This is a genomic window from Parafrankia discariae, assembly GCF_000373365.1.
GTDB lineage: Bacteria > Actinomycetota > Actinomycetes > Frankiales > Frankiaceae > Parafrankia > Parafrankia discariae.
The window spans coordinates 1-57,671 of sequence record NZ_KB891218.1 but is presented as its reverse complement, the minus strand read 5'-3'; the positions used below and the strand labels follow the sequence as shown (position 1 = coordinate 57,671).

The 57,671-nt window shown below is 74.3% G+C and carries 49 protein-coding genes and 1 riboswitch; of the genes, 5 read left to right on the top strand and 44 right to left on the bottom strand.

Features of this window, described 5'->3' with window-relative positions; all coding sequences use genetic code 11:
* Window positions 1–46: 46 nt before the first annotated feature.
* Both B056_RS40720 and B056_RS36905 read left to right on the top strand, forming a co-directional pair.
* Window positions 47–1,090, top strand: coding sequence for a TIGR04222 domain-containing membrane protein (locus tag B056_RS40720; protein WP_051105651.1), 1,044 nt, complete (start codon window positions 47–49; stop codon window positions 1,088–1,090).
* Complete coding sequence (locus B056_RS36905; RefSeq protein ID WP_230203037.1) at window positions 1,026–2,453, top strand: DUF692 domain-containing protein; 1,428 nt, start codon at window positions 1,026–1,028, stop codon at window positions 2,451–2,453. The genes B056_RS40720 and B056_RS36905 overlap by 65 nt, the downstream gene beginning before the upstream one ends.
* A gap of 48 nt (window positions 2,454–2,501) precedes the next feature.
* Here the strand turns inward: B056_RS36905 and pheT are convergent, their stop codons facing one another.
* The 30 genes from pheT to pyrR all read right to left on the bottom strand — a co-directional run bounded on the left by pheT (window position 2,502) and on the right by pyrR (window position 38,862).
* Window positions 2,502–5,084, bottom strand: coding sequence for a phenylalanine--tRNA ligase subunit beta (pheT, locus tag B056_RS0116930; protein ID WP_026239791.1), 2,583 nt, complete (start codon window positions 5,082–5,084; stop codon window positions 2,502–2,504).
* 4 nt (window positions 5,085–5,088) lie between these two features.
* A complete protein-coding gene (gene pheS, locus B056_RS0116925) occupies window positions 5,089–6,204 on the bottom strand; it encodes a phenylalanine--tRNA ligase subunit alpha (RefSeq protein WP_026239790.1) in 1,116 nt (371 codons plus the stop codon).
* Window positions 6,205–6,303: 99 nt separating this feature from the next.
* Window positions 6,304–7,530: a sensor histidine kinase gene (locus B056_RS0116920; RefSeq protein ID WP_018503052.1), complete on the bottom strand. Its 1,227-nt coding sequence runs from the start codon at window positions 7,528–7,530 to the stop codon at window positions 6,304–6,306.
* Window positions 7,527–8,435 carry a TrmH family RNA methyltransferase gene (locus B056_RS0116915; protein WP_018503051.1) on the bottom strand — a complete coding sequence of 303 codons (909 nt, stop codon included), beginning with the start codon at window positions 8,433–8,435 and terminating at the stop codon, window positions 7,527–7,529. Before B056_RS0116915 ends, B056_RS0116920 begins: the two co-directional genes overlap by 4 nt.
* Before the next feature lie 20 nt (window positions 8,436–8,455).
* The gene (gene rplT / locus B056_RS0116910) at window positions 8,456–8,836 is read right to left on the bottom strand and encodes a 50S ribosomal protein L20 (protein ID WP_020459340.1); all 381 of its coding nucleotides are present in this window, start codon (window positions 8,834–8,836) and stop codon (window positions 8,456–8,458) included.
* A gap of 75 nt (window positions 8,837–8,911) precedes the next feature.
* A complete protein-coding gene (gene rpmI, locus B056_RS0116905) occupies window positions 8,912–9,106 on the bottom strand; it encodes a 50S ribosomal protein L35 (RefSeq protein WP_020459339.1) in 195 nt (64 codons plus the stop codon).
* 102 nt (window positions 9,107–9,208) lie between these two features.
* Complete coding sequence (gene infC, locus B056_RS0116900; RefSeq protein WP_326828233.1) at window positions 9,209–9,730, bottom strand: translation initiation factor IF-3; 522 nt, start codon at window positions 9,728–9,730, stop codon at window positions 9,209–9,211.
* Window positions 9,731–10,292: 562 nt separating this feature from the next.
* The gene (locus tag B056_RS0116895; RefSeq protein ID WP_026239789.1) at window positions 10,293–11,354 is read right to left on the bottom strand and encodes an SseB family protein; all 1,062 of its coding nucleotides are present in this window, start codon (window positions 11,352–11,354) and stop codon (window positions 10,293–10,295) included.
* A 131-nt stretch (window positions 11,355–11,485) separates the two neighbouring features.
* The gene (locus tag B056_RS0116890) at window positions 11,486–12,733 is read right to left on the bottom strand and encodes a MinD/ParA family ATP-binding protein (RefSeq protein WP_230203036.1); all 1,248 of its coding nucleotides are present in this window, start codon (window positions 12,731–12,733) and stop codon (window positions 11,486–11,488) included.
* Window positions 12,734–13,560: 827 nt separating this feature from the next.
* A complete protein-coding gene (ribH, locus tag B056_RS0116885) occupies window positions 13,561–14,043 on the bottom strand; it encodes a 6,7-dimethyl-8-ribityllumazine synthase (protein ID WP_018503045.1) in 483 nt (160 codons plus the stop codon).
* Window positions 14,040–15,503: a bifunctional 3,4-dihydroxy-2-butanone-4-phosphate synthase/GTP cyclohydrolase II gene (locus tag B056_RS0116880; RefSeq protein WP_018503044.1), complete on the bottom strand. Its 1,464-nt coding sequence runs from the start codon at window positions 15,501–15,503 to the stop codon at window positions 14,040–14,042. The genes ribH and B056_RS0116880 overlap by 4 nt, the downstream gene beginning before the upstream one ends.
* Complete coding sequence (locus B056_RS0116875) at window positions 15,503–16,192, bottom strand: riboflavin synthase (protein WP_018503043.1); 690 nt, start codon at window positions 16,190–16,192, stop codon at window positions 15,503–15,505. Before B056_RS0116875 ends, B056_RS0116880 begins: the two co-directional genes overlap by 1 nt.
* 125 nt (window positions 16,193–16,317) lie before the next feature.
* Window positions 16,318–16,448, bottom strand: a riboswitch (FMN riboswitch).
* A 140-nt stretch (window positions 16,449–16,588) separates the two neighbouring features.
* On the bottom strand, window positions 16,589–17,065 hold the full coding sequence (locus B056_RS0116870; protein WP_018503042.1) for a cytidine/deoxycytidylate deaminase family protein: 477 nt from the start codon (window positions 17,063–17,065) through the stop codon (window positions 16,589–16,591).
* A 5-nt stretch (window positions 17,066–17,070) separates the two neighbouring features.
* Window positions 17,071–17,817, bottom strand: a complete 747-nt coding sequence (gene rpe / locus B056_RS36900; protein WP_018503041.1) for a ribulose-phosphate 3-epimerase — start codon at window positions 17,815–17,817, stop codon at window positions 17,071–17,073.
* Between the two features lie 26 nt (window positions 17,818–17,843).
* Window positions 17,844–19,319 (bottom strand): RsmB/NOP family class I SAM-dependent RNA methyltransferase, encoded by a 1,476-nt coding sequence (locus B056_RS0116860; protein WP_018503040.1) that lies wholly within the window; start codon window positions 19,317–19,319, stop codon window positions 17,844–17,846.
* On the bottom strand, window positions 19,316–20,251 hold the full coding sequence (gene fmt / locus B056_RS0116855) for a methionyl-tRNA formyltransferase (protein ID WP_018503039.1): 936 nt from the start codon (window positions 20,249–20,251) through the stop codon (window positions 19,316–19,318). Before fmt ends, B056_RS0116860 begins: the two co-directional genes overlap by 4 nt.
* Before the next feature lie 183 nt (window positions 20,252–20,434).
* Complete coding sequence (gene def / locus B056_RS0116845) at window positions 20,435–20,986, bottom strand: peptide deformylase (protein WP_026239788.1); 552 nt, start codon at window positions 20,984–20,986, stop codon at window positions 20,435–20,437.
* A 128-nt stretch (window positions 20,987–21,114) separates the two neighbouring features.
* Window positions 21,115–23,547: a primosomal protein N' gene (locus B056_RS0116840; RefSeq protein WP_018503036.1), complete on the bottom strand. Its 2,433-nt coding sequence runs from the start codon at window positions 23,545–23,547 to the stop codon at window positions 21,115–21,117.
* A 171-nt stretch (window positions 23,548–23,718) separates the two neighbouring features.
* On the bottom strand, window positions 23,719–24,915 hold the full coding sequence (metK, locus tag B056_RS0116835; RefSeq protein ID WP_018503035.1) for a methionine adenosyltransferase: 1,197 nt from the start codon (window positions 24,913–24,915) through the stop codon (window positions 23,719–23,721).
* Window positions 24,916–24,957: 42 nt separating this feature from the next.
* Window positions 24,958–26,247, bottom strand: a complete 1,290-nt coding sequence (gene coaBC / locus B056_RS0116830; RefSeq protein ID WP_020572543.1) for a bifunctional phosphopantothenoylcysteine decarboxylase/phosphopantothenate--cysteine ligase CoaBC — start codon at window positions 26,245–26,247, stop codon at window positions 24,958–24,960.
* Window positions 26,248–26,359: 112 nt separating this feature from the next.
* Window positions 26,360–26,644, bottom strand: a complete 285-nt coding sequence (gene rpoZ, locus B056_RS0116825) for a DNA-directed RNA polymerase subunit omega (protein ID WP_018503033.1) — start codon at window positions 26,642–26,644, stop codon at window positions 26,360–26,362.
* A gap of 180 nt (window positions 26,645–26,824) precedes the next feature.
* On the bottom strand, window positions 26,825–27,403 hold the full coding sequence (gene gmk, locus B056_RS36895; RefSeq protein WP_018503032.1) for a guanylate kinase: 579 nt from the start codon (window positions 27,401–27,403) through the stop codon (window positions 26,825–26,827).
* A 478-nt stretch (window positions 27,404–27,881) separates the two neighbouring features.
* The gene (gene mihF, locus B056_RS0116815; protein ID WP_018503031.1) at window positions 27,882–28,202 is read right to left on the bottom strand and encodes an integration host factor, actinobacterial type; all 321 of its coding nucleotides are present in this window, start codon (window positions 28,200–28,202) and stop codon (window positions 27,882–27,884) included.
* 246 nt (window positions 28,203–28,448) lie between these two features.
* The gene (gene pyrF / locus B056_RS0116810) at window positions 28,449–29,288 is read right to left on the bottom strand and encodes an orotidine-5'-phosphate decarboxylase (RefSeq protein ID WP_018503030.1); all 840 of its coding nucleotides are present in this window, start codon (window positions 29,286–29,288) and stop codon (window positions 28,449–28,451) included.
* Window positions 29,285–32,728, bottom strand: a complete 3,444-nt coding sequence (carB, locus tag B056_RS0116805) for a carbamoyl-phosphate synthase large subunit (protein WP_018503029.1) — start codon at window positions 32,726–32,728, stop codon at window positions 29,285–29,287. Before carB ends, pyrF begins: the two co-directional genes overlap by 4 nt.
* Window positions 32,728–33,921, bottom strand: a complete 1,194-nt coding sequence (carA, locus tag B056_RS0116800; protein WP_018503028.1) for a glutamine-hydrolyzing carbamoyl-phosphate synthase small subunit — start codon at window positions 33,919–33,921, stop codon at window positions 32,728–32,730. The genes carB and carA overlap by 1 nt, the downstream gene beginning before the upstream one ends.
* Window positions 33,922–34,006: 85 nt before the next feature.
* The gene (locus B056_RS44480) at window positions 34,007–35,863 is read right to left on the bottom strand and encodes a PH-like domain-containing protein (RefSeq protein WP_051105650.1); all 1,857 of its coding nucleotides are present in this window, start codon (window positions 35,861–35,863) and stop codon (window positions 34,007–34,009) included.
* Between the two features lie 17 nt (window positions 35,864–35,880).
* On the bottom strand, window positions 35,881–37,236 hold the full coding sequence (locus B056_RS0116790) for a dihydroorotase (protein WP_020572541.1): 1,356 nt from the start codon (window positions 37,234–37,236) through the stop codon (window positions 35,881–35,883).
* Complete coding sequence (locus tag B056_RS0116785) at window positions 37,233–38,162, bottom strand: aspartate carbamoyltransferase catalytic subunit (RefSeq protein WP_026239787.1); 930 nt, start codon at window positions 38,160–38,162, stop codon at window positions 37,233–37,235. Before B056_RS0116785 ends, B056_RS0116790 begins: the two co-directional genes overlap by 4 nt.
* Before the next feature lie 43 nt (window positions 38,163–38,205).
* Window positions 38,206–38,862 carry a bifunctional pyr operon transcriptional regulator/uracil phosphoribosyltransferase PyrR gene (gene pyrR, locus B056_RS0116780; RefSeq protein WP_018503025.1) on the bottom strand — a complete coding sequence of 219 codons (657 nt, stop codon included), beginning with the start codon at window positions 38,860–38,862 and terminating at the stop codon, window positions 38,206–38,208.
* Window positions 38,863–39,360: 498 nt separating this feature from the next.
* Here pyrR and bldD point away from each other — a divergent pair, with 498 nt between their 5' ends.
* Complete coding sequence (gene bldD / locus B056_RS0116775; RefSeq protein ID WP_006540108.1) at window positions 39,361–39,858, top strand: transcriptional regulator BldD; 498 nt, start codon at window positions 39,361–39,363, stop codon at window positions 39,856–39,858.
* A 173-nt stretch (window positions 39,859–40,031) separates the two neighbouring features.
* On the opposite strand, the gene nusB is transcribed toward bldD, so the two are convergent.
* The 14 genes from nusB to B056_RS36880 form a co-directional block, all read right to left on the bottom strand.
* A complete protein-coding gene (gene nusB / locus B056_RS36885) occupies window positions 40,032–40,463 on the bottom strand; it encodes a transcription antitermination factor NusB (RefSeq protein WP_076784709.1) in 432 nt (143 codons plus the stop codon).
* Complete coding sequence (gene efp, locus B056_RS0116765; protein WP_018503023.1) at window positions 40,460–41,023, bottom strand: elongation factor P; 564 nt, start codon at window positions 41,021–41,023, stop codon at window positions 40,460–40,462. The genes nusB and efp overlap by 4 nt, the downstream gene beginning before the upstream one ends.
* Window positions 41,024–41,241: 218 nt before the next feature.
* Window positions 41,242–42,351, bottom strand: a complete 1,110-nt coding sequence (gene aroB / locus B056_RS0116760) for a 3-dehydroquinate synthase (protein ID WP_026239785.1) — start codon at window positions 42,349–42,351, stop codon at window positions 41,242–41,244.
* Window positions 42,351–42,914, bottom strand: a complete 564-nt coding sequence (locus B056_RS0116755) for a shikimate kinase (RefSeq protein ID WP_051105649.1) — start codon at window positions 42,912–42,914, stop codon at window positions 42,351–42,353. The genes aroB and B056_RS0116755 overlap by 1 nt, the downstream gene beginning before the upstream one ends.
* A 2-nt stretch (window positions 42,915–42,916) precedes the next feature.
* A complete protein-coding gene (gene aroC / locus B056_RS0116750) occupies window positions 42,917–44,101 on the bottom strand; it encodes a chorismate synthase (protein ID WP_026239784.1) in 1,185 nt (394 codons plus the stop codon).
* 58 nt (window positions 44,102–44,159) lie between these two features.
* Window positions 44,160–44,831 (bottom strand): prepilin peptidase, encoded by a 672-nt coding sequence (locus B056_RS0116745; RefSeq protein WP_018503019.1) that lies wholly within the window; start codon window positions 44,829–44,831, stop codon window positions 44,160–44,162.
* 39 nt (window positions 44,832–44,870) lie between these two features.
* On the bottom strand, window positions 44,871–45,767 hold the full coding sequence (locus B056_RS0116740; protein ID WP_018503018.1) for a shikimate dehydrogenase: 897 nt from the start codon (window positions 45,765–45,767) through the stop codon (window positions 44,871–44,873).
* Window positions 45,768–45,769: 2 nt separating this feature from the next.
* Complete coding sequence (gene mltG / locus B056_RS0116735; RefSeq protein ID WP_018503017.1) at window positions 45,770–47,179, bottom strand: endolytic transglycosylase MltG; 1,410 nt, start codon at window positions 47,177–47,179, stop codon at window positions 45,770–45,772.
* Complete coding sequence (gene ruvX, locus B056_RS0116730) at window positions 47,176–47,709, bottom strand: Holliday junction resolvase RuvX (protein ID WP_018503016.1); 534 nt, start codon at window positions 47,707–47,709, stop codon at window positions 47,176–47,178. Before ruvX ends, mltG begins: the two co-directional genes overlap by 4 nt.
* Window positions 47,706–50,348: an alanine--tRNA ligase gene (gene alaS / locus B056_RS0116725; RefSeq protein WP_018503015.1), complete on the bottom strand. Its 2,643-nt coding sequence runs from the start codon at window positions 50,346–50,348 to the stop codon at window positions 47,706–47,708. The genes ruvX and alaS overlap by 4 nt, the downstream gene beginning before the upstream one ends.
* Window positions 50,349–50,441: 93 nt before the next feature.
* Complete coding sequence (locus B056_RS0116720; RefSeq protein ID WP_026239783.1) at window positions 50,442–50,810, bottom strand: hypothetical protein; 369 nt, start codon at window positions 50,808–50,810, stop codon at window positions 50,442–50,444.
* A complete protein-coding gene (locus tag B056_RS0116715) occupies window positions 50,810–51,304 on the bottom strand; it encodes a DUF948 domain-containing protein (protein WP_018503013.1) in 495 nt (164 codons plus the stop codon). Before B056_RS0116715 ends, B056_RS0116720 begins: the two co-directional genes overlap by 1 nt.
* A gap of 289 nt (window positions 51,305–51,593) precedes the next feature.
* On the bottom strand, window positions 51,594–52,982 hold the full coding sequence (locus B056_RS0116710) for a replication-associated recombination protein A (protein ID WP_018503012.1): 1,389 nt from the start codon (window positions 52,980–52,982) through the stop codon (window positions 51,594–51,596).
* Window positions 52,983–53,218: 236 nt separating this feature from the next.
* Entirely contained in the window at window positions 53,219–54,223 is a 1,005-nt protein-coding gene (locus tag B056_RS36880; RefSeq protein ID WP_230203034.1) for an MHYT domain-containing protein, read from the bottom strand.
* Between the two features lie 1,100 nt (window positions 54,224–55,323).
* Here B056_RS36880 and B056_RS0116700 point away from each other — a divergent pair.
* Together B056_RS0116700 and B056_RS0116695 are read left to right on the top strand one after the other, a co-directional pair.
* Window positions 55,324–56,268: a FadR/GntR family transcriptional regulator gene (locus B056_RS0116700; protein ID WP_018503010.1), complete on the top strand. Its 945-nt coding sequence runs from the start codon at window positions 55,324–55,326 to the stop codon at window positions 56,266–56,268.
* A gap of 649 nt (window positions 56,269–56,917) precedes the next feature.
* Window positions 56,918–57,671, top strand: a 754-nt coding sequence (locus B056_RS0116695) for a FadR/GntR family transcriptional regulator (RefSeq protein ID WP_035751778.1), incomplete at its 3' end; no start/stop codon positions are given.

The following is a 57,671-nucleotide window of genomic DNA, read 5'->3' as shown; positions in this document are numbered from 1 at the left end:
GGATGCCACCATCCCGGCGTCGAGCCGACCCAGGATGGGAGTGACGATGGCGATCTCACTCGGTTACCTGTTCACAGTGCTTGCCGCCATCGCCGCCCTGGTGGCGCTGCGCGCGGCGGCGGTGCGCGGCCACGGCGCCGGGCAGCCCGATCCGCAGTCGGTTCCAGCCGAGGACCTGGCGCTGATCGGCGCCGGGCCGAAGCGCGCCGCGCTGACCGCCCTCGTGGGCCTCTACGAGGCCGGTGCGATCCACATCCCGCTGACCTGGCGGCTCGGCGTGTCAGGTCCGCTCCCGGCGGGCAGCACGCCGCTCGCCGCGAGCGCGCACCGGCTGATCGCGGCCGCCGGCCAGCCGCGCGTCCGCGTGATCCTCCAGCGGCTCGCCGACGGTCCCGAGCTGCGGGCCGCGCGGGCACGGCTGGCCGCCGCCGGCCACGTCCCGCCCGCCGGCCTGGTCGGCGTGCTGTCCGTACTGCGTCTGCTGCTGCCGGTGTCGATCGCCGTCGCGGCCCTCACGCTGCTCGGCTACGGCGCGGGCGTGCCGGGTCTCGTCGTGCCGGTGGCGCTCGCCGGCGTGCTGGCCGTGATCGTCCTGGCCGGGCCGGCGCCGGCGACGCGGGACGGCCGCCGGCTCGTCGAGGCCGCCCGGATCCGCCGGGCCGGCTACGCGGACGGGGGCGTCCCCGGCCAGCGCGCGGTCGCCGTCGCGCTGTTCGGGCCGGCGGCCCTGTGGCGGGCCGACGCCACCGTCGCGAACCGGCTGGGGGTCGGCCCCCGGCCCCAGGACGTCCGCGGCGGCGGCCGCGGCGGCCCGGCCCGCGAGTACACCCGCTCGACCGACGCGGGCGACAGCGCGTTCGGTGGAATCGCCGGCTGGCTGGCCTTCGGCGGGGACGACTCGCACCATGGCGGCAGCGACGGCTGGGGCGGTGGCCACAGCTGGGGCGGTTGGGGCGGTGGCCACGGCGGCGGAGGCGGCGGAGGCGGGCACGGCGGCGGGCACGGCGGCGGGTGCGGAGGCGGCGGTGGCGGTTGTGGCGGAGGCGGTGGCGGTTGTGGCGGAGGCGGTGGCGGTTGTGGCGGAGGCTGACCGGGTCGCGGCCGCCGGGGCGCTGGCGGGGCTCGGTGCCGGGTGGCGGCCCGAGCTCGGCGCCGTGCTCGCCGAACGGTCCGATCTGGGCTTCGTCGAGGTGATCGCGGAGCTCGTGCACCCGGAGGCACCGCTGCCACCCGCCCTCACCGGGCTCGGTGTACCGGTCGTCCCGCACGGCACGAGGCTCTCCCTCGGCGGTGCCGAGCCGCTCGACCCGTCCCGGGTGGCGCGGCTGGCCGCGCTCGCCGAACGGCTCGGCTCGCCGCTGGTCAGCGAGCATGTCGCCTTCGTCCGGGCGGGCGGGGTGGAGGCCGGGCACCTGCTCGGCGTCCCGCGCACCCGGGCGGCACTGCGCGTGCTGGCCCGCAACATCGCCGACCTGCGGGCCGAGCTGCCCGTCCCGCTCGCGCTGGAGAACGCGGCGAGCGTGCTCGCCTGGCCGGACGACGAGCTGGACCCGGCCGCCTTCCTGACCGAGCTCGCCGAGCGCACCGGCGCGCTGCTGCTCGTGGACGTCGCCAACCTGCACGGGGACGCCGTCAACCACGGCGTCGACCCGCTGCGGTTCCTCGACGCGCTGCCCTGGGAGCAGGTGGCGTACGCCCATGTCGCCGGTGGCCGGGTGGCGGACGGGATCTACTTCGACACCCACCTGCACCCGGTGTCACCCGAGGTCCTGGGCCTGGTGGCCGAGGCGGCGGCACGCTGGTCGGGGACGCCCGCCGTCCTGCTCGAGCGGGACGGGAACTACCCCCGGGCGGCCGAGCTCCACGCGGAGCTCGACGCGATCCACGCCGCCGCTCTGGGGCCCGGCCCGGGACGGCCCGGGCCCCACCGACGTCCAGCCGCCCCGCGCCGGCGGACGGCGGAAACCGCCGACGCCGACGACGCCGGCGCCGACGCGGCCGACGACGCGGTGGACACCGCGGGCACCGCGGCGCTCGCGGGACGGCAGGCGGCGATGGTGGCCGACCTGGTGAGCGGGGCCGGACCGGCCGACGGCTTCGACCCGGAACGGTTCGAGGCGGTCCGGATGACGCTGATCGACAAGCGGCGCGCGGCGGTCGCCCGGGCCTGGCCCGGTCTCGCTGCCACGAGCGGCTTCCCGGACCGGTTCGCCCGGTTCGCCCGGAGCCGTCCATCGGCCGGCACCCGGGCGGACGCGCTGGGTTTCGCCGCCGCCGTCCACGACCAGCTCGCGCCGCCGGCCCGCCGGGAGGTGCTCACCGCCCGGCTGGCGCCACGGCGGCTCGCCGTGATCGTCGACCGGGTCCCCGGCGGGCCGACCATGATCGGCCTGCGGCTCCCTCTGCTCGCCCCGCTGGTCCGCTCGCCCGGGTCGGCGGCGGTGGACGCCTGAGCGAGCGCCCGGTGGGGCGGGCTCGTCAGCCGCGCGGACGGCGCCCGTTCAGCCGCGCAGGACGGCGCCCGTCCGGCTGGTGGCCTCGGCCACCGCGGCGTCGCGGGCGTCGTTCGCCTCGGCGGCGGTCAGCGTCCGGTCCGGGGCCCGCAGCCGCAGGCCGAACGCCAGCGAGCGGCGTTCGGGACCGACCTGGTCCCCCTCGTAGACGTCGAACAGCGACAGCGCCTCCAGCAGGTCCCCGGCCCCCGCCCGCAACGCCTCGGTCACCGTGGCGACGGGGACGTCCACCGCGGTGACCAGCGCGACGTCGCGGTCGGCCGGCGGGAAGGTGGAGATCGCGGGAGCCACGACCGGCGGCCGCTCGAGCGCGGCGCCGATCAGCGCGTCCAGGTCCAGCTCCATCGCGCAGGTACGGGCCGGCAGCCCGACGGACCCGAGGACCCGCGGGTGCAGCTCGCCGGCGTACCCGACGACCCGGCCGTCGACGGACAGTTCGGCGCAGCGGCCGGGGTGCCAGGGCATGACCTCCCCGGCGGCGACGGTCAGCTCGACGCCGACCGCGGCGGCGGTGGCCTGCGCGGCGGCCAGGGCGTCGCCCCAGTCGGCCGCCCGCCCCGGACCCCACCAGCCGGCGGGTTCACGCAGGCCGGTGAGCACCACCGCGACGTGGCGCGGCTGGCGGGGCAGGGCCGCGTTCAGCGCGTTGATCTCGTCCTCGCCGGGACGGCGGTCGACCGGCGGCGTGACCACCGCGACCGGCACGGCCGGCGCGTCGTCCGGCTCCCGGAAGACCAGGCCGATCTCGAACAGCGCGAGATCGGTCTGGCCGCGGCCGATGTTGCGCACGGCCGCGGCGATCAGCCCGGACAGCAGCGTGGTGCGCAGGTAGGAGGCGTCCTGGGCGATCGGGTTCGCCACCCGCACCGCCGCCCGACGCTCGTCGCCGGCGGGCAGGCCGAGCGCGTCGGCGGCGTCCTCGGCGACGAACGGGAGGGTGAGCACCTCGACATGTCCGTCGGCGGCGAGCGCCCGCCCGACGGCCCGCCGCAGCTGCTGGGCGGCGGTGAGACCACGCCCGGCGGGCAGCAGCGGCAGCGTCACCGGGATGGTGTCGTACCCCTCGAGCCGGACGACCTCCTCGACCAGGTCCGCGGGACGGAGCAGGTCGGGCCGCCAGGACGGCGGCGTCACCAGCAGCTCGGCGGGCTCGGCCGGCGCACCTGGTGCCCCGGCGGGCTCCGGGTCGCGCGGCAGGCAGCCGACGTCGGTGAGACGGCGGCGGATCGCGTCTGCCGGGTAGTGACGGCCGGCCAGCCGCTCGGGCTCGCCGAGCGGGAACACGATCGGCTCCGCGGCCATCCGGTGGTCGACGTCGGTGACGCCGGGCTCGGCGGTGGCCGCGGCCAGCTCGCGCAGCAGGTCGACGGCCCGCTGCGCGGCGACCGGCGCGAGCGCCGGGTCGACCCCGCGCTCGAACCGGCGCGACGCTTCGGAGCCGAGGCGGTGCCGGCGGGCGGTCCGGGCGACCGTGACCGCGTCGAAGTGCGCGGACTCCAGGACGATGTCGGTGGTCGCCGCGGAGATCTCCGTCGCGGCGCCGCCCATCACCCCGGCGAGCGCGACCGGCCCGGAGTCGTCGGCGATGACGAGGTCCTCCGGGTCGAGCGCGCGGTCGACGCCGTCCAGTGTCAGCAGCCGCTCCCCCGCCCGGGCCCGGCGGACGACGATCGGGCCGGTCAGCTTCGCCCGGTCGAACGCGTGCAGCGGCTGCCCGAGGCCAAGCATGATGATGTTGGTGACGTCGACCGGCGCGGAGATCGGCCGCATGCCGGCCAGCGACAGCCGCCGCGACCAACCCAGCGGGGTGCGCGCGGCGGAGTCGACACCGCTGACCGTCCGGGCGACGTAGCGGTCGCAGGCGACCGGGTCCTCGACCCGCACCGGGTACCCGGCCGCGTCCCCGCCGCCGGCACCGGAGGCGCCCCACACACCGGGATCGTCGAACGGCAGGCCGAAGGCCGTCGCCGCCTCGCGGGCGATGCCGCGCACCGACAGGCCGTAGCCCCGGTCCGGGGTGACGGCGATGTCGAGTACCTCGTCGCCGAGGCCGAGCAGCTCGGCGACGTCCATCCCGATCCGGGAGTCCGCGGGCAGGACGAGGATCCCGCTGTGGTCCTCCCCGAGACCCAGCTCCCGGGCCGAGCAGATCATCCCGTCGCTGACACGCCCGTACGTCTTACGGGAGCTGATCTCGAACCCTCCGGGCAGCACCGCGCCGGGCAGCGCGACCGGCACCCGGTCGCCGACCTCGAAGTTGAACGCGCCGCAGACGATCCCGCGCACACCGGGCTCGGTCTCCCCCGGCCCGGACTCCCCCGGCCCGGACGCGGCGGGCTCACCCGGCGCCCCGAGGTCGGCGACCCGCACCCGACAGAAACGGACGTCCTTCTTCTTCGCCGCGACGACCTCGATCGAGAGCACCTCGCCGACGACCACGCCGGCCAGGTCGCCGCCGACGGTCTCCAGGCCCTCGACCTCGAAACCGGCGCGGATCAGCGCGTCGGCCACGGCCTTCGCCGGCGGCAGGCCGCCGACGAGCTCACGCAGCCACGACATGACGATTCTCACCGGGTCAGCCCTCGCTTCCGAACGGCAGGCCGAAACGGACGTCCCCGTCGACGAAGTCGCGGATCTCGCGGACGTCGTGCCGGGTCATCGCGGCCCGTTCCAGGCCCATCCCGAAGGCGAAGCCGCTGTATCGCGCGGGGTCGACCCCGCAGGCCCGCAGCACGTTCGGGTCGACCATCCCGCAGCCACCGGCCTCGATCCAGCCCTCGTCGGAGCAGACCCGGCACGGCTGGCGGGCGGCGTCGCCGCGGCAGGCGAAGCACTGGACGTCCAGCTCGGCGGACGGCTCGGTGAACGGGAAGAACGACGGCCGCAGCCGGGTGGACAGCCCGGAGCCGAACAGCGCCTGGGCGAACACCTCCAGGGTGCCGCGCAGGTCGGCCATGGTGATGCCCTCGTCGACGGCGAGGCACTCGAGCTGGCCGAACACCGGCGAATGCGTCGCGTCGATCGTGTCGTTGCGGTAGGTGCGCCCGGGGCAGACCACGTAGACCGGCAGCGGGCGGGACAGCAGCGAGCGGATCTGCACCGGCGAGGTGTGCGTGCGCAGCAGCCGGCCGGACGCGGTCGGCTCGACGTAGAGCGTGTCGTGCTCGCTGCGCGCGGGATGGTCGGGCGCCATGTTGAGCGCCTCGAAGTTGAACCAGTCGTGCTCCACCTCGGGGCCCTCGGCGACCTCGTAGCCCATGGCCACGAAGACGTCGGTGAGCCGGTCGGAGAGCAGACTCAGCGGGTGCCGGGCGCCACGGCGGCGGCGGTCGACCGGCAGGGTCACGTCGACCCGCTCGGCGACCAGGATCTCGGCGTCACGCCGGGCGGTGAGCTCGGCCAGCCGGGCCTCGTAGGCGGCCCGGACCTTCGCGGTCGCGGCGTTGTGCGCGCGGCCGGCCTCCGCCCGGTGCTCTCGGGGCAGAGCACCGAGCTCGCGGCGGGCGAGCATCAGCGGCGCCTGCTGTCCGTCCACGTGGGCGGTACGCACGGTGGACAGCGCGGTCAGGTCGTCGGCCCCGGCGATCGCGGCGAGGGCCGCGGCCGCGGCACCGTCGAGCCGTCCGGGATCCAGGGCACCGAGATCCACAGGCTGATCCACGGGATCAGCGGTCTCGTTGGGGGCGGGCACGATGATCATCCTCATCGACGGTGGGCGGGCTGGCACAGCCCGCCCGAATGGATGGGTCGGTTCTCCGGGGCGCCCGCCGGTGGTTCGTCGTACGCGGCCTCAGCCGAACACGGGCCCGCCGGCGGGCACGAAAAATCGGAACTCCGCCCCGCCGCCCGGCGCCTTGCCGACCGAGATCGTCCCACCGTGCGCGTCGATCAGCGCCTTGGCGATGTACAGCCCGAGACCGGTGCCGTTCCCGCGGCTCGCGCCGCGCCAGAACTTGGCGAACACCCGGGTGGCGTTGGCCTCCGGGACTCCATCGCCCTCGTCGCCGACCGTCACCTCGGCGCCTGTCCCCGTACCGCTGAGCACGACGGTCACAGTACCCGCGCCGTGGCGCAACGCGTTGTCGACGAGGTTGTGGAGCACCTGCTCGATCTTGTCGGGGTCGACCCACATCTCGGGCAGGTCGCCCTCCATCCGGACGGCGAACCGCTCCGCCGGCGCGGAGCCGGCCGCGATCTTGCCCTCGACCACCCGGCGGACGGCGGTGCGCATGTCCACGATCTGCTTGCGGATCTGCACCCGGCCGGCGTCGATGCGGGAGACGTCGAGCAGCTCGGTCAGCAGCCTGGTGACCCGGTCGGCGTCGGTGTTGACCGTGTTGAGCATGAGCTTCTTCTGCTCGTCGGTGAATCTGTCCCACCGGGCGAGCAGGGTCGCCGTGAACCCCTTCACGCTGGTCAGCGGCGAGCGCAGCTCGTGCGCGACGGTGGCGATGAGGTCGGCGCGGTTGCGCTCGATCCGTTCCCGGCTGACCGTGTCCCGCAGGCAGACGGCGACCCGCACCAGGGCGCCCTCGACCCGGGTAAACCGGGTGGTGACGTTGAAGTCGTGGTCGGAGGCGGGGCCGGCGTAGGTCAGCCGGCGTTCGGGCTGCCCGGTGACCCGCGGCAGCTCGCGGCTCGGCTGCGAGCACTCCCACCAGTCGTTGCCGCGCTCGTCGAGCAGCGGCAGGACGTCGGTGACGTGCCGGCCGACCGCGTACCCGGCGGACAGCCCGGTCATCTTCGTCGCGGCGGCGTTGAACAGCTCCACGGTGCCCGTCGCGTCGGTGACGACCACCGGGTCGGGCAGCAGGTCGAGGGCCGCCGGAGAAAGCACGTCCACCGACTCCTCCGCGGTCTCGGTCTCGGTCTCACCAGCCCCGTGCGCCAGGGCGCCGCCGTCGGGGGCACCGGGGGCTACGGCGTCACCCTCCGTGACACCGGCATCCGGTACCACGACGACCTGGTCGTCATCCGCGACGTAATGCCCGGAAGTGGACGCGACGATGCGCGTCAATGCGCCCCACCTCCCCCGGCGCCGGACGTAGCGGACCCGACCATTCTCTGCGCCCGCGCCGACGCATACAGACACAGTGCTGACGCAACCGCAAGATTCAGCGACTCGGCCTGACCGTACACCGGTACCCGCACCGCCGCGTCCGCGGACGCCGCCGTCGCCGGTGTGAGCCCCCGTGCCTCGTTACCGAAGACCCAGGCCGTCGGTCCCGCCAGCGTGCCCGCGCCGGCCAGGTCGTCGAGGTCGCGGGCCGCACGACCCGAGGCCGCCAGCACCAGGCACCCGGCCGCGCGCAGCGCCCCGACGACGGCGGGGCCGTCCTCGGCGACCACGACCGGCAGGTGGAACAGGCTCCCCGCGGACGCCCGGACGCACTTGCCCCCGTAGGGGTCGACACTGTTCCCGGTGAACACGACCGCGTCGGCGCCGGCCGCGTCGGCCGAGCGGATCACGGTACCGGCGTTCCCCGGATCGTTCGCGCCCTCGCAGACCGCGACCAGGCGCGGCCGGCCCAGATCCGTCAGCTCGTGGCGGGGCAGCTCGGCCACGCCGACCAGGCCCTGGGGGGTCACCGTCTCCGACAGCGCGGCGGCGGCGGCGTCCGTCACGAGCCGGACCGGCAGGTCGGCCGCGGCCAGCAGCTCCGTGTGCCGCGCCGCCGCCGACTCGCCGACGAAAAGCTCCACCAGGGCGCCCACGGCCAGCGCCGCGGTGACCGCCTGAGCGCCCTCGACGAGGAACAGGCCCTCGCCGCGGCGATCCGCGGGTCGCCGCAGCCGACGGGCGGCGGCGACGCGGGCCGAGCGCAGCCCGTCCACCCGCTCGGCCGGCGGGCCGGCGGGCCGGCCACCGGCGAGAGCCGTCGGCCGGGCCGTGGACCGGCTCTGCGGGTGGCGAGGCGACACCGGAGGAAGCCCGCGGTGCCTCAGGCGGCCGAGGTCTCGGCCGCCGCGGGCAGCGCCGCGCGGGCGACCTCGACGAGGGCGGCGAACGCGGCCGCGTCGTTGACGGCGAGATCGGCGAGGATCTTGCGGTCCACCTCGACGCCGGCCAGTCGCAGGCCCTGGACGAAGCGGTTGTAGGTCAGACCGTTCGCGCGCGCCGCGGCGTTGATACGAGTGATCCACAGCTGCCGGAAGTCGCCCTTGCGAGCGCGACGGTCCCGGTAGGAGTAGGTCATCGAGTGGAGCATCTGCTCCTTGGCCTTGCGGTAGAGCCGCGAGCGCTGGCCCCGGTAACCGCTGGCGGCCTCGAGGACCTCGCGGCGCTTCTTCTGGGCGTTGACCGCCCGCTTCACGCGTGCCATGAGGGCACCTGTCTCCTTCGTTCGTTCACTTCCGGCCCCCGGACCCGCCAGGGAGCGTCGGCGGAGGCGGAACCGTCAGCGAGCCAGCAGGCGCTTGATCCGCCGGTTGTCCGCGGAGCTCAGCGGGACCTCGTCGTACAGCCGGCGGGTGCGGCGGCTCGTCTTGTGCTCGAGCAGGTGGGCGCGGTTGGCGCGCCGACGCATGATCTTGCCGGTGCCGGTGACCCGGAAACGCTTCCCGGTACCGGTGTGGGTCTTCATCTTGGGCATGATCGTGTCCCTGTGGGTGGATTGCGGGCACGCGCCGCTGGCGCGCCTGTTCGGCATTACCCGTGCTGTGTGCACGTCGTTGCGACTTCGCCCGGTCGTGACCTACACCTGGCTGGCGGACTCCGGGAGCCGCTGGGGCTTGGCGCCCTTGTGCGGGGCCATGACCATCGTCATGTTCCGGCCGTCCTGCTTGGGCTGGGCCTCGACGTAGCCGAGGTCGGCCACGTCGGTGGACAGCCGCTGCAGCAGCCGGATGCCGAGCTCGGGACGGGACTGCTCCCGACCTCGGAACATGATGGTGATCTTGACCTTGTCGCCGGCCTTGAGGAACCGCACCACGTGACCCTTCTTGGTCTCGTAGTCGTGCGGATCGATCTTCGGTCGGAGTTTCATCTCCTTGATGACCGTCTGGACCTGGTTCTTACGAGCCTCACGACGCTTCTGGTCGGACTCGTACTTGAATTTCCCATAGTCCATCAGCTTGCAGACCGGCGGACGGGCAGTGGGTGCCACCTCGACGAGGTCGAGGTCGGACTCCTGCGCCAGGCGCATGGCCTCCCCGATGGAGACGATGCCGATCTGCTCGCCCTCCGCACCGACGAGGCGAACCTCCGGAACGCGGATCCGGTCGTTGATACGTGACTCTGTGCTGATGTGCTTTCCTCCGTGGCTCGACGCGCGGGCACGACCTCACCGCAGCGGAGCACCAAGCCCGGGACATCCCGGGCTCCCGGCCGACAACGCCGTGGAAACGGCTCGGCCGACCGGCGACCCGGCCGCCGTGGGCGAGCCGGTCGGTTGACGACCGGCCGGCTGTACTGTGCCGCGGCGACGACGGGTGGAGGGCGAACCCCCGCTTTGACCCGACCACGGGACCCGAGCGGCGTGCCACCGGGACTCATGCCACCTCGGCGACCCCGCCACCCGAGTGATGGTGTCTACTCAGGGACCGGACCGACTCAGTGACATGTCGTGCCCGAGCACGACGTCAGGACCCGCCATCAGGCGGTCTGCGGCCCAGCCTAGCAGAGATGCGCGACAGGACCGATCAACACCGGGGCCGGCGGCCCGGCGCGGCCCGCCCCGACCCGGCGCGGGCCGGCCGGGCACCGTGCCGATGCGGCGGGATGTCCGCGGGACGCCCGGCGCGGACCCGGCCGACCTGCGCCGGTCGCGTGGCCACGGGTCAGGCGCCGCCGGCCCGGCGGCGGAACGGTGAACGCCGCGGGGGGCGTACCCCGCGGCCGAGATGGGCGCGTACCGCTGGCACCTCGGTGGGGTCGACGACGAGCACCGCGGCCTCCGGGGCCCCGCCACCCGCCGCGGATCCGCCGGGCCCGTCCTCGATCACCAGGCGGAGCCGGCGCACGATCTCGGTGATCATGTCGTCCCCGCAGGCCGCGGCGCCCTCGGGATCCGCGGCGCCCTCGGGATCCGCGTTGTCCGCGAGGTTCCCGTTGCCCCCGATAGCCCCGGTGGTCGCCGTGGTGCTGGGAACACCGCTCACCGCGACGGCCAGGACCGGGCGGGCTGGCCAGCGCTGCCCCATCGACTCCGCCAGCTCCGCGGGCCAGACCTCCGTCCCGGGCGGCAGGCCGACGAGGGCGGCGCGGATCCGCCGGCGCCCCCGCGCGCCGAGCGGCACCGGGCGCGGGCGGAGCAGACCACCCTCCAGGTCGGCCGCGACGATCAGCTCGTCGGCACGCCCGTCGGCGGCGGCCGTGGGACCCGCCGCACCGGGCGCGGCGGCGGGCCTTCCCGGGTCGCCCGACGAGATCCACATGCCCTCGCCGCCGCTGAAGGGCCGCGGGCCGCGCCGGCCGCCCCCGCCGCCGACGTCCCCGGCGGCGGGTCGGACGTCCAGGGTGACCGGGGACGGGCCGCCGAGGTCGATCACGACGGCGGCCAGGCCCATCCGGACGGCCTCCGCGCACGCGTCGGGCAGCGTCACCGGAACCGGGCGCACCGAGGGACGCCAGGCCGCCATCACGTCCACCGCGCTGAACACCGGCAGCGCACCGGAGCCGGACGGCGTACGCAGCGTGACCAGAACCATGTCGCTCTTCTTGTCGGCGCCGGTCAGGGCGTCGGTGGCGAGCGCCCGGGCCTCCACCCCGACGAACACCCGGGCGCCCGGGAGCGCGGCGGTGAGGGCGGCGTGGTCACCCGAGCGCAGGGCCGCCAGCAACGCGGAGTCGGCGCGGCCGTGATCACCCTGCCCGGGCGGCGTCAACAGGTCAGGGGACACCCCATCGACTGTAGTGCGTGAAAGTGCCGCTCCGGCACCACACCCGTCGCCTTTGGCGGGGTACGCGGGCCGGGGCCCGCCGGGTACGGTCCCGACCGCGCGGCCGGATCAGCCGGTGCCCGGTGGCCGACTCAACCGGTGCCCGGCGGACCGCCGCCGGGGCCCGCGGACGCCGGGTCGACGGCGGTCGCGAGATCGTCGAACGCGGCCCGGGTGCGCCTGCGCAGGCCCCGCCAGTCGAACGGACGGCCGTCCGTCAGCGCGGGGTCGAACGGGACGACCGCCACGAGCCGGGCCCGGCCTGCCAGGTCGTCCAGGCGCTGCCGGGCGGAGCGGGTCAGCCGGGTGGGGTAGGTCTCGACCACGGCCACGAGCGCCGAGGCGGCGAGGTCCGGCCGGCCGGCCGCGCCGAGCGCGGTGAGCGCGTCATCCGTCGCGGCCAGCTCGGCCTCGCCGGCCCGGGTGGTGACCACAACGAGATCACTGCGCGCGAGCAGGGTGGTCGGCACGGGCTGGCTCCAGCCCGACGGCCCGTCCGCGATGACCACCGGGAACCACCGGGCGAGCAGGTCGACGGCCGCGGCCAGCTCGTCGCCGGCCAGGCCGGGCGCGGTGAGATCGTGCACCCCGGGCAGCACTTCGAGCCCACCCGGGCCGTCGGCGGCCAGGTAGCGCCGCAGCTCGGTCAGCGACGCGACCGGGGGCCGGGCCCCCGCCAGCTCGCGCAGCCCGATCCGGCGCGGGCGCAGTCCGACCCGCTGGGTCAGCGTGCCGTACGGGTCCGGGCAGGCGTCGACGGCGGCGACGCGGGAGTGGGCGCGCGCGGCGAGCGCCATGCCGAGGCCGGCCGTCACCGTCGTGCGGCCGCAACCACCGCCGAAACCGCCGACCAGGACCCGCAGGGCGCGCACCGCCGGACGCCGGTCCGCCGCGGGAACGACCTCGGCCGACGGCCGGGCCGCCGCCGGCGGGACCGGGCGGGGCAGGGCCGGCCGGGCCGCCGCCGGCGGTGCGGGTGCCGGGACGACCTGTTCCACGGCTCGTGACGGCACCACTGCCCGGGTCGCCGGTGCCGATGGCGACGACGGCGACGGCGACGGCGGTGGCGACGGCGGCGGCGCGGCGGGCGGGAGCGGGACCGAGGGCGGCAGCGTGGGCAGTGATCCGAAGGACGCGGCGCGCTCCCACTGGGCCGGAGGCCGCCCAGCCGTCGGCGGGGCGGTGGTCCCGACATCGGGCGTCCAGCCACCCGCGGACGGCGGGGCGGTGCCGGGCGAGGGAACGGTGGCCTCGCCCTCGATCACCTCCCGCCCGGAGACCGGCGGGGCGGGCGGCGGCGGGCCGGCCGGCCGGCCGGAGACCGGTGCTGGAGCGGGCACGCCCGGCGGCACCTGCCGGACAGGCGGCGCCGGCCGATCGGGCCGCACCTGCCGGACAGGCGGGGGTTCCTGGGGCTGCTCAGGGGGGGAAGACCCCGCGGGGATTGGGGTCGGGCCGGCCGGGGCGGCCGTCCGTCGGACGGCCGGCGGATTCGGGGCCGGCGCCCCGCGCCCCGGCTCGGGCCGCGGCGGGCGCGGGCGGCTGCGGGTCTGCCGGCGACCGACGGTCGCCCGGCCGGGCTCGGTCTCCTGCGACATCCGCATGCCCAGCAGGGAGACCGGGCGGGCGTCGCCCTCGGAGTCGCTCTCGCCGCCCGCCTCGGACGGCACCGGCTCCGGTTCGGCGCCGAACGGGTCGCGACCGGCTCCCCGGTGGTCGGACCCCGCGGAGCCGGAATCGCGCGAGGGCGGCCCGCCGCCCGCGTCACGCTCAGATCCGTGGCCCGTCACCTGCATGTCCCCACCTCATGTGTGTCGACCGTCCGAAAGGTCGGCACCGGTGGTGAGCCCCCCGCCCACCGCCGGTTCCGACCTGTCGCACCGGAACCTCGCCATGAGGTGACACGGACGCGGCGATCCCCCTCAGACCCGCTCCCGCAACCACCACCGTGCGGCAACCGTACGCCCCGCCGGCGACGCGCCTGGCCAGGCCCGGCCGCACCGGGCCCGGCCGCGCGAGGTCACCGATACGGTTCGAAACCAGACTCTCGCGGAACGTACGACATCACAAGTACGCCGGGCCGGCACCACCCCGGCGGCGACGGCCGGGCTACCGACGGCCCACCACGGGCCCACACCCGCCGGCCGGCCAGCGGGGCGGTGGCCCGTCAGGCGAGGGCGCCGATGCCGCGCAGGATGACAGCGGTGTCCAGCGCGGCGAGGGTGGCCTCGCGGCCCTTGTCCTCCGCCGAGCCCGGCAGACCGGCCCGGTCCCGGGCCTGTTCGAGGGTGTCGCAGGTCAGCAGGCCGAACCCGACCGGCACCCCGGCGTCCAGGGTCACCCGCGCCAGACCGTCCGTCACGAAGCGGCAGACGTACTCGAAATGCGGGGTGCCGCCGCGGATCACCGCGCCCAGCGCCACCACGGCGTCGTGCCGCGCCGCCAGGGCGGCGACGACCACGGGCAGCTCGACGGCCCCGGACACCCTCACGACCGTCGGGGTGACTGTGATTCCGGAGTCCTTCGCAGCGCGCAGCGCGCCGGCGAGCAGCGCGTCGGTGATCTCCACATGCCATCGGGTGGCCACGATCGCCAGGCGCACCCCGCTGGCGTCGGGCAGCTCCTCGGCGGGCGCTCCGGCGCCGCTCACCGGGCCTCCTCGCAGGCCCGCTCCGCGCGGTCGGCGATCGGGGCCGCCGTCACCGGCCAGCGGTGGGCGTCGTGCGCGCCACCGGCGGTCTCGTCCCCGCCGACCGCCTTCGGCAGGTCAGGCAGGCCGGGAAGGCCGGGAAGGCCGGGCAGCCCGGGAAGGCCAGGCAGGTCGTGGCCCATCCGGTCCCGCTTGGTCGTGAGGTAGCGCAGGTTCTCCGGAGTGTGCGTCACCGGCAGCCCCACCTGCTCGACGATGGTCAGCCCGTAGCCTTCCAGGCCGGCGCGCTTCGTCGGGTTGTTGGACAGCAGCCGCAGCCCCCGCACGCCCAGGTCCACCAGGATCTGGGCACCGGTGCCGTAGTCGCGGGCGTCGGCCGGCAGCCCGAGGGCGAGGTTCGCGTCGACGGTGTCGTGCCCGGCGTCCTGGAGCTGGTAGGCCTGCAGCTTGTGCATGAGGCCGATGCCGCGGCCCTCGTGCCCGCGGACGTAGAGCACGACACCCCGGCCCTCGGCCGCCACGGCGCGTAGCGCCGCGTCGAGCTGGTTGCCGCAGTCGCAGCGCTGGGAGCCGAAGACGTCTCCGGTGAGGCATTCGCTGTGCACCCTGACCAGGACGTTCTCCCCGTCACCGACCTCGCCGCGGATCAGTGCGATGTGCTCGACGCCGTCCAGGGTGCCCCGGTACCCGACGGCCCGGAACGGGCCGTAGCGGGTCGGGATGCGGGCCTCGGCGACCCGTACGACCTGCTTCTCCGTCCGGCGACGGTAGGCGATGAGATCCGCGATCGAGATCAGGGCCAGGTTGTGCTCCCGGGCGAAGGCGGTCAGCTCCGGCAGCCGGGCCATGGTGCCGTCCTCGTTGACGATCTCGCAGATCGCCCCGGCCGGGCGCAGGCCCGCCAGCCGGGCGAGGTCGACGGCAGCCTCGGTGTGGCCGGGCCGGCGCAGCACACCGCCTTCCTTCGCCCGCAGCGGGAAGATGTGCCCGGGCCGGGTGAGGTCGGCGGGCTGGGTCGCCGGGTCGGCGAGCAGCCGGATGGTCCGGGCCCGGTCGGCGGCGGAGATCCCGGTGGTGACGCCGGAGCGGGCGTCCACCGAGATCGTGAACGCCGTGCCCATCCGGTCGGTGTTCTGCGGGACCATCTGGTCGAGGTCGAGCCGGTCGACCTCCGCGGGGTCGAGCGGCACGCAGACGACCCCCGCCGTGTGCCGGACCATGAAGGCGAGCAGCTCCGGGGTGGCCGCCTCGGCCGCGAAGATCAGGTCGCCCTCGTTCTCGCGGTCCGCGTCGTCGACCACGACGACCGGTCGGCCGGCGGCGATCTCGGCGATGGCGGCCTCGATCGTCGCGAAGCTCACCGGCGCCTCGGCGGACGCCGCCGGGTGGGAGGTGGCCGTCGGCGACGTGGCCGTCGGGCGGAAGGCGGCCGAGGAGTCGCCGGCCGGGTTTGTGGTCATCAGTGTGATCCGTTCAGGTCGGCGTGGAGCTTCTCGACATACTTGGCCACGACGTCCACCTCGATGTTGACCTTGTCGCCGACGGCGCGGGTGCCCAGCGTCGTCACGGCGAGGGTGGTCGGGATGAGGCTGACGGAGAAACTGGCCGGCTCACCGCCGGCCGCGGCGCGGACGTCGACGATGGTCAGGCTGACCCCGTCCACGGTCACCGAGCCCTTCTCGACGAGGTAGCGGTCCAGCCCCGGTGGCAGGCTGACGCGCACGACCTCCCAGTGCTCGGCCGGTACCCGCTCGAGGACGACGCCGACCCCGTCGACGTGCCCCTGCACCAGGTGCCCGCCGAGCCGGTCGGAGAGGCGGACGGGGCGTTCGAGGTTCACCCGGTCCCCGACCGCGAGGTCGCCCAGGGCGGACCTGCGCAGCGTTTCGAGCATCACGTCCGCGGTGAAGCCGCCGGCCGCCCCGGCGGAACCGGCGGAACCGCCCGGCCCGGACACGTCCCCGCCGGCCGCGGTGTCCGGAGGGAGGACGAACGAGGTCACCGTGAGACAGACCCCGTTCACGGCGACAGAGGCGCCGTGTGCCACGTCATCGAGTACGCCATGACACTCGACGGTGAGCGACGCGGCGTCCTGCCGCGGCTCGATGGCGGTCACCACGCCGAGTTCTTCGACGATGCCGGTGAACATCCGACCCCGCACCTCCGGTCCCGGCACGTCCGGGACGCAAGAAGGTCACGCGGGTCAGGGCCGGCGCGCTCGCGCCGACCCACGCCAGGACGGCCACGCACACGTGGCCGGCACAGCGGTGCCCCGCGCGCGTCCTCCCATCCGGACTTTCACCGTCGGTCCCGGAATTCCACCAGGTCAACCGGCCACCACAAGGGTGGACGGGTCGCGGACTGTCACCGCCGGCTCGGAGTTTCACCGACCCCGGAGCGCGCGTGCTGTTGTTAGTACACGGTTAAGTCTGACATACGGGCGCCTTGAATGCTCGGGGCACGGACCGTAATCCACGTCATCCTCGCCGGGGACCACCCCGCTGAGGACCGCCCCGCCGGGAACCTCGTGGGACGTCCGCGGCGGTCACCGCATCAGGTGGCCGTTCACCGCCCGCACACCTTCGGCGAGCTCGGCGAGCTCGAGCACCTCGACACCGGCGGCGGCCAGCCGCTCGGCGCCGTCGCAGTCGACGAACAGGGCCGGCTCCCGCCAGGCGAAGACCACCCGGCGGACCCCGGCGGCCAGCAGCAGCTCGGTGCAGGTCCGCGGGCGGGAGGCGCGGGCGCTGCACGGCTCCAGCGAGCTGTACACGGTCGCGCCCGCGGGCAGGCCGCCCGGCGGCAGCCGACGCAGCGCCACCTCCTCGGCGTGGTCGGCCGGCTCCTCGGCCCGCGAGTAGCCCTCGGCGAGCGGCGTCCCGTCGGCGGCGACGACGAGCGCGCCGACGGCGAAGGCGGTGACCGACGGCGGGCAGCGCCGGCTCAGCTCGACGGCCCGGCCCAGCCAGTGCCGGTCGCCGTCGGGGGTGCCGGGCGGCGGCCCGCCGGCCGCGGGGCGCATCCCGCTCACGCCGGTACCCCGTCGTCGGCGGCGGACGAGGCCGCGCGTGGGGCGCCGGACGAGGCCGCGGACGGGGCGGTGAGCCGCGGCGCGGCCGCCAGCGCGAGCGCTCGCAGGGACTCGACCGCCGCCGCCGGGTCGTCCAGACCGAAGACCGCCGTGCCGGCGACGAAGACGTCCACCCCCGCCTCGGCGGAGCGCTCGATGGTCTCCCGGTTGACCCCACCGTCGATCTGGAGCCACAGGTCCAGGCCACGCTCGTCGATCAGGCGGCGGGCCGCGGCGATCTTCGGCAGGACCTCGTCCATGAACTTCTGGCCACCGAAGCCCGGCTCGATGGTCATCAACAGCAGCAGGTCGAAACGGTGCAGGTCGTCCAGGTAGTGCTCGACCGGGGTCGCCGGCTTGACCGCCAGCCCGGTGCGGGCACCGGCCGCGCGGATCGCGTCGGTGGTGCGCGCGATGTCGCCGACCGCCTCGGCGTGGATCGTCACGTTCGCCGCGCCCCGCTCGGCGAAGCCGGGCGCCCAGCGGTCCGGGTTCTCGATCATCAGGTGGCAGTCGAGCGGGGTGTCGGTGACCCGGCGCAGGGCGTCGACCGTGTCCGGGGAGAACGCCAGGTTGGGCACGAAGTGGTAGTCCATGACATCGACGTGCAGCCAGTCCGCGTGCCCGGCCACGGCACGCGCCGCGTCCGCGATCCGGCCGAAGTCGGCGGCCAGCATGCTGGGATATATCTGCGCGGTTGCCACGCGGCGAGCGTATCCAGGCCCGCCGGTCAGCGGTCCGCCCGGCGCAGCAGCGCCAGGAACATCGCGTCGGTGCCGTGCAGGTGCGGCCAGAGCTGGACGAACGGGCCGTCCCCGAGGCCGCCCGGCAGACCGTCGGCGAACGGCGGGCAGCGCCGGGCGTCGAGGATGGCCACGTCCCCCCGCTGCTGGGCGATCGCGGTGACCACCTCGGACGTCTCCTCCGGGTGCGGCGAGCAGGTGACATAGGCCACCGCCCCGCCCGGGCGGACCAGGTCCAGCGCGGCGACGAGGAGCTGGCGCTGCAACGGCACCAGCGCGGCGACGTCCGTGGGCGTGCGCCGCCAGCGGGCCTCGGGCCGGCGCCGGAGCGCGCCGAGGCCGGAGCACGGCACGTCCACCAGCACCCGGTCGGCCGTACCGGGGCGCACCGGCGGGAACCGCCCGTCGGCGCGCACCGCCAGGGCGGCCGGGAACCCGGCGAGCGAGGCGGCGACCAGGCCGGCCCGCGCCGCTCGCGGTTCGAGCGCGAGCAGCCGACCGGCCGGCGCCGGATCACCGGCGACCCGCGCCGGATTATCGAGAGCCCGCGCCGGACCACCGGCGGCCTGCAGCGCGGCCAGCAGGGCGGACTTGCCGCCGGGCCCGGCGCACAGGTCCACGGTCAGCCCGGTGTCCCGGCCGACGGTGGAGACCGAGGCGAGCGCCAGGGTGACCAGCTGGCTGCCCTCGTCCTGCACCGAGGCGTCGCCGGCCGCGACGGCGGGCAGCGTGCCCGGGTCTCCCCCGTCCAGGTGGACGGCGTAGGGCGAGCCGGCGCCGCGCCGCGCCCCCAGGCCGACCGAGGCGGCCTGCGCCACCAGCGTCTCGGCGTCGATCCGGCCTGGCCTGGCGACCAGGTGCACGGTCGGCCGGGTGTCGTTGGCGGCCAGCGCGGCGTGCGCGCCGGCGACGTCCCCGCCCAGGGCGTCGAGCACGACGTCGACGATCCAGCGAGGGTGCGCGGTGACCACCGCGAGATGGCCGGCCGGGTCCGCGGCGATGTCCGGGGCCGAGAGCAGGACCGCGATGTCGCCGGCCGCCGCCTCGATCCGCGCGGCGACCCGGCGCAGCACCGCGTTCGCGAAACGCACCGGGCGCTCCCCGCAGGTGGCCCGGACCAGGTCGACCGTCGAGGCGACCGCCGCGCGGGGCGGCACCCGGGTCGACAGCAGCTGGTAGGCGCCCAGCCGGAGCGCGTCGCGCACCGGCGGGTCGACGCTGGCGACGGGCCGGCTGGTCACCGTGTTCAGGACGCCGTCCAGCGTGCCCTGGGCCCGCAGCGATCCGTAGGTCAGCTCGGTGGCGAAACCCCGGTCGCGGGGGGAGAGCCGGCGCCCGGACAGCAGCGCGGGCAGCAGCAGGTTGGCGTAGGCGCCCCGCTCGTCGACGGCGCGCAGCACCTCCCAGGCGAGCAGGCGGGCCGGGTCCGTGGTGCCGCCCCTGCGGGGCGCGGAGACGCTCACGCGAACGCCTCGTCCGAGCCGGGCCGCAGGCCGCGGATCCAGTCGGCCGCCGGCATCGGCGCCTTCCCCTCGGGACGGACCTCGTCGAGGACCACCGGCGCGGTGGCCGTCCCCACCAGTACGAGCCCACGCTCGGGCACCGCGATCCGCCCGGGGGGCAGCGAAGCGTGCCCCGCGGGCGCCGGCCGCACGGGACCGAGCTTGACCCGCCGGTCGCGGAAGGTCGTCCAGGCACCCGGCGCCGGTGTGGCGGCCCGCACCAGCCGGTCGACCGCGACGGCCGGGGCCGACCAGTCGACGCGGACGTCCTCGACGGCGAGCTTCGGGGCCAGCGAGACCCCGTCGGACGGCTGCGGGCGGGCCTGCAGGGTGCCGTCCTCGATGCCGTCCATGACCGCCTCCAGCAGCCGCGCGCCGGCGACGGCGAGGCGGTCGAGCAGGTCCCCGGAGGTGTCCGTGGGACGGATCCGCTCGGTGAGCACCCCGTAGACCGGGCCGGAGTCCAGGGCCGGCTCGATCTCGAACACGCTGGCGCCGGTCATGTCCTCCCCGGCGAGGACGGCGCGCTGCACCGGCGCCGCGCCGCGGTAGGCGGGCAGCAGCGAGAAGTGCAGGTTCACCCAGCCACGCTTCGGGATGTCGAGGGCCGGCCGGGGCAGCAGCGCGCCGTAGGCGACCACCGGGCAGCAGTCGGGGGCGATCTCGCCGAGCCGGGCGAGGAAGTCGGGGTCACCGGCACGGGCCGGGGCGAGCACCTCCAGGCCACGCTCGTCCGCCAGTTCGCGGACCGGTGAGGATCGCTGGTGCCGGCCGCGGCCGGCGGGCCGGTCGGGACGGGTCACCACTGCGACCACCTGATGGCGGGGACTGTCGAGCAGGGCGCGCAGACTGGGCAGCGCGACCGCCGGCGTACCGGCGAAGACAAGACGCATGACCGCAGCTCCCTCAGCGCCGTTCCCGAGCCGGATTCCCGGCGGCGGACCCAATCGTCCCGACCATCATCACGATCATCGACCCGGCGGCGGACCCGATCGTCGACCCTACCGCTGTGCCGATCACCGTTCCGGTGGCCATCGCGGTGAGGACGGCCAATGCGATGATCTTTGCCTGCCGGCTCAGCGCCCGCGGCCGAACAGGGGGTGCGGCGACACCTTGACCGTGGGCTTCGGCTCGTCCGACCACTCCGCCTCGCGGATCGCCTTCATGGCCGCCCGCTTCGTCTCCTTGTCGAGACGGTCGATGAACAGGATCCCGTCGAGGTGATCGGTCTCGTGTTGCAGGCATCGGGACAGGATGCCACTGCCCTCGACGGTGACCGGGTCACCGTGGGAGTTCTGGCCGACGGCGAGGACGCGTTCCGGACGGCGCAGGTCGAATGCCAGCCCCGGCATCGACAGGCAGCCCTCCTCGCCGTCCATCATCTCCTCGCTGAAGGGCCCCAGGACCGGGTTGATCAGGTGCCCGACGTCGTCCGAGTCGTCGAGGTACGTGAAGACGCGCAACGACACCCCCAGCTGCGGCGCGGCGAGGCCGACGCCGCCGGCGTCGCGCATGGTGTCGGCGAGATCGTCAACGAGGCGGCGCAGCTCCCGGTCGAAGGTCGCCACCGGGTCGGCGACCGTACGCAGCACCGGATCCCCGAGGAGGCGGATATCGCGGACGGACACGGTCACTCCCAAAAGTCGTCACCTGACCGACCTCGGTCCAGTGAGATCGGACGCTTTCATGCTACGGGTCGCGTGGGAACCGGCGCCCCGGCGGACCGGACCGACTGCCCCGGGCCGGGCCGCCGACATCAGCCGATCATCAGCGGATCGAGCTGGACGCGCACCCGACCGGCGCGGCGGGCGTCCAGCACGCCGCGGGCGGCCCGCAACGCGGCGGCGAGGTCGGCGCCCTGTTCCCGGCGCACCCGGATGATCAGACGCTCGGACTCCTCCCCCGGGCCCGGGCCGGTGCCGGGCCCCGCCCCAGGTCCGGGAGGGGGCCCGGGGCCGGCAGCCTGCTCCGCGCCGGCCCCACGGCCCGACTCCCGCCGCGGGACCGGCACCGGGCCCAGGACCTCCGCGCCGGCCGGCAGCGTGGCCGCCGCCAGCAGGTCGTCGAGCGCGGCGGGGGTGCCCTCCACCGCCGCCACCCGGCTCACCGGGGGGAAACCAAGCTCGGCACGCTCGTCCGACTCCCGGGCGACGAACAGCCCGGGATCCCAGCGCACCAGCGCCTGCACCGGGCCGAGCCCGAGATCCGCCGCCACGACCACCAACCCGCCGGCCGACGCCGGCCGGGCCAGCGCGGCCGCGGCCATCCACCGCCGCAGCGTCTCCTCACCGGCGCGCAGATCGGGGCGCCCGAGCAGCGCCCAGCCGTCGAGGAGCAGGACCGCCCCGTAGCCCGCCTGGGTGACCGGCTCCGCGCCCGGTGTCGCGATCACGAGTGCCGGCTCGGCCGGCACCGTGGCCAGCACCGTGTCACGACCGGAAATCCGTACCGGGACGCCGGGAAACGCCCGGCCCAGTTCCTCGGCGGTGCGGCGGTCGCCGGTCACCGACGCCCGCAGGCGTGCCCCACCGCAGCCCGCGCACCGCCATCCACCCGGGCCGCCCCCGGACACCGCGGAGTCTCCGGACACCGCGGAACGGCCGGACACCGCGCGGCCGGACATCACGCCGGCGGCGGAAACCGCGGCCCGCCCCGGGACGGGCTCCCGCCCGGCCACCGGCGGATGGCCGGCGGGGCGCGGCACCGGACGGCCGCACCAGCGGCAGGCCAGTGCGGCCCCGGCGGCGGACCGGCCCAGCGGGCCCGAGCAGTTCCGACATCGGGCCGGCCGGCGGCAGTCCGCGCACGCGATGGACGGGTGGTATCCACGCCGCGGTACCTGGACCAGCACCGGCGCGCCGCCGGCCAGCGCGGCGCGCGCGGCGCGCACGGCGAGCGAGGGCAGCCGGGCCGCCCGCGCGGCCGGATCGATGGACGCCTCGAAGTCGGAGCCGACCGCCTCCACCCGGGGCGCGAGCCGCCGCGCGGCGTCCCGGCCGGTCGCCAGCCGGCCGGCCCAGCCCACCCGGGCCAGGGCCTCGGCGTCCACCGACGGGGAGAACCCACCGACCAGCACCGCGCAGCCCTCCTCCCGGGCCCGCAGGACCGCCACGTCGCGCGTGTGGGGGTAGGGCGCCCGGAGTTCGGAGTGCAGGTCGTCCCCGTCGTCCCAGACGACGAGCAGGCCGAGGTCGGCGACGGGCGCGAACACCGCGGCACGGGTCCCCACGACCACCCGCGTCTGCCCGCGGCGGACCGCCAGGAAGCGCCGGTACCGCTCCGCCGGGCCGAGATCGGCCCGCAGCACGGCCGGTACGCCTCCCCCCACCGCCCCAGGCCCAGGCCCGGACGCGGCAGGCGTCAACGCCGCGGCGACGCGGTCGGCGTCCCGGTGATCGGGAACGACGATGAGCGCGCCCCGCCCGGAGGCGACCGTGGCCGCGACCGCCGCGGCGATCATGGCTGGCCAGGAGGGCCCCGGCGGCGCCCACCAGATCGCCCTCGGTGAGTGCCCGCCGGACAGCGCGGCCAGGAAGTCGGGGCCGTCGGGGTAGCTCGACCACTCCGTGACGGCCGGCGCAGCGTCCGGGGCAGAAACCGCGGCGGCGCCAGTGCCGGAAGCATCCCCGGGCGCGGTGACGGCCGGCTCCGCCTCGGCGCGGGCGTGACGCGGCGGGACGGCCAGGCGCAGCACGTCGGCCATCGTCCCGGCGTACCTGTCGGCGACGGCGCGGGCGAGGCGGGCGACCGGCCCGGAGAGCACCGGTTCCGCCGACACCGACCGGGCCAGCGGCGCGAGGCGCCCGGGGTGCTCGGACCGCTCGGACCGCTCGAGGACGAACCCGTCCACCAGGCGCCCGCCGAAGCGGACGCGCACCCGCGAGCCGGGCACCGCGGTACCGGCCATGGCGGCCGGTACGAGGTAGTCGAACGGGCGGTCGAGGTGGACGAGCGGGGTGTCGACCACGACCCGGGCGATCGGCAGCTCGTCAGCCGGGACCACCGCGCCGGGCTTCTCGGAGCCGCCCGGCTTCGCCGCGACGGTCGCCGCCCGCGCCGCGGCAGTTCCCGACTTCGCCGCGGTCGCCCCCGGCCTCGCTGAACGGGAGCCCGCGGCCACGCCGACGCCAGCGCCGACACCGGCCCCAGCGCCGGCAAGGCCCGGAATCACCGCGCTCTCGTCGTCCATGCCGCATTCGTACCAGTCGCGGCGGACAGGATCGGCCTCCCCGGCACCCGCGCGCCGCCGCCCGCCCGGCAGAGCAGATCGTCCGGCAGAGCAGATCGTCCGGAAAAGGCGCAGGGGCGGAGCCGACCCACACCGGGGTCGACTCCGCCCCTGCGGGCGGATCAGGTGACGTCAGCCCTTGACGGCGGCCGAGAGCGCGTCGGCCCGGGAGGTCGCCTCCCAGGTGAAGTCCAGCTCGGGACGGCCGAAGTGCCCGTAGGCGGCGGTCTGCGCGTAGATCGGGCGCAGCAGGTCGAGGTCCCGCACGATCGCGGCCGGGCGGAGGTCGAAGACCTGGGTGACGGCGTCCTGGATCTGCGAGTCCGGCACCTTGCCCGTGCCGAAGGTCTCGACGAACAGACCGACCGGGTGGGCCTTGCCGATCGCGTAGGCGACCTGGACCTCACAGCGGCTGGCCAGGCCCGCGGCCACGACGTTCTTGGCGACCCAGCGCATGGCGTAGGCGGCCGAGCGGTCGACCTTGGACGGGTCCTTGCCCGAGAAGGCGCCGCCGCCATGCCGGGCGTACCCGCCGTAGGTGTCAACGATGATCTTGCGGCCGGTGAGGCCGGCGTCGCCCATGGGGCCACCGATCTCGAAGCGGCCGGTCGGGTTCACCAGCAGACGGCGACCCTCGGTGCTGATCTCGAGGAGGGCGAGCTCCGGCTCCACGACGTACTCGGCGACGTCGGGCGCGAGCAGGGTGTCGAGGTCGATGTCGGCGGCGTGCTGCGAGGAGACGACGACCGTGTCCAGCCGGACCGGCTTGCCGTCCTCGTACTCGATGGTGACCTGGGTCTTGCCGTCCGGACGCAGGTAGCCGACCTGGCCGTCCTTGCGGACGGCGGACAGCCGCCGGGCGAGCCTGTGCGCCAGGGCGATCGGCAGCGGCATGAGCTCGGGGGTCTCGTCGCAGGCGAACCCGAACATCAGGCCCTGGTCACCGGCGCCCTGACGGTCGAGGTCGTCCTCGGTGGAGCCCTCGACGCGGGCCTCGTGCGCGGTGTCGACGCCCTGCGCGATATCGGGCGACTGCGAGCCGATCGAGACGCTCACGCCGCAGGACGCGCCGTCGAAGCCCTTCTTGGAGGAGTCGTAACCGATCTCCAGGATCCGCTCGCGGACCACCGAGGCGATGTCGACGTAGGTCTTGGTGGTCACCTCGCCGGCGACGTGCACCTGGCCGGTGGTGATCATGGTCTCGACGGCGACCCGGCTCTTCGGGTCGTCCTTGAGCATGGCATCGAGGATGGAGTCGCTGACCTGGTCAGCGATCTTGTCCGGGTGTCCTTCCGTGACGGACTCGGACGTGAAAAGGCGCGTCGCCACTGGACTACCCCCTGGGGAGATCAGGACTGATACCGACGCAGTTTACCGAGGTTCGCTCAGGGGTACTCGCACCGGCCGGGTTCGATCGCGCAGTGCGCCGACAATCCGGTCGAGAACCTGGTGGGCGAGAAGATCCTTGCTGGTCAGCGGGATCTCCGCCGCTCCGCCCGAGCCGTCGAGGAGGACGGCACTGTTCTGCTCCACCTCGAATCCCAGCCCGGACCCGACCCGGTTCACCACCAGCAGGTCCACCGGCTTGCGGGCGAGCTTCGCCCGGGCGAGGTCGAGGACCCCGGCGTCGGGTCCGCCCGTCTCGGCCGCGAACCCGACCAGCACCTGACCGGGCCGGCGGTTCGCGACAAGCTCGGCCAGAACGTCCGGGTTACGGATCAGCTCGATGGCGTCCGGCGCCGCCGACTCCTTCTTGATCTTGTATTTGTGCTCGGTGGCGGGCCGGAAGTCGGCGACCGCCGCCGACATGATCACGACGTCGGCGCGCGGGGCGGCGGCGTGCACCGCGTCGCGCAACTGGGCCGCCGAGCCCACCGGCACCGTGGTCGCGCCGGCCACGTCGGGCAGGGCGACGTTGGCGGCCACGACGGTGACCGCCGCGCCGCGGGCCACCGCCGCGCGGGCTAGGGCGTACCCCTGCCGCCCGCTGGAGGCGTTGCCGAGGAAGCGCACCGGGTCGAGGTACTCGCGGGTGCCGCCGGCGCTGACGAGCACGTGGCGGCCGGCGAGGTCGGGCCGCACGCCGTCGCGCCCACGGGCGAGGACCGCCCGGGCGACCGCGGCGATCTCGGCGGGCTCCGGCAGCCGACCCGGCCCGGAGTCGGCGCCGGTCAGCCGGCCGACGGCCGGCTCCAGCACGAGGGCGCCCCGCTCGCGGAGCAGGGCGACGTTGGCCCGGGTCGCCGGGTGCTGCCACATCTCGGTGTGCATGGCGGGAGCGAAGAGCACCGGGCAGGTGGCGGTGAGCAACGTGCCGGTGAGCAGGTCGTCCGCCCGCCCCGCCGCGGCCCGCGCCATCAGGTCCGCGGTGGCGGGCACGATCAGCACCAGGTCGGCTTCCCGCCCGACCCGGACGTGCGCCACGTCCTCCGCGTCGGTGAACAGGTCGGTCACCACCGGCTGGCCGGACAGCGCCGCCCAGGTGACTTCACCGACGAAGCGCAGCGCCGCGGCGGTCGGCACGACGCGGACGTCGTGGCCGGACTCGGTCAGCTGGCGCAGCACCTCGACGGCCTTGTACGAGGCGATGCCGCCGGACACGCCGAGCACGACCCGCGGCCGCCGCGGCGGCCCGGCCGGGTCGGCGCCGGTCACCCCCACCCCGCCGCCCGTCACGCGCGACAGCCGAGCAGAGCGGGACGAGCCGGACCGGCGGAACGGACCCGGGCCGAGCCGCCAACACGGGCCGAGCGGCCCGTGGTGACCGTGCGGGTCAGGAGACCGGCGGCAGCGGGTCGGTGATCGTCTCGTGCGTGAGCAGACCGGAGTTGATCTCGCGGAGCGCGATCGACAGCGGCTTCTCCTGGGCGCTGGTCGTCTCCACCAGCGGGCCGACGTACTCCAGCAGGCCCTCGCCGAGCTGGGAGTAGTAGGCGTTGATCTGGCGGGCCCGCTTCGCCGCGTAGATGACGAGGCTGTACTTCGAGTCGGTGGCCTCGAGCAGCTCGTCGATCGGCGGGTTCGTGATGCCCTCGGGCTGGGCGACAGTACCGGACACGGTGTCCTTCCGGGGTGGGGCGGTCGGGCGGCTCCAGGCCTGCCGTGGGCGGCCTGGGCCGAGCCCTGTCCCGGGTAACAGTACAGCCAGAACCGGTACAGCCCGTCACCGAGCCGTTCGCGGCCGGGAGGTGTGGCACCAGAAGGGCCGGTGGTCGAGGGGCCGGCGGCGGGCCGCCGGTCACGAGACGTCCGCCGCGCGGTGCGCGTCGCGCGGGCGACCGGTCATCAGCCCGACCAGCTTCGCGGCCGCGGCCGTGACCTCGTCGTTCACCACGACCTCGTCGAACTCCGTCTCGGCCGCCAGCTCGATGCGGGCCCGGTCGAGGCGCCGACGGACCACATCGGGTGCCTCGGTGCCCCGACCGGTGAGGCGACGGACGAGCTCGTCCCAGGTGGGTGGGGCGAGGAAGACGAACCGGGCGCCCGGCATCGCCGACCGGACCTGCCGGGCGCCCTGCAGCTCGATCTCCAGCAGGCAGGGAACGCCCTGTGCCAGCCGCTCCTCGAGCGGTCCCCGAGGAGTGCCATAGGCGTGCCCCGCGAACATCGCGTGCTCGACGAACTCCCCCACCTTGACCATGTGGGCGAACTCCTCCGCGTCGGCGAAGTGGTACTCGACGCCGTCCGTCTCGCCCGGCCGTGGCGCTCGCGTCGTCACGCTCACCGACACCCACACCTCGGGGTGCAGCCGGCGGACGGCGGCGACGACCGTGCCCTTCCCTACTCCGGACGGCCCCGACAACACGGTCAGTCCCATTCCGACACCTTAGAGCCCCTCCACGGGGTCACGCAGGTCCGGACGGGGTGGACGGGGTGGACGGGCCGCGCCGGCGACGGCCGGCCCGGCGCCCCCCGGCGCCCGCCGTCCCCTACCGTCAGCCAACGGACCATCGTCATCAAGATGCCATCAAAGTACGGGTTCCCCCGTTCGCCCTGATGGTATGCGGCCGTCAATGGGAACCCGGTCGGGTGACCACACGGGTGGACCCGGCCGGTGCACGCCAAACGGATCGGGATCGCCATCACCGAACCCTGGGACTTTAGTCCCAAGACATTCGGCGACAACTCCTCACGGCCCGCTGGCGATTGATCGGGTGGCGCGAATCCGCGACGCATTGAACGCCGACGGCACCGGAACGTGTCGACGCCTCACGACCTCAGCACCTTCCGGCGGCGTCCGTTACGGGCCGTTACCAACGGCCCGGCAATCGGAACGCCTATGCATCACGCCACAGTCAGGCGCCCGTGCCGAACTCCTCGAGGAGCGCGGCACGCTGCTTGGCCCCGAGCCCGCGCAAGCGGCGGGTCGGGCTGATACCGAGTCGCTCCCGGATCTTCTGGGCCCGAACACGGCCCACTCCGGGAAGCGACTCCAAGACCGCGGAAACCTTCATCTTGCCGACGATCTCATCGCTGTCCGCCAGCTCGAGAACGGCGGCAAGACTGATCTCCCCCTTCTTCAACCGCTCCTTGAGTTCGGCGCGCTGCTTACGGGCCAGCGCGGCTTTCTCGAGGGCGGCGGCCCTCTGCTCAGGCGTCAGGGGCGGCAGGGTCACGGGTACGCCTCCTCAATTCGGTGATCGCGCCGCGCAAACTAGCGAGGAAGAGGCTCCTCGGTCCAGCCGGTGCTGCATCACGGGGGTGCCCCGTATTGTCCCCACAAGACACAGCCTTTGCCCGGATGAATGACCTGCGTCGCACGCGCCGGACGCATTCGGTCCGTAGCGGCCCCACCGTACCGGTACTCGGGCCCCCAGAGCGGCCCAGATCCACCCGTAGTGGCGTTTACGCAGGTCAAGGGCCTACCGGAGTGGAGTAACCCTGGTGGCGATAGTGGCGGCGGCCACGGCCCGATCGGCCGCGGAGGTGATCGGACGGCCGATCACAAGGAGGTCCGAACCGTCGGCGAGGGCCCGTTCCGGGGTGGCGACCCGGGCCTGGTCAGCCCGCTCAGACCCCTCCGGACGCACTCCAGGCGTGATGAGAGTCACAGTTTCACCGAGCTCCGCACGGACCAAGGAGACCTCTTTCGGGCTGCAGACGAGCGCCCTCGCGCCGGCCTCGACAGCGAGCACCGCGAGCCTGCGGACGGCGTCCGAGGGGGGTCCGGACAGCCCGACGGCGGCGAGCGCGGCGTCGTCCAACGACGTCAACACCGTGACCGCGGTTACATGAACATCGGGCCCGGCGTCGACCGCCGCCCGCACCATCGCCGCGCCGCCGGCCGCGTGCACGGTCACGAAACGGGGTCCCAGCGTGGCCAGCGAGCGCATCCCGCCGGCCACGGTCGCCGGGATGTCATGGAGTTTCAGATCGAGGAAGAGCTCGGGTGCCGGGTGGCCGTCCGACTCACCCGGGCCGTTCGCGGCGTCACCCTTCGTGACGGAACTCACCACCCGAGCGGGCGCCGAGGGCTCCGCCGGCCGAGCCGGCGCCAGCAGCCCTTCGTCACGCAGCGCAGTCACGATCGCCGGCCCGGCCCGGTAGAAGAGCTCCAGGCCGATCTTCAGCACGGCCACATGCGGCGCCACCGCCCGGGCCCAGCCCAGCGCCGTGGCAGCGTCCGGGGCGTCGAGCGCGACCGCGACCGGGGCGCGGCCCGCCGGTGGCGCCCACCGACGGGGGGCGCCCGATGAGGTCACCGGTCCGCCACGGTCGAGGCGGGCGCCCCACCGGCCGGGCCGGAGTCCGACCCGGCATCGGCATCGGTGCCGGTCCGCGACCCGGCACCCGAATCGGGCCGCGCCCCCGGCTCGCGGACCGCGCGGGAGCCGGCGGCGGAGGTCGCTCCGGGCAGCCCCTCGGGGGTCGTCCCCCAGGTCGACCGCAGGGCCGCGTGGTACTCCTGCAGCGGGCGCACCCCCAGTTCGCCCCGTACCAGCGACTCGATACCCTGCACGCACGCGGCGGCGCCCTGAATGGTGGTGATGCAGGGCACCCCGGCGCTGACGCAGGCGGTGCGGATCTCGTAGCCGTCCAGCCGTGGCCCGACACCCCACGGCGTGTTGATGACCAGGTCGATCTGGCCAGACATGATCATTTCGACGCAGTCGATGAGGTTCTCGCTGGGAGCCCGATGCTTGCCGAGAACCACGGCCTTGACCCCGTTGCGCCGCAGCACGTCGGCGGTGCCCTCGGTCGCGTAGACGACGAAGCCGAGGTCCGCCAGCCGTTTGATCGGGAAGATCATCGCTCGCTTGTCGCGGTTGGCGACGGAGACGAACACCCGGCCGTAGGTCGGCAGCGACGCGTAGGCCGCGGCCTGCGACTTGGCGTACGCGGTGCCGAAGCCGTCGTCGATGCCCATCACCTCGCCGGTGGAGCGCATCTCCGGGCCGAGCACCGTGTCCACCCCGCGCCCGCCCGCGTCCCGGAACCGGCCGAAGGGCAGCACGGCCTCCTTGACCGAGATGTGCGAGTCCAGCGGCAGGGTGGCGCCGTCGCCGTACTCCGGCAGCAGGCCCTCGGCCCGCAGCTCGGGCACGGTCGCGCCGAGCATCACCCGGGCCGCGGCCTTGGCCAGCGGCACGGCCGTCGCCTTGGAGACGAACGGCACCGTGCGCGAGGCGCGCGGGTTGGCCTCCAGCACGTAGAGCACGTCGGACTGCAGCGCGTACTGCACGTTGAGCAGCCCGCGCACGCCCACCCCCTCGGCGATCAGCCGGGTGGACTCGCGAATCCGGTCGAGCTCGGAGCGCCCGAGGGTGATCGGCGGCAGCGCGCAGGCGGAGTCGCCGGAGTGCACCCCGGCCTCCTCGATGTGCTCCATCACGCCCGCGAGGTAGAGCTCGGTGCCGTCGTAGAGCGCGTCCACGTCGATCTCGACCGCGTCGTCGAGGAAGCGGTCCACCAGCACGGGGTGCTCCGGCGAGATCTGGGTGGCGCGCTCGATGTAGTCGCGCAGCATCGGATCGTCGTAGACGATCTCCATGCCCCGCCCGCCGAGCACGTAGGACGGCCGCACCAGCACCGGGTAGCCGATCCGGTCGGCGACCGTGCGCGCCTCGGCGTAGGAGGTGGCCACCCCGTGCGGCGGCGAGGGCAGGCCGGCGGTGGCGAGCACCTGCCCGAACTGGCCGCGGTCCTCCGCGAGGTGGATGGCCTTCGGCGGCGTGCCGACGAGCGGGACGCCGGCGTCGGCGAGCGCGGCGGCGATACCCAGCGGGGTCTGGCCGCCCAGCGACACGATCACCCCGGCCAGCGGCCCCGCCTGCGACTCGGCGTGCACGACCTCCAGGACGTCCTCGACGGTCAGCGGCTCGACGTAGAGGCGGTCCGCGGTGTCGTAGTCGGTGGAGACCGTCTCCGGGTTGCAGTTGACCATCACGGTCTCGTAGCCGGCGTCGGAGAGCGCCATCACGGCGTGGCAGCAGGCGTAGTCGAACTCGATGCCCTGCCCGATCCGGTTCGGCCCGCTGCCGAGCACGATCACCCGGGGCTTGTCGCTCGGCGCGACCTCGGTCTCGGAGTCGTAGGACGAGTAGTGGTAGGGCGTCTCCGAGGCGAACTCGGCGGCGCAGGTGTCGACCGTCTTGTAGACGGGACGGATGCCCGCGCGGTGCCGGAACGACCGGACCACGTCCTCCTTGGTGCCGAGCAGGCCCGCGAGCTGGGCGTCGGAGAATCCGGCGCGCTTGGCGCGGCGGATGCCCTCCGGGTTGCGGGCCAGCGACGCGGCGACCTCGTTGATGAACACGATCTGGTCGACGAACCAGGGGTCGATGCCGGTGGTCTCGGTCACCTCGGCGGCCGTCGCACCGGCCAGCAGCGCCTGCTGGACGGTGTGCAGCCGCCCGTCGTGCGGGGTGCGGGCCGCGTCGAGCAGCTCCGCCGCGGACCGGTCGGGCGGTTCGAAGGTGAACGACAGGCCCGACTGCTCCATCGAGCGCAGCGCCTTCTGCAGCGCCTCGGCGAAGCTGCGCCCGACCCCCATCGCCTCCCCGACGGACTTCATCGTCGTGGTCAACATCGTGTCGGCGCCCGGGAACTTCTCGAACGCGAAGCGCGGCACCTTCACCACGACGTAGTCGAGGGTCGGCTCGAAGGCCGCCGGCGTGGTGCGGGTGATGTCGTTGGGGATCTCGTCGAGGGTGTAGCCCAGCGCCAGCTTGGCCGAGATCTTCGCGATCGGGAAGCCGGTCGCCTTCGAGGCCAGCGCGGACGAACGGGACACCCGCGGGTTCATCTCGATGACGACGAGCCGCCCGGTGGCCGGGTCGACCGCGAACTGGATGTTGCAGCCGCCCGCGTCGACCCCGACGGCGCGCATGACGGCGATCGACATGTCCCGCATGCACTGGTACTCGCGGTCGGTCAGGGTCATCGCCGGGGCGACGGTCACCGAGTCGCCGGTGTGCACGCCCATCGGGTCGATGTTCTCGATCGAACACACGACGACCACGTTGTCGGCGCGGTCGCGCATCAGTTCGAGCTCGAACTCCTTCCAGCCGAGCACCGACTCCTCGACGAGCACCTCGGTGGTCGGGCTGGCCGCCAGCCCGTCCGCGGACATCCGGCGCAGCTCGGCGGGGTCGTGCGCGAACCCGCTGCCGGCGCCGCCGAGGGTGTAGCTCGGGCGCACCACGACCGGGTAGGAGAACTCCTCGGCCGCGGCCAGGCACTCGTCCACGGTCGTGCAGATCGCGCTGCGGGCCGTCTCGCCGCCGACGGCGGCGACGATGTCCTTGAAGGCCTGCCGGTCCTCGCCGGAGCGGATCGCGTCGATGTTGGCGCCGATGAGCCGGACGCCGAACCGCTCGAGCACCCCGGCGTCGTGCAGGGCGACCGCGGTGTTCAGCGCGGTCTGCCCGCCCATCGTGGCCAGGATGGCATCCGGCCGCTCCCGTTCGATGATCTTCGTGACGATGTCCGGGGTGATCGGCTCGACGTAGGTCGCGTCGGCGATCTCCGGGTCCGTCATGATCGTGGCCGGGTTGCTGTTGACCAGGATCACCCGCAGGCCCTCGGCCCGCAGCACCCGGCACGCCTGCGTCCCGGAATAGTCGAACTCGCACGCCTGGCCGATGACGATCGGCCCGGAGCCGATCACCAGCACGGAGCGCAGATCCTCGCGCCTGGGCATCAGCCTTCTCCCCGCTTCCGCCGGCCGGCCGCCATCAGGCCGCAGAACCGGTCGAACAGTCCCTGGGCGTCGTGCGGGCCAGGCGCCGCCTCGGGATGGAACTGGACACTGAACGCCGGCACGTCCAGGCAGGTCAGGCCCTCGACCACGTCGTCGTTGAGCGCCACGTGGCTAACCTCGACCCGCCCGTGGGGGGTGTCGGTCGTGCCGGTCAGCGGCGCACGCACCGCGAAGCCGTGGTTGTGGCTGGTGACCGCGATCCGGCCGGTCCGGGTGTCGGCCACGGGCTGGTTCACGCCGCGGTGGCCGTAGGTCAGCTTGTACGTCTCGAAGCCCAGGGCCCGGGCGAGCACCTGGTTGCCGAAACAGATCCCGAAGACCGGGACACCGGCCGCCAGGATCCCGGTGAGCGTCTCGACCGCGTAGTCCGCGCGGGCCGGGTCACCCGGGCCGTTCGACAGGAAGACCCCGTCGGGCGAGAGGGCGAGCAGCTCGGCGGCCGTGCTGCGGGCCGGCAGCACGTGCACCTCGCAGCCCAGCGCGGCCATGGACAGCGGGGTGTTCCGCTTGATGCCCAGGTCCAGCGCGGCGACGGTGAAGACCGGCAGGCCCGACCGCGCCTCGACGACATAGGGCTGGTCCGTGCTGACCTCCGGGGCGAGGTCGGCGCCGACCATCTCCGGCGACTCGCGCACCCGGTCGAGCAGCGAGTCGAGATCGGTGTCGGTGCTGCTGACCCCGCACCGCATCGCGCCGCGCTCGCGCAGGTGCCGGGTCAGCGCACGGGTGTCGACCCCGCTGATCCCGACCACCCCGGCATTCTCGAGCTCGTCGTCCAGGGTGCGCTGGGCGCGCCAGTTCGACGCCAGCCGGCTCGGGTCCCGCACGACGAAGCCGGCCACCTGGATGCGGTCCGACTCGTAGTCGGTGTCGTTCACCCCCGTGTTGCCGATGTGCGGCGCCGTCATGATCACGACCTGGCGGTGGAACGACGGGTCGGTGAGGGTCTCCTGGTAGCCGGTCATCCCGGTGGAGAAGACCGCCTCGCCGAACGCCTCGCCGACCGAGCCGAACGCGTCCCCGGCGAAGCTCCGGCCGTCCTCGAGCATGAGCACCGCGCGCCGGGGCGCTCCCGGCCCGCGCCGGGCCTGTTCCCACTCCGGCGGAGCCGGCTGCCTGTCCAAGCCGGTCACCGGCTCACCCCCGCATCGATCCGTAGGGCCCGGCCTGCGGCCAGGCCTCCTCCTTCACGCCTGGCCGACTGCCAGGACGCCGCTGTCACGGGTACTCCTCCCGCCGGTACGAGGCCTCGCCGGGTGGCACGGTGAAGGTGTCGGCCCGCTGCTCGCGCGGCCGCCCCGCCGGGTCGACGTCGTACCCGTCCCGGCCGTATCCGCCCTGGTCACGTCCGCCCTGGTCCCGCCCGCCCTGGTCCCGCCCGCTCGGGCCGCGTCCACCCTGGTCGTAGGCACCCTGACCGTAGCCACGCGGGGCGGGGGATCCCGCGACACCGGCGCCCGCGCCGTGGCCGCCGGACCCGTAGGAACCGGTGTCGTAAGCGCCGGTGCCACGGGCGCCGGTGTCGTAGGAACCAGTGTTGTACGCGCCGGTGCCGTAGGAACCGGTGTCGTAGGCGCCGGTGTCGCCGGCGCCCAGGTGGTACGCGGCCGGGTCCGGCGCCCCCGGGTCGGCGGCGGGCGGTCCGGGAGTGCCGGGACGCTCGTACCCACCGGTGCCGTAACCACCGGTGCCGTAACCGCGGGCGTCCGGACCGCGCGCCTCCAGCGCGCCGGTGCCCTGGCCCTGGCCCCGCAGGTCGTAGCTGTCAGTCCCGTAGCCGGGAGGGCTGTATCCGGGCGGGTTGTACCCGCCCGTGCTGTATCCGCCCGTGTCATAGCCGGCCGTGCTGTATCCGGCCGTGTCGTAACCGGCCGTCGCGCCGCTCACGGGCTGGGAGCCCGTCCCCTGGACGCTCACGTCGTAGGCGCCGGTCCGGTAACCGCCGGTGTCGTACCCACCCGCCCGGTTGGCGCCGGTGTCGTAGCCGCCCGCGCGGTGGGAGCCGGTGTCGTACCCGCCGGTGGAGGGGGAGCCGGTCTCGTGAGCGGCGGTGCCGTGGCCGACAGTGCCAGGGGCGCTGACACTGTGCGCACCGGTGACGTGGGCACGGATGTCGTAGGCACCCGTGCCGGCACCCGTCTCGTAGGCACCCGTGCCGGCACCCGTCTCGTAGGCACCCGTGCCGGCACCCGTCTCGTAGGCACCCGTGCCGGCACCCGTCTCGTAGGCACCGGTGGGGCCGGCCTCGCCGGATCCGGTGGCCGCCGCGCCGGCGCCACCGCGGCGCCACCCGGCCCGCTCCCCCCGGGGCTGGCGACCATTGACCGGGATCGGCATCGTCGCGGGCCCGCCCGGGGCCACCGCGGCGAGATCAGGACGCTGCCCGCGGGCGGAGGCCGCGGCGCCGGGCGCGCCCGGGCGGGCCGCCGCCGGCACGCGGGGCCGCAGCCGGTTGCGCGGCCGGGGCAGGGCGTGCGGCGAGGTGATGTCGCCGGACATCGGCTGGGCGGGCGCCGGCCCGATGAGGTCGTGCACGGAGCGGACGACCTTCGGCTGGCGGGCCCGGTCCTCGCCGCGGAAACCGGCCTCCAGCTCCCGGCCCTCGAACGACCAGGCGACCACGATCAGCCGGCTGGGCGCGGAGACCTTACCGGCGTGCGCCCGTTCGAGCCGGGCACCCCGCACGGCCTCGCGGGGGATCCAGAACGCCTCGCCGTCCCGGTCGACCCGCACTCCCAGCTCGTAGACGGCGATGTAGTCGCCGTCGTGCCCGGCCAGCCCGCGCGCCGCGATCCACTCCCGCCAGTGGCCGGCGTCCACCGTGCCGAGGTAGCGGCCGCGCAGGGGGGCGGCCAGCACGTTCCCGGTCTGCTCCGGCGGCTCGGGCAGGTCCGGCAGGTTCTCCTCCTGCTGTTGCGACCGGCCGCGCCAGGCCCGTCGCATCGCGCCCACGACCGCCACGACCAGGAGCAACAGGCCGAAGGCGAGGAGCAGGTGCAGGCCCGTCTGATCCTTGCCACCGGCGGCCAGCACGGGGCCGGCCAGCGCGAACGGGGTGATCCCCGGCAGGGACATGGGCCGAGAGGCGGAGGTCATATGATCTTCCCGTCGAGCACGGTGGGCCGGCCCCGAAGGAACGTCGCCCGGATGGCACCGGGCAGCGTGCGGCCACCGTACGGAGTGTTGCTGCTCCGGCTGGCGACGGCGAGTGGATCGATCACCCGGCGCGCCTGCGGGTCGAGCAGGGTCAGGGTGGCGGGCGCGCCCACCTGGGCGAAGCCCGCGGTGTCACGCGGCGTGTCGGCGACGGCGCCGATCCGGGCCGGCGCCAGCGCCATCCGGTCGGCGACGCCGGCCCAGTCGAGCCGGCCGGTCTCGACCATGGTCTGGATCACGATGGACAGCGCCGTCTCGAGGCCGAGCATCCCGGGCCGGGCCGCGGCCCACTCCGTCTCCTTGTCCTCGGAGGCGTGCGGGGCGTGATCGGTGGCCACACAGTCGATCGTGCCGTCCGCGAGGCCGGCTCGCAGTGCCTCTGTGTCGGCCTCGGTCCGCAGTGGCGGATTGACCTTGTACACCGGGTCGTACGAGGCGACGAGTTCCTCGGTGAGCAGCAGGTGGTGCGGGGTGACCTCCGCGGTCACCCGCCAGCCCTTCGCCTTGGCCCATCGGATGAGCTCGACCGAGCCCGCCGTGGAGACGTGGCAGATGTGCAGGCGCGACCCGACGTGCCCGGTCAGCAGGGCGTCCCGGGCGATGATCGCCTCCTCGGCCACGGCCGGCCAGCCGGGCAGGCCCAGCCGGGCGGCCATGGCACCCTCGTTCATCTGCGCCCCGGTGGTCAGCCGCGGCTCCTCCGCGTGCTGCGCGATCACGCCGTCGAACGCCTTGACGTACTCGAGCGCGCGGCGCATGAGCAACGCGTCGGACACACAGTGACCGTCGTCGGAGAACATCCGGACCGCCGCCGCGGAGGAGGCCATGGCGCCGAGCTCGGCGAGCCGTTCGCCGGCCAGCCCCCTGGTCACCGCGCCGACCGGGCGCACGTCGCAGTGCCCGGCGTCCTGGCCGAGCCGCCACACCTGCTCGACCACGCCGGCGGTGTCGGCGACCGGGTCGGTGTTGGCCATCGCGAACACCGTCGTGTACCCGCCGAGCGCCGCCGAGCGGGTGCCGGACTCGACCGTCTCGGCGTCCTCCCGCCCGGGCTCACGCAGGTGGGTGTGCAGGTCGACGAGCCCGGGCAGCGCGACCAGCCCGGTGGCGTCGACGACCAGCGGGGCGGGGCGGGTCCCGTCGGCGCAGCCCGCGGCGGCCTCGGCCACGACACCGGTGTGCTCGGCGCCCCCGACCGGCGTGACCGCGGCGATCGTCCCGCCGGCGAGCACCAGATCCCGCGCGTCCCCGCCCAGCGGACGGACGCCACGCACCACGATCACCGCTGTCATGAGGACTCCCGTTCGGCGCCGCTGCCGCCGAGCAGCAGGTAGAGGACGGCCATGCGGACGCTCACCCCGTTCGCGACCTGCTCGACCACCGTCGAGCGCGGCGAGTCGGCCACCGAGGAGGCGATCTCCATCCCGCGGACCATCGGGCCGGGGTGCATGACCAGGGCGTGCTCGGGCATCAGCGCGGCCCGGTCCGCGTCGAGGCCGTACCGGCGGCTGTACTCCCGCTCGGTCGGGAAGAACGCCGCCGACATCCGCTCCCGCTGCACACGCAGCATCATGACCACGTCGGTCTTGGGCAGGACGGCGTCGAGGTCGTAGGACACCTCGACGGGCCACCCGGAGATACCCAGCGGCACCAGGGTGGGCGGGGCGACCACGGTCACCCGCGCGCCGAGGGTGGTCAGCAGCCAGACGTTGGAGCGGGCCACCCGGGAGTGCAGGACGTCCCCGACGATCGTCACGGCCAGCCCGTCCAGTCGGCCGAGCCGGCGACGGATGGTGAACGCGTCGAGCAGCGCCTGGGTGGGGTGCTCGTGGGTGCCGTCACCGGCGTTCACGACGCTGCCGCGCACCCAGCTGGCCAGCCGGTGCGGGGCGCCGCTGGCGGGATGGCGGCAGACGACGGCGTCCGCGCCCATCGCCTCGAGGGTCTGCGCCGTGTCCTTCAGGCTCTCACCCTTCGACACGCTTGACCCCCGGGCCGAAAAATTGATCACATCTGCCGACAGTCTCTTGGCGGCGACCTCGAAGGACGTGCGGGTACGGGTGGAGTCCTCGAAGAACAGATTGACCACGGTCCGGCCGCGCAGCGTCGGGAGCTTGCGGACCGGTGCGTCCGCGACCCGCGCCATGCGGTCCGCCGTGTCGAGCACCAGCAGCGCGTCGTCGAGCTTGAGATCCGCGGTGGAGAGCAGGTGGTTCATCACGCCCACCACCTCGGACGGCGGCTCGGTGCCGCTTCGGCGGTCACGGCGCGTCCGGCGAGACGATGAGGACGGCGTCGGCGCCGTCGACCTCACGGAGCCGGACGGCGACCGACTCGCGGCGCGAGGTGGGCATGTTCTTCCCCACGTAGTCGGCGCGGATGGGCAGCTCGCGGTGGCCCCGGTCGACCAGGACGGCGAGCTGCACCGCGCGCGGGCGGCCATAGGCGGACAGTGCGTCGAGCGCGGCCCGGACGGTGCGCCCGGAGTAGAGGACGTCGTCGACCAGGACGACGACCATCCCGTCGACCCCGCAGTCGGGGATCTCGGTCACCTCGAGTGGGCGGACACCGCGCAACCGAAGGTCGTCCCGGTACATCGTCGGATCCAGGGAGCCCACGGGAAGGATCACACCCTCGACCGCCTCCACCCGGCGGGCCAGCCGCTGCGCGAGCGGCACACCACGGGTCGGGATACCCAGCAGGACCACATCGTCGCCGCCGGAGGTCTTCTCCAGCACCTGGTGCGCCATCCGGCTCACGACCCGGCTCATGTCCGTGGCGGAGAGCACGGTGCGGGTGACGTTCGACCCTTCGGGCCCGGCGAGCCCCTCGGCGCCGGCGGGCGTGCTGCTCGCATCGGCCGTCCCGGCACGGAGCTCGTCTCGTGGACGGGTGGTACTCCCGGTACGCCCGGACATGTCCCGGGCAGGGTCGCCTTGCGCGGCCGAGGCCACGAGGTGTCCCTCCTTCCCCGCCTCACTGGACGGTCCTTAAAGGAGCGGTCCACGCGACCGTACCAGCCGTCCACGGGCCCAAGGGACCGGTCGAGCAGGCCTGAGGGCCGGGGCCACCCAGGGCGTCGGCCCGGTACGGACGGATTCCACCGGCGTTTCAACCAGCTCGCGAGAGCCGTTGCTGAGAGTGACACGGGTCACGATGCTCCGCATACCGAGGACCGAAATCGTTACTACAGGTCACCGTAGATAGACGAAACGCGTCGACCAACGCTCCATCCGGGAAGTACCAGCGGCGCTAATGCCAGCCGCAACCAGGAGGCTACAGAAAGTGGTACAAAGAAAGAGGCGACACGACCCCCCGGGTGTCGAGCCGCAACCTGGCGGGCACTACTATCGGTAACCGCCGGCGGCAAGAGCCCCGGTTCCAGCTGATCGACCACGACAGGAGTGGGCACTTCGATGTCCGACTATGCGAAGGCGCTCGGTGCTCGGCTGCGCGCGATACGCACCCAGCAGGGGCTCTCGCTTCATGGCGTCGAGGAGAAGTCGCACGGTCGCTGGAAGGCCGTCGTGGTGGGCTCCTACGAGCGTGGAGACCGCGCCGTCACCGTCCAGCGCCTGTCTGAACTGGCCGAGTTCTACGGCGTGCCGGTAGGGGAGCTGCTCCCCGAAGGCTCCACCGTGGCGCCCCTCGAGCAGTCCCCGCGCATCGTCCTCGACCTCGAACGTCTCGCGCAGGTTCCCAAGGAGCAGGGCGGGCCGCTCGCGCGGTACGCCGCCACCATCCAGAGCCAGCGCGGCGACTACAACGGCCGGGTGCTCTCCATCCGTTACGAGGACCTGCGTTCCCTCGCGGTCATCTATGACACCTCACCGAGCAAGCTCACCGAGCAGCTCGTCTCCTGGGGTGTTCTCTCACCGGAGCAGGGCAGCGAGCCTGCCGCGTCGGACGCCTAGTCCCGCCGTCGGCTGGTCCGACCTCCGGATACCCGGCCCGGGTGTCCGGAAGCTCCGAGCACCATGGGCGAACGGTCACCGGGGGGTACCGTCGCACCAGCACCAGCACCAGGGATCTTCTGGGGGACGACCCGGTACGTCACATCCGTGACGTACCGGGACACCGCATCAGCTCAGGCCTCGGCCGACTCGGAGCTTCCCTCCGGCACCGGCTTCTCCTTGAGCAGGCTCGCCAGCAGACCGTTGACGAACGCCGGCGACCGCTCGGTGGAGATGGTCTTGGCCAGCCGCACCGCCTCGTCGATGACGACCCGGTCCGGCACGTCGGAACGCCAGAACAGCTCCAGCACGGCGATCCGCAGGATGTTCCGGTCCACCGGGGGCATCCGGTCCAGTGTCCAACCCTGGGCGAACCGGGCGATGTGCGCGTCTATCTCGGCCAGATGGGCCACCACACCCTCGACCAGGTCCGAGGTGTAGTCCGGCACCGGCGGGTCGGCCTGGGCCCGGTGCGCGGCAAGGGTCTCCATCGCCCGCACCGAGCGCATGTCCGCCTCGTAGAGGACGTCCAGCGCCCGCTTACGGGCCTTGGACCTGGCGCTCAGCTCGTCACCCGGCCCAGGTACCGGCCGTCGCGGGTGTCGACCTTGACCTTCTCACCGGTGGTGATGAACAGCGGCACCTGGATGTTCGCGCCGGTCTCGAGCGTCGCCGGCTTGGTGCCACCGGTCGAGCGGTCACCCTGGACGCCCGGATCCGTCGCGGCGATGGTCAGCTCGACGCTCGCCGGAAGCTCGACGTACAGCGGCGCGTCGTCGTGCAGCGCGACGGTGGCGACCGTGTTCTCCAGCATGTAGTCGGCGACCCCGCCCACCACGCCCGGCGGGACCGGGATCTGGTCGTAGGACTCGCTGTCCATGAACACGAAGTCGGCGCCGTCACGGTAGAGGTAGGTCATCTCGCGGCGGTCGACGGTCGCGACGTCCACCTTGATTCCGGCGTTGAACGTCCGGTCGACCACCTTGCCGGTGAGCACGTTCTTCAGCGTCGTCCGGACGAACGCCCCGCCCTTGCCCGGCTTGACGTGCTGGAATCCGACGACGTTCCACAACACCCCGTCGATGTCGAGCGTCATGCCGTTCTTCAGGTCGTTCGTTGTCGCCACTGCGCGTGTCTCTCCGTTCCGGTCGCCGTCCGGCCGATCGCCGTATGCCTGATCGCCGTAACGCCGTAGGGCCGATCGCCGTGTTGTCGACCGACCGTCAGCTGGTCGGTCGTCGGCCCGCCGTTCGTCACCGGGCCAGGCCGCGGCAAAGTCTACAGATGGAGGGCATGGCCGCCTCGCAGCCCACGGCTGACCCGCCCGCGCTGCCAGCCGAACGGTCAGTTCTCGCCGGCACTCACACCGCCCGCGGCCACCGAGCCGTACGCGGCCAGCAGCAGGCCGGGCTCGGGGTCGTCGAAGCCGCGCGGCCGGCCGAGCTCCTCGAGCACGACGAAACGCAGCCGCCGGCCCCGGGTCTTCTTGTCCACCCGCATCGCGTCGAGCAGCACCGGCCAGCGGTCCCCCCGGTACTCCACCGGCAGCCCGATGGCCCGCAGCAGCTCACGGTGACGGTCGGCGGTCGCGCGGTCGAGCCCGGCGACCAGCCGGGAGAGCTCGGCGGCGAAGACCATGCCGACCGAGACCGCCGCACCATGCCGCCAGGAGAAGTTCTCGACCTTCTCGATCGCGTGGGCGAGGGTGTGCCCGTAGTTCAGGATCTCGCGCCGGCCGGACTCGCGCGGGTCGCCGGACACCACCTCCGCCTTGACCCGGATCGACCGCTCGACGAGCTCGGGCAGCCGCGCCGAGCCGGTCGGATCGGCCTCCAGCAGCTCGAGGATGCGTGGATCGGCGATGAACCCGGTCTTGACGACCTCGGCGAGCCCGGCGCGGACCTCGACCGCCGGCAGGCTGGCCAGGGTCGACAGGTCACAGAGCACCGCCAGCGGCTGGTGGAAGGCGCCGACCAGGTTCTTGCCCGCCGCGATGTCGATGCCCGTCTTGCCTCCGACCGCCGCGTCGACCATCCCGAGCACGGTGGTGGGGATCTGGATGACGTCGACGCCGCGCAGCCAGCCCGCCGCGACGAACCCGGCCAGGTCGGTCGTCGTCCCGCCGCCGAGCCCGACCACCAGGTCGTCACGGGTGAAGCCGACGCGGCCGAGGGCGTCCCAGCAGGCGCCGGCCACCCGCAGCTGCTTGGCCTCCTCGCCGTCGGGCACCTCGAAGGCGTGTGCCTCGACGCCGCCGTCACCACGCAGCCCGGCGAGGACCACGGCGGCGGTGGCCCGCAGCGCTCGCGGGTGAACGACCATGACCCGGGTGCGCCCCACGGCCAGCGCCGGCAGCTCGTCGAGCGCGCCCTCGCCAAGCACCACGTCGTAGGCCCGGTCACCGGACGGGGTGACCTGGATGCGGACCAGGTCGGAAACCTTCATAGCGCACATCAGTGCCCCGCCTTCCCGGCGAGCTCGATCAGGATCGCGGCGACGACGTCGTCGATCCCGAGGGCGGCGGTGTCCACCGTGATCGCGGCCACCTCCTCGTACAGCGGACGGCGGGCTTTCAGCAGCGCGGCCAGCCTGGTCCGCGGGCCCTCCACGAGCAGCGGCCGGTCGCGCGCGAGCCCGACCCGCTTCGCCGCGTCGGACGCGGTCACGTCGAGGTAGACGACCCAGTGCCGGGCCAGCTCGGCGCGGACGCCGGCGTCGAGCACCGCCCCGCCGCCGAGGGCGAGCACACCCGGGTGCTCGGCCAGGGCCGTCAGCACCGCCGCCCGCTCCACGGCGCGGAAGTACTCCTCGCCGTGTTCCAGGAACACGTCGGAGACGCTCATCCCGAGGTTCGACTCGACGTCGGCGTCGGTGTCCCGGAAGGTCACCCCGAGCCGCGCCGCGACCGCCATGCCGACGGTGCTCTTGCCCGCTCCCGGCGCACCGACCAGTACGGCGACCGGGCCGGCCACGGCTGCCCCCCGCCCGTCGGCTCGCGACCCGTTCTCCGCTCGCATGGTCAGCGCACCGCCAGCGACTTCAGGTAGGCCTCGCAGTTACGCCGGGTCTCCTCCACCGAGTCGCCGCCGAACTTCTCCAGGGCCGCGCCGGCCAGCACGAGGGCGACCATCGCCTCGGCGACCACGCCGGCCGCCGGCACCGCGCACACGTCCGACCGCTGGGCGATGGCGACGGCCGGGTCGCCGGTGGCGACGTCGATCGTGGCCAGTGGCTTCGACAGGGACGAGATCGGCTTCATCGCCGCGCGGACCCGCAGCGGCTCGCCCGTCGTCATCCCGCCCTCGACGCCGCCGGCGCGGTCGCTGGCCCGGCGGACCCGCCGGCCCGGCCCCTCGATCGGCTCGATCTCGTCGTGGGCGACCGATCCGCGCCGGCGGGCGGTGCGGAAACCGTCACCGAACTCGACGCCCTTGATCGCCTGGATGCCCATCAGCTCGCCGGCGAGCCGCGCGTCGAGCCGGCGGTCGCCGTGGACGTAGCTGCCCAGCCCTGGCGGGCAGCCGTAGGCCAGCACCTCGACGACGCCGCCGAGGGTGTCCGCGTCGCGGTGCGCGGCGTCGATCTCGGCGACCATGCGCGCGCTGCTGGCCGGATCGCCGCAGCGCACCGGGTCGGCGTCGACGGCGGCCAGCGAGGTGGGCGGCGGCGTGCCCTCGGGAACCTCGACCGCGCCGATCGCGACGACGTGCGAGACCACCTCGATGCCGTACGCCTGGCGCAGCAGCGCCTTGGCGACCGTGCCCAGCGCGACCCGGGCGGCCGTCTCCCGGGCACTCGCCCGCTCGAGCACAGGCCGCGCGTCGTCGAAGCCGTACTTCTGCATGCCGGCGAGGTCGGCGTGGCCCGGGCGTGGACGGGTGAGCGGGGCGTTGCGGCCCAGCCCCTCCAGCTCCGCCGGGTCGATCGGGTCGGGGGCCATCACCCGCTCCCACTTCGGCCACTCGGTGTTACGCACGACGACGCTCACCGGGCCGCCCAGGCTGACCCCGTGCCGCAGGCCCCCGAGCAGCTCGATCTCGTCCTGCTCGAACTTCATCCGGGCGCCGCGGCCGTGGCCGAGACGGCGCCGGGCCAGCTCGGCGCCGATGTCCGCACTGGACACCCGGATGCCCGCCGGCAACCCCTCGACCGTCGCAACCAGGGCAGGGCCGTGTGACTCCCCCGCCGTCAACCAACGCACCATGCCCGCCAGTCTTTCACGGCCGGTCCGGTACGAGCTCCCGTCGCGGGCCGGAGATCGCTCAGCCGGCCGGTTCCCAGCCGGCGCCGAGCACCGCGATCAGCGCCCCGGCCAGCAGAAACGGGCCGTAGGCAATGGGATCACGGCGGGACACCCGGCGCAGCGCCAGCAGCACGAGCACCACCACGCCGGAGATCATGGTCGTCGCGACCAGCCACACCGCGACGGCCGACCAGCCCAGCCAGCCCGTCGCCACACCGAGCAGCCCGGCGAGCTTCACGTCCCCCCGGCCCAGCCCGGCTCCCGGCAGCAGGCGCAGGCCCGCGTACAGCAGCCAGGCCACGGCGCCGGCGAGCAGCGCCCGCGGCCAGCGGTCCGGCGCGCCCTCGGCCAGCGCGGGCACGGCGAGCAGCCCGACCAGCACCGGGTAGGAGGGCAGCACGATCACGTCCGGCAGGCGGTGCACCCGCAGGTCCACCGCGGCGAGCACGACCCCGACAACCGTCAGGTACAGGTAGGCGGGCAGACGTCCCGGGTGCGGGTAGGTCGACGCGGCCACCGCGGCGATCAGGGCGGCCGTGACGGCGCTGAGAGCGGCCGGCGCGGGGGCCGCCCGGCACGGCGGCCGGCCGTCCACCGGATCGAAGGAGCCGACGAGCCGGGGCAGCAGCGGGATCGGCACCGCGGCGCAGACCCCGGCCGTCACGGTGGCGGCGACCACCACCGTGCTCACCCGACCGCCCTGCTCACCCGACCGCCGCGGTCACCGGGCTCACCCGGTGCGGCTCGCGACGCGGGCCGACAGCGCCGCGTGCCCGGCGGCGAGCAGGACCCCTTCGTCCACGGGACGGCCGGTGAAGTGGCACACCTGCCCGACCGCCTGGCCGGCCAGCACCTCGAGGCCGCCGACCACCCGCGCGCCGCCGCGGTAGGCGCCGGCCGCCAGCGCCGTGGGCCAGGGGTGGTAGAGCAGCTCCAGCAACGCGCAGGTCACCGGCCAGGGGCGGCGCGCGAGCTCGTCGGTCACCCCGGCGGGGGTGGTGGCGACCACCAGGTCCGGCCCGGCCGGCATCCCGCCGGTCAGGATGTCCCAGGGCAGCGCCGTGACCGAGACCCCGAGCCGGGCACCGATGCCGACGAGTTCGGCGACCGCGCCGGGGCGGCGCGCCACGACGGCGACCCGGGTGGCCCCGCCCCGGGCGAGCGCGGCGACCACCGCCCGCGCCGTGCCGCCGGCCCCGAGGACCAGTGGCTGGACCGGGGCCGCCCCGCCGGTGAGCCGCCGCAGCGCGTACCCGACGCCGTCGACGTCGGTGTTGAACCCGGCGAGCCGCCCGTCCGCCCGGACGACCACGGTGTTCACCGCGCCGAGCAGGGCCGCGGTGGGTTCGACGTCGTCGAGCAGGTCGACCGCCGCGGTCTTGAGCGGCATCGTCAGCGAGACCCCGGCCCAGCCGGGCTCGTCGCGCAGGCGGTCGAGCATGCCCGGCAGGCCGGCCTCGTCGCACTCGATCGCCGTGTAGGTCAGGTCCAGGCCGAGCCGCTCGTAGGCGGCGGTGTGCAGCACCGGGGACAGGGAGTGGCCGATGGGCGAGCCGAGCACCGCCGCCCGCCTGGCGTGCGGACCCGGCCCGGCCGGCTCCGCACGGTCACGAGAGCTGATCACCACGGCTATTCAGCCCCTCCCTGGCGGTGGTATTCGGCCAACGCCTCCTCGAACTCCGCGTCGGTGGTGGCGAAGACCGTCTCGTGCGTCTGCGGCATGGAGACGAAGTAGAACCACGATCCGGGCGCCGGGCTGAGCGCGGACTCGATCGCCCAGGAGCTCGGGTTCGAGATCGCGCCGGGCGGCAGCCCCTCGACCGTGCGAGTGTTGTACGGGTTGTTCGCGCGCAGCTGGGCGTCGCTCAGCGGGCCCTCGTACTCGTCGAAGGCGTACCGGGTGGTCGAGTCCATGTCGATCCGCCGGAAGCGGCCCGTCTCGTCGTTCAGCCGGTTGTAGATGACCCGCGCCACCTTCGGCCCCTCGTCCTGGTTCGCCACCTCCTTCTCGATGATCGAGGCGATGATCACGATGTCCTGGGGCCTGACGTGCCCGGACGCCGCGCGGCCGGCGAGGTTGATCTTCTCGGCATTGGCCCGGAACCGGGCGACCGCCTCCTTGAGCACGTCCACCGGGTCGGTGCCGGGCGCGACGTCGTAGGTCGACGGGAAGAGGTAGCCCTCCAGCCCCGTGGCGTACTCGGGCAGGCCCAGCGACGACGGCTTGCGTGCGATCGCCTCCAGGTCTGCCACCGGCGTGCCCGTGCGTGTGGACAGCTCCTTGAACACCTGCCGGACCGTGTCCCCCGGGCTGATCGTGTACCGGAACAGCGCGGAGGAGGCGTCGTCGAGCAGCGCGTCCAGCGCCGCCGCGGCGCTCATCTTCGAGCGCAGCCGGTAGGTGCCCGGCTGGATCGACAGGGCGCGCTGATCCCGCGACGCGACGTTGACGAAGGCCTGCCGGCTGGCGATCACGTCGGAGGCGGCCAGCCGGCCGGCGATCTCCGACGACGTGGCGCCGGCGGGCACCTGGACGACGACGAGGCCCTCCCCGGACCCCGCGTAGTCGGCCGCGGGCTCCCCGCCGATCCGGCCGACGACCTTGCCGACGCCGAAGATCCCCGCGCCGACCAGGGCGGCGACCACGACCAGGACACCGATCAGCTTCGGCAGGGCCGAACCCGGCCGACGTCCGTCAGACCGCCCCCGGGCCGCGCCGCGCCCGCGGCCACGCCCCGGCGGGCCGGACCCGTCCTCGGGGTCGTCTCCGGCGACGTCGTCGTAGCCGCCGTACGCCCCGTACGCGTCGGCCTCGAAGCCGGCCTCCTCGAGGCCGGCCTCCTCGTAGCCCGCCGGATCGTGCTCATCCGCCGCCAGGCCGGCCCGGTCGCGGCTGCGGCCGCGGTCGTCCGGGCCGCCGCCGCGGCCCCGGCGGGCACCCGTCGCGGCCCGGCGCTGTTCCCCGTACTCCCGGTCGTCGTAGTCGTCGTAGCCCGCGCCGTCGAGCAGCTCGTCGAATCCGTCCCCGTCCCGGATCACGCCGGATCCAGGGGCCGCCCAGTACCGCCCGGGGCGGCGCCGTCGGCTCCCCCGCGTGCCCGGCGGACGTCCAGGTGCTGCTGCAGGATCTGCACTGCTGCCTCCTGATCCACGAGATCACGGCGGGCCCGGGAACGCAGTCCGCGCTCAGCCATTCTGCGATGCGCCACGACCGTGGTCAGCCGCTCGTCGACGAGACGGACCGGCACGGGCGCGACACGCGCGGACAGCAGCTCCGCGTACCGCCGCGCGAGCCGGACGGCCTCGCCCTCCCGGCCGGAGAGGTGACGCGGCAGACCGACGACAACCTCGACAGCGTGCCTGTCCCGAACGATGTCGGCAAGCTCGTCGACGTCCGAAAAGCCACGGCGGGACACATCTCGGCGCAGGGTTGTCACCGGGACGGCGAGCAGACCGTCGGGATCGCTCACCGCCACACCGACCCGCACCGACCCGACATCCACCCCGATCCGCACGCCGCGCCCCGCGTCCGGATCCGGGTCTGTGCTGGAATCCCCGGTGTCGTTCACGCGCCCTGGTCGGCGACCAGCTCGCGCAGCCGGGCGAAGACCTTCGGGATCATGTCCGCGTCGCCACGGCCGCCCTGGGCGACGTCGGGCTTGCCGCCGCCCTTGCCGCCGAGCGCGGCCCAGGAGTGCCGGACCAGGTCGCCGGCCCGCAGGCCGCGGGTGCGCGCGGTCTCGTCGGTCGCCACGACGACGGCCGCGCCGGCCGCCTCGGCGACCGCGACCACCGCCGGCCGGCCGGCGAGCCGGCCACGCACGTCCAGGGCGAGCAGGCGGACGTCGTCGGCCGGGGTGCCCGCGGGCACCTGCGCGGTGACCAGCGCCACGCCGGCCACGTCCTCGGCGCCGGCGGCGAGCGCCGCCGCGCCGGCCAGCACCGCCTGCGCCCGCAGCCGCTCCAGCTCCTTCTCGGCGTCACGCAGCCGCCCGACGATGTCGGCGACCCGGTCGGCGAGCTCGTCCGGACGGGCCTTGAGCGCGCTGGAGAGCTGCGAGACGAGCACGTGCTCGCGGGCCAGGAAGCGGAAGGCGTCCATGCCGACCAGCGCCTCCACCCGGCGGGTCCCGGCCGAGATGGACGACTCGGACAACAACTTGATCGCGCCCAGCTGGGCCGAGCTGGCCACATGGGTGCCACCGCACAGCTCGCGGGCGTAGTCCCCGACGTCCACGACGCGGACCCGGTCGCCGTACTTCTCACCGAACAGCGCCATCGCGCCCAGCCGGCGCGCCTCCTCCTGGGAGGTGACGTACCAGCGGACCTCCAGGTCCCGCAGGGCGATCTCGTTCACCTCGTCCTCGACGTCGGCGAGGACGGAGTCGGGCACCGCGCCGAGCGCGTGGAAGTCGAAACGCAGCCGGCCCGGCGAGTTCAGCGACCCGGCCTGCGTCGCGGACTCGCCGAGCGCCCGGCGGAACGCGGTGTGCACGAGATGGGTGGCGGTGTGCGAGCGCGACACCGCGCGCCGGCGCTCGACGTCGACCTCGGCGAACACGTCCGCCCCCACCCGCAGCTCGCCGCCGAGGATCTTGACCCGGTGCATGACCAGGTCGGGCACCGGGCGCTGGACGTCGAGCACCTCGGCCTCGCCGCCGTCGAACCGGATCCGGCCCAGGTCGGCCTCCTGGCCACCGCTCTCGGCGTAGAAGGGGGTCGTGTCGAGCAGGATGCCGACCTCGTCCCCCTCGCCGGCCGCGGTCAGGCTGCCCCCGTCGCCGATACCGACGATGCCGACGATGCCGGACTCGCGCCCGAGCTCGGTGTAGCCGGTGAACGTGGTCGGGCCGGAGGCGGCGAGGATCGGCCGGAAGGCGGAGAGGTCCAGGTTGCCGATCCGCCGGGACGCCCGGTCGGCCTTCGCCGTCTGGCGCTGGCGCTCCATCAGCCGGCGGAAGCCCGCCTCGTCCACGGTCAGGCCCGCCTCGGACGCCATGTCCATGGTCAGGTCGATCGGGAACCCGTAGGTATCGTGCAGCCGGAACGCCGACTCGCCGCTGAGCTGGGACGACCCGCTGGACCGGGCCTGGGTGACCGCGGTGTCGAAGAGGCTGGTGCCCGTGCGCAGCGTCTCCAGGAAGGCCGTCTCCTCGGCGACCGCGACCGCCGTGATCGCCTCGGCCTGGTCGACCAGCTCCGGGTAGATCGGGCCCATCGCCGCGCGGACCACGCCGAACAGCTCGGCCATGACCGGCTCGCGGGCGCCGAGCAGCCGGGCGTCACGCACCGCCCGGCGCAGCATCCGCCGCAGCACGTACCCGCGGCCCTCGTTGGACGGCGAGACACCGTCCGAGATCAGCATCGCCGCGGTCCGGGTGTGGTCGGCGACGACCCGCAGCCGGACGTCGGCCGCCGGGTCGGCGCCGTAGCGGGCACCGGTGAGCCGGCCGGCGGCGTCCAGCACCGGACGGGAGATGTCGATCTCGTACAGGTTCTCGACACCCTGCAGGATGGTGGCCATCCGCTCCAGGCCCATCCCGGTGTCGATGTTGCGGGCGGGCAGGTCGCCGACGATCTCGTAGCCGTACTCGCTGCCCTCGCCCCGGGCGAACTGCATGAAGACGAGGTTCCAGATCTCCAGGTAGCGGTCCTCGTCCGCCTCCGGGCCGCCCTCGCGCCCGTACGCCGGGCCGCGGTCGAAGTAGATCTCGCTGCACGGGCCGCACGGGCCGGGCACGCCCATCGACCAGAAGTTGTCCTTCTTGCCGCGCCGCTGGATGCGCTCGGCGGGCAGCAGGGTGCGCCAGATCGACTCGGCCTCGTCGTCGTCCAGGTAGACGGTGGCCCACAGGTCGTCGGGGTTGAAGCCGTAGCCGTCGACGATCAGCTCGAAGGCGAACGGGATCGCCTCGGCCTTGAAGTAGTCGCCGAAGGAGAAGTTCCCGCACATCTGGAAGAAGGAGGCGTGCCGGGCGGTGCGGCCGACGTTGTCGATGTCCACGGTCCGCACGCATTTCTGCACGCTGGTCGCGCGGTTCCACGGCGCCTTCAGGTCCCCGAGGAAGTAGGGCTTGAAAGGAACCATGCCGGCGTTCACCAGCAGCAGGGTCGGGTCCTGCGCCACCAGGGACGCACTCGGGACCACGGTGTGACCCCGCTCGGAGAAGTGGTTCAGAAAGCGGCGGCGGATCTCGGCCGTGTCCATCGGTTCACGTCGTCCAGGGTCGTCGGGATAAGGCACCCGGCCACCCCGCCGACGCCGGGCCTGCGCCCGGGGTCGGCCGTGACCGGTCGGAGGTCATGGCCGGCGCGCGCCGGGGACCAGACGCATCGTCCGTTCCGGGTCGAACTCGTCAGGACCCGGGGCAGCGGCGTCCTGGTCACTCGCGGCTGCCCCCGTGCTGGTGGCGGCACCCGTGCTCGTCGCGACGCCGGTGCTCTCGCCGGCGTCGGAGCCGTCCGCGCCGTCGAGGCCGAGCGCGGAGCGGATCTCCTCCTCCCGCTCGGCCATCGCCTCGCCGACGTCGGCGGCGAACTCCCGCACCGACTGTACGAGAGACCCGGCCAGACTCGTCGGCGACAGCGAGGAGACCGCGCGGGCCACCTGGCGCACCACCAGCACCCCGGTGGCCGCGCCGAGGGCGACGTAGAACATCCTCGTCCCCATCAGCGACGACCCCGGACACCCGCGCCGGACGCGGTGACCTCGGGCGCGCGGCGCGCGGCCCGGCGCTGCGACTTCTCCGCCTTCATCTCGGCCGACACGCGCGCGCTGACATCCGCCTTCGCCCGCTTCGCGACCGCCTGGCGCACGCCGTAGCTGAACGCGGCGACCCGAACGATCGGCCCGCCCAGCGTGGCGGCGAACAGCGACGTCAGCGACGAGACGTTCGTGGTCACCGTCTGCACGTTGGCCGTGATCGCGTCGATCCGGTCGAGCTCCTTGTTGACGTGGGCGAGCGCGACGTTGACCTCGTCGACGGTCGCCCCCGCCTGCCGGACCCGGGCGGTGCCCTCGTCGATCACGATCCCGGTCTGCCGAACCCGGGCCGCGGCCTCGTCGAAGATCTTGCCGAGCTTGTACAGGACGTAGCAGGCGAAGAGCACGAGCACCGCGAACGCCCCAGAGGCGATCAGGCCCGCGACCGCACCACCGGACATGTGCTTCGCCTCCATCGTTGTCGGTAACGCCTGTGTGGATGACGCCTGTGTCGGTGCCGCCTGGTGGCACCGACCACCGGGGCCGGCCGGCCGCCGCGCTCCGACGGGCCACCCCGCCGCCCCACCTGCCACCGCGGCCGTTACGCCGTCCGGTGCGGCGCCCTCGTACGGCGCCGGGTGGCATGCTGGTGCTGTTCGCCAGTGACCTTACCGACCGGTGTGCACGCACCACCGGTAACCCCCGGGGCGTCCGTGTCCGTCCCCGGTCGGACGGGCCGGCGCCGGGCGGTCAGCCGGAGGCCTCGGCCGGGGGGTCCGGCGACTGTCCCCGCAGGACTCCGCGCAGCCGCAGGAGCCGCTCCCCCGCCCGACGCTCGAACCCGTGCCCGGTCGGGTGGTAGTAGTCCGACCCGGCGAGGACGTCCGGCGCGTACTGCTGTCGGACCACCCCGTCCGGGTGATCGTGCGGATACCGGTAGCGCTCGCCGTGACCCAGCCGCGCCGCGCCCGGGTAGTGCGCGTCGCGCAGATGCGGCGGCACCGGCCCGACCCGGCCCGCCCGGATGTCGGCCGTCGCCGCGTCCAGCGCCATGATCACCGCGTTCGACTTCGGCGCGAGGGTCAGATGGATCACCGCCTGGGCCAGGGCGAGCCGTGCCTCCGGGAGCCCGACGAGATCGAGGGCCTGAGCCGCCGCCACGGCGACCCCGAGCGCCCCGGGATCGGCCATCCCGACGTCCTCGCTCGCCAGGATGATCATCCGGCGGGCGACGAAACGCGGGTCCTCGCCGGCTTCCAGCATCCTGGCCAGGTAATGCAGTGCCGCGTCGACGTCGCCGCCACGCATCGACTTGATGAAGGCGCTGACGATGTCGTAGTGCTGGTCGCCCTCCCGGTCGTAGCGGACGGCGGCGCGGTCCACCGCCCGTTCGAGCAGCTCGAGCTCGAGCCGGACGGGACCGGCCGCGGCAGGATCCGCCGCGGCCGCGGCCGCGGCCGCCGCCGCGAGCGCCGCCTCCGCGCCCGCCTCGAGCGCGGTCAGCGCGCGCCGCGCATCCCCGCCGGCGACGCGGACCAGGTGCTCGCGGGCCTCCTCGGCCAGCACGAGGCGCCCGCCGTAGCCGCGCGGATCGGTCACCGCGCGCTCCGCCAGTTCGGCGATGTCGCTGTCGGTCAGGGGCTCGAGAGTCAGCAGCAACGATCGGGAGAGCAACGGGGAGACAACGCTGAAGAAGGGATTCTCCGTGGTCGCCGCGACCAGCGTCACCCACCCGCGTTCCACCGACGGGAGCAGCGCGTCCTGCTGGGTACGGGTGAACCGGTGCACCTCGTCGATGAACAGGACCGTCCGCACTCCGGACATCGACAGCGTCTCCCGGGCCTCGTCCACCACCGCGCGGACGTCCTTGACACCCGCGGTGACGGCCGAGAGCTCACGGAACCGCCGCCGGGTGGCCTGGGAGACGATGTGCGCCAGCGTGGTCTTCCCGGTGCCGGGCGGCCCCCACAGCACCACCGAGGTCGTCCCGCCGCCCTCCACCAGCCGGCGCAGCGGGCTGCCCTCCGCCAGCAGGTGACGCTGCCCGACGACCTCGTCCAGGCTGCGCGGGCGCAACCGGGCGGCGAGCGGGCCGGAGGAGGCCAGCGTCTCGGCCAGCTCCGCGTCGAAGAGACTCACCCTCCCACCGTACGACCGAGGTCCGACACCATTACGTGAGCCGGCGGACGGCGAGCACTCGGCCGCGCGACCCGGCGGACGGCGGCAGCTCGGACGGCGGCAGCTCGGACGACAACCACGCCGAGGGCCACCGCGCGACATCCGGCCTCCACGGGCCCTCCGGAGATCATCGCTGCCCGTGGTGGGCGTCACCCGTCCAGCCGACCGGATCGGCCGGGCGCCGCTGGTCCAGCGGATCACGCCAGTCTCCGGTGCCCCGCCGGTCCGCGGTGTCGCCGGTCGCCGCGCTGGGCCGTCCAGGCGGCCTGGTCACCGGTCTCGGGCCATCCGCCACCGGCACCACGGCCGACCGGCCCAGGCCGCTCGGGCCCACCACGGCCGACCGGCTCCAGCCGCTCGTCCACATCCGCCCGGCCTACCGGCTCCAGCCGCTCACCCGCGCCGACCCGGCCGGCGTCATCGGCGCGCTGCCGGTGGGACGGGCCGCCCCCGACCCGCTCGGAAGCCGGCCGGGGCCCGCCGCGACGGCGGCTGCGCTCCTGCGCCGAGGAGAACGGATCGGAATAGGTGACCCCACCGAGCGCGGCGAAGATCACGACCGCGAGCACGGAGAAGGCGATCACGCACACCAGCATCGCCAGGGTGATCGGGTCCGCGCCGGTGACCGGGGCCACCACGGCGGTCGTCTGGACCTGCGTCGCGGCCATCGCCGTGTAGTGCATCCCGCAGACGGCCACGGCCATGACCAACGAGGCCAGCGCGACATGCAGCCCGGTGGTCACCCGGAAGGTGATCCACAACGCGGCCAGCGCGGCGGCGATGGCGATGCCGACAGAGAGGGCCACCAGCCCTCGTCGGTAGCTGATGTCACTTCCGACGCGCATCGCGGCCATACCCGTGTAGTGCATCGCGGCGACGCCGAGGCCGGCGACGACACCACCGGCGGCCAGCCGCAGCGGGCTGTCCGGGCGCCGGGCCACCAGCGACAGGCCCACCGCGGAGACGGCGATCGCGATGAGCAGGGACAGCCCGGTCAGCGGCAGGTCGTACCGAACGTCGCGGTTGTCGACCTGGTAGCCGATCATTCCGATGAAGTGCATGGACCACATCGCGCCACCGCCGAGCGACACCGCGGCCAGCAGCGTCCACCGCAGCCGCGCCCGCCCCTGGGCGGAAGGTATCCGCATCGCGCTCACCAGCGCGGCGAACGAACCGATCACGGCCAGCAGTAATGACACCACGACGAACAGAAGATCCTGACTCGAATGCTGATGAGCCACCTGCACCGTGATCAATTTCCCCCCAGACCAGCGAAAAGACGCTCATTCCTAACACAAGTTCTCAGTTAGCGAAAAGTTGCTCGCCGAATTACACGGGCGGAAGTAACGCAGACCGCGCCGAGCCGCGGCGGCCCGAGATCAGGACTTCGGTCCCTACGGTGACAGGCCGGAGACCTCTTGTGGCAGGCGACTCATCCGTCGCGACGGAGTCAATTTGTCACCCTGAGTAGCAAGCCGCTACCCTCGGCTCCGACGAGCATCCCTGCGGAGCGGGGCCCCGAGACCGGCCCGCCAGCCTCCCGAGATCGCCCCGTTCCTTCTCCCGAGATCGCCCCGTTCTTTCCGCGACCCACCGGCCGCGGACCCTCCGCGAATTCCATCCGTCCCGGCGCGCAACCCAGCGGGTGGTCAGTGAATATGAACGCGGATACCCTGACCCGGCACTCCGGAGTGGTTCACGGGCCGAGAACGGGGGCGGGGCGCGACCACCGCGTATCAGCGGCCCGGAAGTGCGTCGTTTTTCCGCCCGAACGGTCGAACGGGATGTAGGTGGCCTGTAAGTGCCGGTCCCGGTGGATGGCATGGGCCACACGGCCGGATGTCGAGAGCCCGGCCCGGTCCACCACCGACGACACCGCCGCACGCCGCGTCGACGGCACGACGGAAGCCGCCACGCAGTGGAAACAGCCGGGCTACGCGCATTCTCGGCCGGGCGGGCATCCACCGGTCACGCTTCCGGGCCACCGTGACACGAAGCGGCGGAGCTGCACAGATGCCAAACCGACGCGCCCCGGGCCCACATGGGTAGCTGCAATCGGTTGACTGGAGCCCCTTATCTGGAACACGCTTCCGATGCCGGGGGGCAAACGTCGGTGCCGTCTACCGGGAACTCTCCGGAACGGTACGGAACACGTCCGGAAAGGAATCCGAGCACACTGTGGGTGTCATCGCGAACGCCGTCGACAGGTCGCCGGCGCGACGCTGACCGCCCGCCGTCGGAGCAGTCACGGCGACGCCGGAAAATCCGGCGTCGGCCAACGAGTTCATCCGGAGGAAGAGCAGTGTCTGACGGGCTATCGCCGGCCGGCCGGAATACAGCGTCCGGCACGTTCCACGGCGCAGCACGGACTTCTCCACGCGGCGCCGCGCCCGCCGCCGGCCCCGCCCTCGGCGGCGGGCACGCCGCGGGCCGCCGCGCCGCCACCGGCGGCCGCCCGGAGGACGGCGGGGCGGTCGGCCTCGTCGTCGGCGAGCCGGAGGAACCGACCTCTCGGTTCGGGCAGCGCACCCTCGCCTCGAGGCTGGCGCGCACCATCGAGCTGGAGATCATCCGGCGCGGCTGGCCGGTCGGCGAGGGGCTCGGGTCGGAGGCCCAGCTCATGGAGCGCTACCAGGTCGGGCGGTCGGTGCTGCGTGAGGCCGTCCGGCTGCTGGAGAGCCGTTGGGTGGCTCGCCCGCGGCCCGGCCCCGGCGGCGGCCTCGTGGTGACCGCGCCCGACCACGACGGCGTCCGCGACGTCGCCCGGGTCTATCTCGACTTCGCCCGCGCCCGGCCAGAGCACCTCTGCGAGACCTGGTCCGCCCTGGAGGCAGTGGCGGTACGCAGGCTCGCCGAACGGATCGACACGGCCGGCCTGACCCGGTTGCGCGGCGCGCTCCAGCCGGCCGCGCCGGCCGGGCGGGCGGCGGGAGCGCGTTCGCGGCCGCGGTCGGCCGGCACCCGCCCGGCGCCGGTCGCCGCGGGCTTCACCGGGGAGGCCCCGGTGCTGTTGCACCTCGAGATCGCCCGGCTGGCGGGCAATCCGGCCGCCGAGCTGTTCATCCGGGTTCTGGCGGACCTCGCGCATCCCCGCGAGGAGGCCGACCGGCTCGGGCAGTGGTGGCAGCACCCGCTGCACGCCGAGATCGTCGACGCGATCACCCGCGGCGAGGGCGCGCTCGCCGAGCACCTCGCCCGGTCCTGCATCCGGCGGCACGTCGAGGAGGCGACCGCCCACCGGCACTGACGCCGCCAGCACCGCACCGCACCGCCGGCACCGGCGCCGGTGTCGCCGCCGGCACCGGCACCATCGCTGAACGCCATAGCGGCGAAACGGATAGCGCGGCGTCGAATACACCGGCGATTGCGCGGGTATCGGTCGACCACAGCGGATCGCGGCCACGCGGCCACCATGCCGGTACTCGCGCCGCGGTTGACGCCGCGGGGTCTTGTGCGCACAGCCGTACTCGGACAACCACCCGCACGACTTGTTGCCCGCACCGCTCATGCCCGCACTGCTCATCCCCGCACCGCGGTTGCCCACACAACCAGGTCGGACAACACGGCTGGACAGCACCGCCCGGCCGCACCACCGGCCCGACTACACCGCCCGTCAGCGACGACCTACAACGACGGCGGACAACGACCCTCGACAACGGCGACCGACAACTGCCACGGACACCTTTGGTCGACATCAGTGTCGAAGACCGGAAGGACCACGCGAACAGGGTGCGCTCGGCAGTCTCCTCATTGCGGAACGTGTATCATTCTTCCGCCGGGCACCAAGCGGGCACCGGCAACGGGCGGGCATCTAGGCCGGCCGCACACCTGAACCGGCGGGAACGCGGAATGCCCGCGGTGCGATGAGCCGCGTCCGTTCGGAGAGGCACGGAAGAATGACATTAGCCGAGCACCAGCGCGGTGGCAGGACGGCAAAAGTCCCGGGCGGCCGTGCCGCGGCCACTGGCGGCCCGCTCGGCGGTGGCCTCGGTCAGCAGGTCCGCGTGCCCAAGACCGCCGAACTCGTCGCGGCCCAGCTCCGCCGCCAGATCGTCCGTGGTGAGCTCGTCGAAGGCGACGCCCTACCCCCCGAAGCCGTCCTCATGGAACAGTTCGGCGTCTCCCGACCCACCCTGCGCGAAGCCTTCCGCGTCCTCGAATCCGAAGCCCTCATCTCCGTCCGCCGAGGCGCCCACGGCGGCGCCCGCGTCCACACCCCCGACGGCCAGGTCGCCGCCCGCTACGCCGGCCTCGTCCTCGAACACCGCCACACCACCCTCGCCGACGTCCACACCGCCCACACCCTGCTCGAACCCGCCGCCGTCCGACTCCTCGCCACCCACCACACCGACACCACCCTCACCACCCTGCACACCGCCCTCACCCACCCCGACCCCACCCACTTCCACCACCAACTCCTCGAACACGCCGGCAACCAGACCCTCACCATGATCGCCGGCATGCTCCGCCACATCCTCGACACCCACACCACCCTCCCCACCCACACCACCCCCCACAACCACCACGACCACACCCACCTCCTCGACCTCATCGCCCGCCACGACACCGACGCCGCCGAAACCCACTGGCGCACCCACATCGCCACCATCCCCAGCCAGTCACCCAGCACCGTCATCGACCTGCTCGGCG

What these genes read in the sequence shown, in the direction of transcription:
- B056_RS40720 (WP_051105651.1), top strand. Translation starts at nt 47, where the DNA reads ATGGCGATCTCACTCGGTTACCTGTTCACAGTGCTTGCCGCCATCGCC.
- rplT (WP_020459340.1), bottom strand. Translation starts at nt 8,836, where the DNA reads ATGGCACGCGTGAAGCGGGCGGTCAACGCCCAGAAGAAGCGCCGCGAG.
- rpmI (WP_020459339.1), bottom strand. Translation starts at nt 9,106, where the DNA reads ATGCCCAAGATGAAGACCCACACCGGTACCGGGAAGCGTTTCCGGGTC.
- B056_RS0116880 (WP_018503044.1), bottom strand. Translation starts at nt 15,503, where the DNA reads ATGACCACAAACCCGGCCGGCGACTCCTCGGCCGCCTTCCGCCCGACG.
- B056_RS0116875 (WP_018503043.1), bottom strand. Translation starts at nt 16,192, where the DNA reads ATGTTCACCGGCATCGTCGAAGAACTCGGCGTGGTGACCGCCATCGAG.
- B056_RS0116870 (WP_018503042.1), bottom strand. Translation starts at nt 17,065, where the DNA reads ATGCGCCCCGCGGCCGGCGGGCCGCCGCCCGGCACCCCCGACGGCGAC.
- fmt (WP_018503039.1), bottom strand. Translation starts at nt 20,251, where the DNA reads ATGCGTCTTGTCTTCGCCGGTACGCCGGCGGTCGCGCTGCCCAGTCTG.
- B056_RS0116840 (WP_018503036.1), bottom strand. Translation starts at nt 23,547, where the DNA reads ATGGACGACGAGAGCGCGGTGATTCCGGGCCTTGCCGGCGCTGGGGCC.
- gmk (WP_018503032.1), bottom strand. Translation starts at nt 27,403, where the DNA reads ATGGGACTGACCGTGTTGTCGGGGCCGTCCGGAGTAGGGAAGGGCACG.
- carB (WP_018503029.1), bottom strand. Translation starts at nt 32,728, where the DNA reads ATGCCCAGGCGCGAGGATCTGCGCTCCGTGCTGGTGATCGGCTCCGGG.
- B056_RS44480 (WP_051105650.1), bottom strand. Translation starts at nt 35,863, where the DNA reads ATGTCCCTGCCGGGGATCACCCCGTTCGCGCTGGCCGGCCCCGTGCTG.
- B056_RS0116790 (WP_020572541.1), bottom strand. Translation starts at nt 37,236, where the DNA reads ATGACAGCGGTGATCGTGGTGCGTGGCGTCCGTCCGCTGGGCGGGGAC.
- B056_RS0116785 (WP_026239787.1), bottom strand. Translation starts at nt 38,162, where the DNA reads ATGAACCACCTGCTCTCCACCGCGGATCTCAAGCTCGACGACGCGCTG.
- pyrR (WP_018503025.1), bottom strand. Translation starts at nt 38,862, where the DNA reads ATGTCCGGGCGTACCGGGAGTACCACCCGTCCACGAGACGAGCTCCGT.
- bldD (WP_006540108.1), top strand. Translation starts at nt 39,361, where the DNA reads ATGTCCGACTATGCGAAGGCGCTCGGTGCTCGGCTGCGCGCGATACGC.
- aroB (WP_026239785.1), bottom strand. Translation starts at nt 42,351, where the DNA reads ATGTGCGCTATGAAGGTTTCCGACCTGGTCCGCATCCAGGTCACCCCG.
- B056_RS0116755 (WP_051105649.1), bottom strand. Translation starts at nt 42,914, where the DNA reads ATGCGAGCGGAGAACGGGTCGCGAGCCGACGGGCGGGGGGCAGCCGTG.
- aroC (WP_026239784.1), bottom strand. Translation starts at nt 44,101, where the DNA reads ATGGTGCGTTGGTTGACGGCGGGGGAGTCACACGGCCCTGCCCTGGTT.
- alaS (WP_018503015.1), bottom strand. Translation starts at nt 50,348, where the DNA reads ATGGACACGGCCGAGATCCGCCGCCGCTTTCTGAACCACTTCTCCGAG.
- B056_RS0116720 (WP_026239783.1), bottom strand. Translation starts at nt 50,810, where the DNA reads ATGGGGACGAGGATGTTCTACGTCGCCCTCGGCGCGGCCACCGGGGTG.
- B056_RS0116715 (WP_018503013.1), bottom strand. Translation starts at nt 51,304, where the DNA reads ATGTCCGGTGGTGCGGTCGCGGGCCTGATCGCCTCTGGGGCGTTCGCG.